At 73.1% G+C, this 57671-nt stretch carries 50 protein-coding genes (1 of these 50 running past the window's edge); 13 read left to right on the top strand and 37 right to left on the bottom strand.

The window, feature by feature from the left end:
- Positions 1-319: the 5' portion of a hypothetical protein gene (locus LP52_RS07300; protein ID WP_040271854.1), read on the bottom strand. The gene continues 14 nt to the left of window position 1, outside the view; only the first 319 of its 333 coding nucleotides appear in the window; its start codon is at positions 317-319; the stop codon falls past the left edge of the window.
- Positions 320-399: 80 nt separating this feature from the next.
- Positions 400-1323, bottom strand: a complete 924-nt coding sequence (locus tag LP52_RS07295) for a CRISPR system precrRNA processing endoribonuclease RAMP protein Cas6 (protein WP_052809555.1) — start codon at positions 1321-1323, stop codon at positions 400-402.
- Between the two features lie 213 nt (positions 1324-1536).
- Between LP52_RS07295 and LP52_RS07290 the strand changes: the two genes are divergently transcribed.
- The 3 genes from LP52_RS07290 (at position 1537) to LP52_RS07280 (ending at position 3740) form a co-directional block, all read left to right on the top strand.
- Positions 1537-1800 carry a hypothetical protein gene (locus tag LP52_RS07290; RefSeq protein ID WP_040271853.1) on the top strand — a complete coding sequence of 88 codons (264 nt, stop codon included), beginning with the start codon at positions 1537-1539 and terminating at the stop codon, positions 1798-1800.
- Positions 1801-2024: 224 nt separating this feature from the next.
- On the top strand, positions 2025-3230 hold the full coding sequence (locus tag LP52_RS07285) for a hypothetical protein (protein WP_040271852.1): 1206 nt from the start codon (positions 2025-2027) through the stop codon (positions 3228-3230).
- A gap of 201 nt (positions 3231-3431) precedes the next feature.
- The gene (locus LP52_RS07280) at positions 3432-3740 is read left to right on the top strand and encodes a hypothetical protein (RefSeq protein WP_040271851.1); all 309 of its coding nucleotides are present in this window, start codon (positions 3432-3434) and stop codon (positions 3738-3740) included.
- 257 nt (positions 3741-3997) lie between these two features.
- Here the strand turns inward: LP52_RS07280 and LP52_RS07275 are convergent, their stop codons facing one another.
- The 7 genes from LP52_RS07275 to LP52_RS07245 form a co-directional block, all read right to left on the bottom strand.
- Positions 3998-5092: a GNAT family N-acetyltransferase gene (locus LP52_RS07275; protein WP_040271849.1), complete on the bottom strand. Its 1095-nt coding sequence runs from the start codon at positions 5090-5092 to the stop codon at positions 3998-4000.
- Positions 5093-5275: 183 nt separating this feature from the next.
- The gene (gene hutI / locus LP52_RS07270; protein WP_052809554.1) at positions 5276-6508 is read right to left on the bottom strand and encodes an imidazolonepropionase; all 1233 of its coding nucleotides are present in this window, start codon (positions 6506-6508) and stop codon (positions 5276-5278) included.
- 112 nt (positions 6509-6620) lie between these two features.
- The gene (locus LP52_RS07265; RefSeq protein ID WP_084722987.1) at positions 6621-8123 is read right to left on the bottom strand and encodes a formimidoylglutamate deiminase; all 1503 of its coding nucleotides are present in this window, start codon (positions 8121-8123) and stop codon (positions 6621-6623) included.
- Entirely contained in the window at positions 8120-9355 is a 1236-nt protein-coding gene (locus LP52_RS07260; protein WP_040271846.1) for an allantoate amidohydrolase, read from the bottom strand. The genes LP52_RS07265 and LP52_RS07260 overlap by 4 nt, the downstream gene beginning before the upstream one ends.
- A 54-nt stretch (positions 9356-9409) precedes the next feature.
- Positions 9410-11086: a urocanate hydratase gene (hutU, locus tag LP52_RS07255; RefSeq protein WP_040271844.1), complete on the bottom strand. Its 1677-nt coding sequence runs from the start codon at positions 11084-11086 to the stop codon at positions 9410-9412.
- Positions 11087-11105: 19 nt separating this feature from the next.
- Positions 11106-12644, bottom strand: a complete 1539-nt coding sequence (gene hutH, locus LP52_RS07250) for a histidine ammonia-lyase (RefSeq protein WP_394298190.1) — start codon at positions 12642-12644, stop codon at positions 11106-11108.
- 121 nt (positions 12645-12765) lie between these two features.
- Positions 12766-13746, bottom strand: coding sequence for a LysR family transcriptional regulator (locus LP52_RS07245; RefSeq protein ID WP_084722995.1), 981 nt, complete (start codon positions 13744-13746; stop codon positions 12766-12768).
- A 74-nt stretch (positions 13747-13820) separates the two neighbouring features.
- On the opposite strand from LP52_RS07245, the gene LP52_RS27180 reads away from it, so the two are divergent.
- Both LP52_RS27180 and LP52_RS07240 read left to right on the top strand, forming a co-directional pair.
- Positions 13821-13991 (top strand): hypothetical protein, encoded by a 171-nt coding sequence (locus LP52_RS27180; protein ID WP_157036251.1) that lies wholly within the window; start codon positions 13821-13823, stop codon positions 13989-13991.
- 328 nt (positions 13992-14319) lie between these two features.
- The gene (locus LP52_RS07240; protein WP_040271841.1) at positions 14320-15087 is read left to right on the top strand and encodes an IclR family transcriptional regulator; all 768 of its coding nucleotides are present in this window, start codon (positions 14320-14322) and stop codon (positions 15085-15087) included.
- 78 nt (positions 15088-15165) lie between these two features.
- Here the strand turns inward: LP52_RS07240 and LP52_RS07235 are convergent, their stop codons facing one another.
- The 10 genes from LP52_RS07235 to uvrC form a co-directional block, all read right to left on the bottom strand.
- The gene (locus tag LP52_RS07235; RefSeq protein WP_084722986.1) at positions 15166-15555 is read right to left on the bottom strand and encodes an RNA polymerase-binding protein RbpA; all 390 of its coding nucleotides are present in this window, start codon (positions 15553-15555) and stop codon (positions 15166-15168) included.
- A 129-nt stretch (positions 15556-15684) separates the two neighbouring features.
- The gene (secG, locus tag LP52_RS07230) at positions 15685-15921 is read right to left on the bottom strand and encodes a preprotein translocase subunit SecG (RefSeq protein ID WP_040271839.1); all 237 of its coding nucleotides are present in this window, start codon (positions 15919-15921) and stop codon (positions 15685-15687) included.
- A gap of 325 nt (positions 15922-16246) precedes the next feature.
- On the bottom strand, positions 16247-17023 hold the full coding sequence (gene tpiA, locus LP52_RS07225) for a triose-phosphate isomerase (RefSeq protein ID WP_040271838.1): 777 nt from the start codon (positions 17021-17023) through the stop codon (positions 16247-16249).
- A gap of 59 nt (positions 17024-17082) precedes the next feature.
- Positions 17083-18270: a phosphoglycerate kinase gene (locus LP52_RS07220; protein ID WP_040271837.1), complete on the bottom strand. Its 1188-nt coding sequence runs from the start codon at positions 18268-18270 to the stop codon at positions 17083-17085.
- A gap of 105 nt (positions 18271-18375) precedes the next feature.
- Positions 18376-19380 (bottom strand): type I glyceraldehyde-3-phosphate dehydrogenase, encoded by a 1005-nt coding sequence (gene gap / locus LP52_RS07215; protein ID WP_040271836.1) that lies wholly within the window; start codon positions 19378-19380, stop codon positions 18376-18378.
- A 343-nt stretch (positions 19381-19723) separates the two neighbouring features.
- The gene (gene whiA, locus LP52_RS07210) at positions 19724-20704 is read right to left on the bottom strand and encodes a DNA-binding protein WhiA (protein WP_040271835.1); all 981 of its coding nucleotides are present in this window, start codon (positions 20702-20704) and stop codon (positions 19724-19726) included.
- A gap of 268 nt (positions 20705-20972) precedes the next feature.
- Positions 20973-21362, bottom strand: a complete 390-nt coding sequence (locus tag LP52_RS07205) for a DUF488 domain-containing protein (RefSeq protein ID WP_052809553.1) — start codon at positions 21360-21362, stop codon at positions 20973-20975.
- Positions 21363-21430: 68 nt separating this feature from the next.
- On the bottom strand, positions 21431-22462 hold the full coding sequence (locus LP52_RS07200) for a gluconeogenesis factor YvcK family protein (RefSeq protein WP_052809552.1): 1032 nt from the start codon (positions 22460-22462) through the stop codon (positions 21431-21433).
- Positions 22463-22652: 190 nt separating this feature from the next.
- The gene (gene rapZ, locus LP52_RS07195) at positions 22653-23552 is read right to left on the bottom strand and encodes an RNase adapter RapZ (protein ID WP_040271834.1); all 900 of its coding nucleotides are present in this window, start codon (positions 23550-23552) and stop codon (positions 22653-22655) included.
- On the bottom strand, positions 23542-25686 hold the full coding sequence (gene uvrC, locus LP52_RS07190) for an excinuclease ABC subunit UvrC (RefSeq protein ID WP_052809551.1): 2145 nt from the start codon (positions 25684-25686) through the stop codon (positions 23542-23544). The genes rapZ and uvrC overlap by 11 nt, the downstream gene beginning before the upstream one ends.
- Positions 25687-25935: 249 nt before the next feature.
- On the opposite strand from uvrC, the gene LP52_RS07185 reads away from it, so the two are divergent.
- Positions 25936-27135, top strand: coding sequence for a mechanosensitive ion channel family protein (locus LP52_RS07185; protein ID WP_040271833.1), 1200 nt, complete (start codon positions 25936-25938; stop codon positions 27133-27135).
- A gap of 13 nt (positions 27136-27148) precedes the next feature.
- Here the strand turns inward: LP52_RS07185 and LP52_RS07180 are convergent, their stop codons facing one another.
- The 12 genes from LP52_RS07180 to LP52_RS07125 all read right to left on the bottom strand — a co-directional run bounded on the left by LP52_RS07180 (position 27149) and on the right by LP52_RS07125 (position 43738).
- Positions 27149-27574, bottom strand: coding sequence for a Rieske (2Fe-2S) protein (locus LP52_RS07180; RefSeq protein WP_040271904.1), 426 nt, complete (start codon positions 27572-27574; stop codon positions 27149-27151).
- Between the two features lie 135 nt (positions 27575-27709).
- On the bottom strand, positions 27710-28387 hold the full coding sequence (locus LP52_RS07175) for an RDD family protein (RefSeq protein ID WP_052809550.1): 678 nt from the start codon (positions 28385-28387) through the stop codon (positions 27710-27712).
- A gap of 54 nt (positions 28388-28441) precedes the next feature.
- Positions 28442-28981: an RDD family protein gene (locus LP52_RS07170; RefSeq protein WP_052809549.1), complete on the bottom strand. Its 540-nt coding sequence runs from the start codon at positions 28979-28981 to the stop codon at positions 28442-28444.
- 45 nt (positions 28982-29026) lie between these two features.
- Positions 29027-31861 carry an excinuclease ABC subunit UvrA gene (gene uvrA, locus LP52_RS07165; RefSeq protein WP_040271832.1) on the bottom strand — a complete coding sequence of 945 codons (2835 nt, stop codon included), beginning with the start codon at positions 31859-31861 and terminating at the stop codon, positions 29027-29029.
- A 232-nt stretch (positions 31862-32093) separates the two neighbouring features.
- Positions 32094-33110, bottom strand: coding sequence for a TerC family protein (locus tag LP52_RS07160; protein WP_040271829.1), 1017 nt, complete (start codon positions 33108-33110; stop codon positions 32094-32096).
- Between the two features lie 338 nt (positions 33111-33448).
- Positions 33449-34534, bottom strand: coding sequence for a hypothetical protein (locus tag LP52_RS07155; RefSeq protein WP_157036250.1), 1086 nt, complete (start codon positions 34532-34534; stop codon positions 33449-33451).
- 176 nt (positions 34535-34710) lie between these two features.
- Complete coding sequence (locus LP52_RS07150) at positions 34711-35742, bottom strand: copper transporter (protein ID WP_040271828.1); 1032 nt, start codon at positions 35740-35742, stop codon at positions 34711-34713.
- Entirely contained in the window at positions 35739-36953 is a 1215-nt protein-coding gene (gene steA / locus LP52_RS07145; protein WP_052809572.1) for a putative cytokinetic ring protein SteA, read from the bottom strand. The genes LP52_RS07150 and steA overlap by 4 nt, the downstream gene beginning before the upstream one ends.
- A 245-nt stretch (positions 36954-37198) precedes the next feature.
- Positions 37199-38899, bottom strand: a complete 1701-nt coding sequence (recN, locus tag LP52_RS07140) for a DNA repair protein RecN (RefSeq protein ID WP_040271827.1) — start codon at positions 38897-38899, stop codon at positions 37199-37201.
- Between the two features lie 75 nt (positions 38900-38974).
- Entirely contained in the window at positions 38975-39913 is a 939-nt protein-coding gene (locus tag LP52_RS07135) for an NAD kinase (protein ID WP_040271826.1), read from the bottom strand.
- A 506-nt stretch (positions 39914-40419) separates the two neighbouring features.
- Complete coding sequence (locus tag LP52_RS07130; RefSeq protein ID WP_040271825.1) at positions 40420-41220, bottom strand: TlyA family RNA methyltransferase; 801 nt, start codon at positions 41218-41220, stop codon at positions 40420-40422.
- Positions 41221-41461: 241 nt separating this feature from the next.
- Positions 41462-43738 (bottom strand): ATP-binding cassette domain-containing protein, encoded by a 2277-nt coding sequence (locus LP52_RS07125; protein ID WP_040271824.1) that lies wholly within the window; start codon positions 43736-43738, stop codon positions 41462-41464.
- Positions 43739-43799: 61 nt separating this feature from the next.
- Between LP52_RS07125 and LP52_RS07120 the strand changes: the two genes are divergently transcribed.
- Complete coding sequence (locus LP52_RS07120) at positions 43800-44759, top strand: helix-turn-helix transcriptional regulator (RefSeq protein WP_238580774.1); 960 nt, start codon at positions 43800-43802, stop codon at positions 44757-44759.
- A gap of 171 nt (positions 44760-44930) precedes the next feature.
- Here the strand turns inward: LP52_RS07120 and LP52_RS07115 are convergent, their stop codons facing one another.
- Together LP52_RS07115 and LP52_RS07110 are read right to left on the bottom strand one after the other, a co-directional pair.
- Complete coding sequence (locus tag LP52_RS07115; protein WP_040271823.1) at positions 44931-45167, bottom strand: hypothetical protein; 237 nt, start codon at positions 45165-45167, stop codon at positions 44931-44933.
- A 107-nt stretch (positions 45168-45274) separates the two neighbouring features.
- On the bottom strand, positions 45275-46183 hold the full coding sequence (locus LP52_RS07110) for an accessory factor UbiK family protein (protein WP_052809548.1): 909 nt from the start codon (positions 46181-46183) through the stop codon (positions 45275-45277).
- A gap of 193 nt (positions 46184-46376) precedes the next feature.
- Between LP52_RS07110 and LP52_RS07105 the strand changes: the two genes are divergently transcribed.
- The 3 genes from LP52_RS07105 to LP52_RS07095 all read left to right on the top strand — a co-directional run bounded on the left by LP52_RS07105 (position 46377) and on the right by LP52_RS07095 (position 49513).
- Positions 46377-46727 carry an SCP2 sterol-binding domain-containing protein gene (locus LP52_RS07105; protein ID WP_040271822.1) on the top strand — a complete coding sequence of 117 codons (351 nt, stop codon included), beginning with the start codon at positions 46377-46379 and terminating at the stop codon, positions 46725-46727.
- Positions 46728-46784: 57 nt separating this feature from the next.
- Positions 46785-48149, top strand: coding sequence for a DUF1015 domain-containing protein (locus LP52_RS07100; RefSeq protein WP_040271821.1), 1365 nt, complete (start codon positions 46785-46787; stop codon positions 48147-48149).
- A 341-nt stretch (positions 48150-48490) separates the two neighbouring features.
- Entirely contained in the window at positions 48491-49513 is a 1023-nt protein-coding gene (locus tag LP52_RS07095) for an HAD-IIA family hydrolase (RefSeq protein WP_040271893.1), read from the top strand.
- A 122-nt stretch (positions 49514-49635) separates the two neighbouring features.
- On the opposite strand, the gene LP52_RS27175 is transcribed toward LP52_RS07095, so the two are convergent.
- Entirely contained in the window at positions 49636-50127 is a 492-nt protein-coding gene (locus LP52_RS27175; protein ID WP_157036249.1) for a single-stranded DNA-binding protein, read from the bottom strand.
- A gap of 348 nt (positions 50128-50475) precedes the next feature.
- Between LP52_RS27175 and LP52_RS07085 the strand changes: the two genes are divergently transcribed.
- Positions 50476-51480: an MBL fold metallo-hydrolase gene (locus LP52_RS07085; RefSeq protein WP_040271820.1), complete on the top strand. Its 1005-nt coding sequence runs from the start codon at positions 50476-50478 to the stop codon at positions 51478-51480.
- 59 nt (positions 51481-51539) lie between these two features.
- Here the strand turns inward: LP52_RS07085 and LP52_RS07080 are convergent, their stop codons facing one another.
- Positions 51540-51968 (bottom strand): NUDIX domain-containing protein, encoded by a 429-nt coding sequence (locus tag LP52_RS07080; protein WP_040271891.1) that lies wholly within the window; start codon positions 51966-51968, stop codon positions 51540-51542.
- A gap of 314 nt (positions 51969-52282) precedes the next feature.
- On the opposite strand from LP52_RS07080, the gene nhaA reads away from it, so the two are divergent.
- Together nhaA and LP52_RS07070 are read left to right on the top strand one after the other, a co-directional pair.
- Complete coding sequence (gene nhaA / locus LP52_RS07075; protein ID WP_040271818.1) at positions 52283-53530, top strand: Na+/H+ antiporter NhaA; 1248 nt, start codon at positions 52283-52285, stop codon at positions 53528-53530.
- A gap of 143 nt (positions 53531-53673) precedes the next feature.
- On the top strand, positions 53674-54876 hold the full coding sequence (locus LP52_RS07070) for an NHL domain-containing protein (RefSeq protein ID WP_040271816.1): 1203 nt from the start codon (positions 53674-53676) through the stop codon (positions 54874-54876).
- Between the two features lie 46 nt (positions 54877-54922).
- Here LP52_RS07070 and LP52_RS07065 read toward each other — a convergent pair whose 3' ends face one another.
- Complete coding sequence (locus tag LP52_RS07065) at positions 54923-55699, bottom strand: aminoglycoside adenylyltransferase family protein (protein ID WP_202966072.1); 777 nt, start codon at positions 55697-55699, stop codon at positions 54923-54925.
- Between the two features lie 67 nt (positions 55700-55766).
- Positions 55767-56513, bottom strand: coding sequence for a tetratricopeptide repeat protein (locus LP52_RS27645; RefSeq protein WP_238580773.1), 747 nt, complete (start codon positions 56511-56513; stop codon positions 55767-55769).
- Between the last annotated feature and the right edge of the window lie 1158 nt (positions 56514-57671).

Here is a 57671-nt window from a genome sequence, read left to right as displayed (position 1 = left end):
GCCCGAGCGCCTTGCAGCCGACGATCGTGCCGTCGGACGAGCGCACCAGGTCGGTCGGCACCAGCAGGTCGGTGCGCTCGGGATGGGCGAGTGCGACCGTGGAGGAGACGATGTACCAGACCCCCAGGGCCGGGGCGGGCAGCATGGCGCGGCCGTAATCCTCGGAGAACACGGGGATCCCCCCGATCCGGCCGATCTCGCAGCGGTCGACGGCCACGCGCACCGGCTTGTCCGCAGCTGGGCAGCGGACGACGACACGGTCGTCGGAATCGAAGATCGTCACCTCATGCGGTGTCAGATTGACCAGCGGAACACGCATACTTCCCTCTCACACCCCGAGCCGGCCGAGCGCACCGAGCAGACCCAGCATGCTGCGCGATCGCCGGAGGCGGCGCCGGGTCAGTCGAACAGCAACCCGTCAAACCCCTGTTCCTGATGCTCCGCGTGCACCGGGCGCGCAGACCGCGGCCTCCGGCGGTCGCGGGCAGAGGGCCGCCGCCGCCCGGCTGCCGTGTCGCCGCCTGCCGTGAGCGTGTCCGCGCGCAGTGCACCGAAGCCCTGCGCTGTGTACTTGCCCACTCCGGTCAGCTCGATCAGTTCCAGCAGTGCGGCGAAGTCGGCCAGGAGGCGGCTGTCGCTGCCGCGGGGCAGCGCCAAGCGCAGCCCGCCCTCCCAACCGAGCACGGTCCGGCCGGCCGGACCGGGGTGCTCGGTGGCCCGGATGGGAGCGGAGTCGTCGGGCATCCGGCGCAGCTGCGCGGTGACCTCGTCGATGCGGCGCAGCCACGGCTCGGCGAGCTCGCGCGGGGCGAAGCGCGCGACAGCCCCCACGGCCCCGCTGCCGCTGAGCCGGCCGTCGGCGGCGCGGTGGACCACGCCGAACAGCAGCCGCGGTCCCGGCCAGGCCTGGAAGCTGTCCTCTCCGTCGTAGTTGCGGGCCAGCGACACGACCGGGCTGAGTGTGTGCAGCGACGCCGCGTGGGCGAAACGGCGGGGCTCGGTGAGGACGGCGGCGTAGTCGCGCGTGTGCACCTCGGTCACCGACAAGGGCTCCAGCAGGTGGTCGCCCACCCGCTGCACACGCCCGACGAGGTCGGCCGGCGCGGTCTCGGGCGGGGTGTCGTCCAGCCAGGTCAGCGACCACACCCACAGCCGGTCGGCCAAAGGCTGGGGCCAGCCGTTCATCGCCCACTTCTTGGCCGCGCCGTGCTCGGCGTCGGACTGGGGCCACCAGGTGTTCAGCAGCCCGTGGCAGTCGACGGCGCGCACGGGCCGGGCCGCGTCGGCGTGATCGCGCAGCACCAGCGTCCAGCGTCGCGGCATCGTCACTCCCCCTTTGTCGCCGAGCTGCCTCGGCCGTCGTGGGCGCCCTTCTCATCAGGCCCGAGCACCCATAGCTCTCGGACAGCACCGGTGCGCAGCGCGGCGCTGTCCTGGCCGGGTGCGGCGTGCTCGGCCGTCCGAGAGGTGTCGGCACACCTGCACCGCCGGCCCCGGCACAACGCGCTCGAGTGATCAGGACGGAGCCGCCCGCGCATGAGTCCCGCAGACGACCACAGCGACCCGCCGAACCGCGGAGTACCGCGTCCCCGCGACTGGATGGACGCCTACATACACTTCCGGCTCGCGGCGCTCGATCCCGACCTGGAGGAGGTGGGCGATCCCGAGGAGGCGCCCGAGGCCGACGGCGGGCCGCAGAGCCGTGATCAGACTCCGCCGGTGCCCGAGGTCACCGCCGAGGAACTGGCCGCCCACCTCGCGCATCTGGCCGAGCGCTACCGGCGCCGCCCGCAGCGCTGATACCGGCCCGCTTGAGCCTGCCCGACCGCGAAGTCTTTGCCGTTCCTTGACTCCAGACGCGCGCGGACCCTACCTTCGTAATGGACCACGCGCGTTGCCAGGGCGGCGTTCGCAGCGTCAGCCGACGTGGGTGTGTCACCGGCGCGATCGACCTTCTTCTATGCACTTTCCCGGAGGAGCTGGGGAAGAGCCTCAGCCCCGTGTCGACGGGGAGAAGAAGGATCTTGAGCACGCGCTGCCTGTTCACGGACCTTTTCGGTTCGACCGCGTTCCTGTACGCCATGACCCGTGCCTTCGGCTGCGGCCGGTGCGAGCCCGCGCGGCAGCGGAACGCGCCCGAGACGCTGCAGAGCTGCGACCGCCACGCTGCGCAGTTCGACTCCGCCCTGACCCTGCTGAGCGAGCACTGCCCCTGCGACAGGCACGGCGGGGGCGGTTCCAAGATCACCGCCCGCATGAACGAGGTGCACGCCGCGCTGGAGGCGGGCGAGACCGCACCGGCCAAGGTGCGCCGCCTGGTCTTCGCGCTGCGCGACGCCGAGACCGACCGCGCGTTCTCCCGGCTGCGGCTGGTGTTCCCGCAGTGGTCCGGCCGCACCTTGCGCTGCGCCTTCTCCGAGCGGCCGCGGCGCTGGGCGCGCCAGCACGCGGTCTCCGACCGGGTGGCGCCCGGCGTCGTCGAGCAGGAGGCGCTGGCCGCTCTGGTCCTGGCCGCCGGCTTCGGCCACCCGGCGGTGGACCTGCCTGACGAGCAGCCCGACGAGCCCGTCGAAGCAGCCCTGCCCGGCGACCACGGCTTCACCCGCGAGTCGGGGGCGGTGCCGGTGGCCGACCGCGCGGGCCGGGCCGTGGCGGCGTGCCGGGAGCGTCCCCTGGTTTCGGTGCCCACAGCCGAGTACCTGCTGCGCAAGCTGCACGAGCTGGCCGACGGCGTCGATGCCGAGCGCGCCCGTACCGCGGACGAGCTGCGCCGCGTGGGATTGCGCGAGTCGCTGCGCGGGATGGGGCCCGAAGACCTGGCGCGGGTCCTCACCGAGGTGCTGCGCCGACTCGCCGAGCGCCTGCCGGAGCACTTCGAGCTGCTGGAGCGGGCGCGCGGCCGGGCGCGCAGCGCCCCCTACCACCCGGTCTCCGACCCGGCGCCCGGCCCCGCCGTGCCCCAGCCGCCCGAGCGCCCGCGGGCGGAGGACCTGCCCGAAGGGGAGCAGGACTGGCTGCGCCGCACCGCCTGGACGCTGGTCACCCAGGCCCGTGAGAACCCGGTCTACTACGCCACCAGCCCGGTCACGGCGCTGGACCGGTTCCTCGACACCCACCTGCGCGCCCGCCCCGAGGCGATCCCCTCCGCCTGGGCGCAGGCCGCCCACGACGACGACACCCGCGCCGACCTCCTCGACACCCTGGTCGACCTGGTGGCGGCGGTGGAGTGAGCCGACCGCCCGGCCGCCCGGAGGAAGGGGCCGGGCGGCCGGGCCGGGCCGCGGCGTCCGGTCCACTCCGCACACCGGGGGATAGCGTAGATTCGGGCGGTGGGCGGCACCCCTGACCACGGCACGGCGATCCGTTTCGTACAGGTGTATGATTCCCCCACGAGTACGAACCGGCACCCACTACCGAAGGGACGCACCGCCGTGGTCACCGAGGTCCTCACGCTGAAGTATTGCGACATGCACGCCGTCCGCGAAGAGAAGGTCGAGGCGACCGACGTCGTCCAGTTCGCCTGGGAGGGGACCGTTCGCGAGGTCGACGCCTGCGACGACTGTAAAAAGGAGCACGAGACCCGCTACGAGCCGCTGGTCGACTACTCCCGGCCGGTGAAGAAGCGCCGCGCCAAGAAGACCGAGGCCAAGACCGGCGCCTCCGGCGGCTCCTCCGCCGATCCCTCCTCGGACGACTCCTCCTCGGAGGACTCCGAGTCCTCCGAGTCCTCCGAGTCCTGAGACTTCCGCTCCCGCACGGACGGGAGCGCTGACGTCGGCCGGTCGCCGGAGCGGTGGCGCACGCTCCGGCGACCGGCCTCTCCCGGCCCGCCGGGCTGATGAGGGCGCGGCCGCTCGGGCGGCTTCGAGCGGCCCGGACGAAGCGGCGCAGGACAGCACCGCGCCGTCGCCCGCACCCGCGGCGGGGCGGATGGGCGGGGGAGGTCGGCGCCCCATATCGCCGGCCTCCCCCGCCTTTTCTCAGGAGGGCTCGTCGATCAGGCCGCCCCGGGGGCTCCCGGCCGGCTCATCAGCTCGGCCAGTCGGCCGCCGCGCGGGGCCGGGACGGCGCCGGCCACCGGGAGGCGGGCCTGCACCACACCGTGGCGCGGCGGGCGGATCTCCGCGCCCATACGCCGCATGATGCGCTGCATCGCCCGGTTGCCGGTCACCGTCTCGGCGCGGACTTCGGCCAGGCCCCAGTCGGCGGCGACGGCGGTCAGCGTACGGGCGAGCGCGGTGCCCACTCCCCGCTGCTGCCAGGTGTCCTCGACCAGGAAGGCCACCTCGCCCACGCCCGGGTCGAGCGTGTACATCAGGTGCGCCAGCGCGATCGGCTCGCCGCCCTCTTCCGGCCGCGCGAGCAGCGTCAGCCCGTGCTCGGGGTCGCAGAACGCCCCCAGCATGCCCGGGGGCAGCCGCCGCAGGCTGGAGAAGTACCGGCCGCGCGTCGTCTCGGGCGAGCAGCGGGCGTGCAGGCGCTGGATGGCCTCGGCGTCCTCCGGGCAGGCCTGGCGCACGTCGAGGCGGGCTCCGCCGCCGGTGGAGACCGTGCCGTCGGTCGGAACCGGCCCGGTGGGCGGCAGTATCGAGCGCACCAGGGCGTCGGCGCGTGCGGACTCGGTCCACGTGAAGGGCCGGTCCGGGCGGCGCAGCCGGACGCCGCGCAGCGGACCGGCGGGCACCACCAGGGTCGTCTCCGGCTCCTCGGGGAACTCCGGCACCGGGCGGGTGAGATTGGTCCAGCGAGCGTCATCGGCCATCAGCAGCTCACCCAGCGCCTCGGGCAGCCGGTTGGGCGCGCTGCGCAGCCGGGCGGTGAGCAGAAGCGCCTTGGTGACGTCGTCGCCGACCTCGCGCGGCTGTGCGGGGACGGCGTCGACCGACTCGGTGACGCTGCGCTGGGCGACCTCGCGCAGCAGAGTGCGGTGCTCCCCCGGAACGTCGACGAGGAACTCGTCCACCACGCCGGCGGCGTCGGCGTGGATCGACAGCCCGACGACGTCGCCGCCGTGGGCCGCCATGGCGCCGACCACGGCGGCGAGTCGGCCGGGACGGTCTTCGACGACGGTGCGGATGCGCCACAGGCTCATGCTGTCCCCCTTCGCGGGTGGGCGCGGCCGCCGGTGGCGGCGCTGCCGCCCGGCGGTGCGCGCCGGTTCCCTTCCAGGGTGGGACCGCCGCGTTTCGTGCGCGCTAAGCCGAGGTAAGTTCCGGCGACACATCACCCGGCGGATCCGTCCGGCACCGCGGCCCCCGCCCCCGCAGGGGCGCGGTCAGGGCCGCCCGGCGACGAGTTCACCGTCCTTCCACACCGCCGCGACCTGCGGCACGCCGGGGCGGTAGGCCAGATAGACGGGATTGGGCGCCTCCAGCAGCACCATGTCGGCGCGAGCGCCCACCGCGAGGTGGCCTACGTCGTCGCGGCGCAGCGCGGCGGCACCGCCCGCTGTGGCCGCCCGAAGCGCCTCCTCCGGGCTCATCCGCATCTCGCGTACCGCCAGTGCGATGCACAGCGCCATGCTGGAGGTGAAGCACGATCCGGGGTTGCAGTCGGTGGCCAGGGCGACGGGGGCGCCGGCGTCGAGCAGGGCGCGGGCGTCGGGGTAGGGCTGGCGGGTGGAGAAGTCGACGCCCGGCAGCAGCGTGGCCACCGTCGCCGGTCCCCCGCCGGACGCGGAGCCGGCCAGCGCCGCGACGTCGTCGTCGCTCAGGTGGGTGCAGTGGTCCACCGACGCCGCGCCTTCCGCCACCGCCAGGCGCACACCGGGGCCGGGACCGAGCTGGTTTCCGTGCACGCGCGGCATCAGTCCGCGGTCGCGCCCCGCTCGCAGGACGCGGCGCGCCTGGTGCTCGTCGAAGGCGCCGCGTTCGCAGAACACGTCGATCCAGCGGGCGTGGGGCGCACAGGCCTCCAGCATCCCGCCGGTGACCAGATCCACGTAGCCGTCGGTGTCGCCGTCGTACTCGGGCGGGACCACGTGAGCGCCCAGGAACGTCGTCTCGTCGGTCAGCCGTGCGGCCGCGCGCAGGCAGCGCTGTTCATCGGCGGTACTCAGCCCGTAGCCGGACTTGATCTCCAGGGTGGTGGTCCCTTGGGCGCGGGCCTCGCGCAGCAGGCGGGTGGCGGTGCCCAGCAGGTCGGTGTCGGAGGCCGCACGGGTCGCGGCGACGGTGGTGCGGATGCCGCCGGCCTCATAGGGCCGACCGCTCATCCGGTCGCCGAACTCCCGGCTGCGGTCGCCCGCGAAGACGACGTGGGAGTGGCTGTCGACGAAGCCCGGGATGAGGCAGCGACCGGCGGCGTCCACGCGCACGTCGGCGGCCGGTGCCCGGGTTCGCGGCCCGCACCAGGCCACACGGCCCGCCTCGACGACCACGGCGGCGTCGGGCACCTCGCCCAGCGGGCCGGGCCCGAGGGCGGGGTCGTTGGTGACGAGGTGGGCGACGCCGTCCACCAGCACCGACGAGACGGCGGGCACGGCGGGGGCTGGATCGGGGGTGTTCATCGGCGTCGCGGCGCGTCGAGAGGCGCCGCGTTCCTCCCTTCGGCTGAGGCTGCGCGTGCGGATCGATCCTGCGGCGGGTCTGCGGCGCCGGAGCGCGCCGCGCCCGGAGGACTCACCGGGTGAGCTCCGTGATCGCGGCGTGGAGCCGGGCGGCGGCGTCGGGGATCGCGGTGTGCACGCCGTCGCGCACGATCCAGCGCCCGTCGGCCATGACGTGGCGGACGTCGGCGGCGGTCGCGGCCCACACGAGCGCGTCGGCGGCGCGGTCGCCCTCGAAGCCGGCCATGCGGACGCCGTCGAGGGCGACGGTGACCAGGTCGGCCCGGGCTCCCGCGGCGATGCGCCCCGCGCCTCCCTCGCCGCCGGGCTCGGCGTCGGGCTCCCAGCCGAGCGCCGCGTGGCCGCCGGCGAGCGCGGCCTCCAGCAGACCGTGGGCGGGCAGTGTGCCGCGGCGGCCGGTGCGCAGGCGCTCGTGGATCTCGGCGCCGCGGGCCTCGGCGAACATGTCGATGCCGGTGTGGCCGTCGGTGCCCAGCGACAGCGGTGCGCCGGCCAGGCGTCCCAGGTCGGGCAGGCCGTCGGCGAGATCGCCCTCGGTGGTGGGGCACAGGCACACGCCGGCGCCGGTGCCGCGCACGAGGGAGGCGTCGGCGCGGGTGAGATGGGTGGCGTGGACGAGGGTGGGCCGCAGCGCCGTCAGAAAGCCGGTGTCGTCCAGGAGGCGGACGGGGGTGCGCCCGTGGGCGGCGATGCAGGCGGTGTTCTCGGCCGGCTGTTCGGAGGCGTGGATGTGCGCGGCGGCCCATCCGGCCTCGGGCGCGGCTCGGGCGATGCGGGCGAGGTCGGCGGGCGGGACCGCACGTACCGAATGCGCGGCGACCCCGATGCGGGCGTGGTCGGCGGCGGGCCGCAGGGCGGCGACGCGCTCGGCCCAGGCGTCGGCGCTTGCGTCGCCGAAGCGCAGCTGGGGCCCCTCCAGCGGCGTGTACCCGCTGCGGGCGTCCAGGCCGCCGGCGAGGTAGCAGGTGTCGAGCAGGGTGATGCGCACGCCGGCGTCGGCCGCGGCCGCGATCAGAGCGCGCCCCATGGCGTTGGGATCGTTGTAACGGGTGCCGCCGGGCGCGTGGTGCAGGTAGTGGAACTCCCCCACGCAGGTGATCCCGGCCAGCGCCATCTCGGCGTAGACGGCGCGGGCGAGGCGGTGGTAGGAGTCGGGGTCCAGGCGTCCGGCGGCCTCGTACATCCGGCTGCGCCAGGTCCAGAAGCTGCCGCCGTCCTCGCCGGTGCGCCCCCGCAGCGCGCGGTGGAAGGCGTGGGAGTGCGCGTCGGCGAACCCCGCGACGGTCAGCCCGCCCAGCCGCTCGGCGCCGTCTGGGGGACGCGTGTCGCGGGTGACGGAGGTGATCGCGCCGCCGTCGACCTCGACGAGGACCCCCGGCGCCGCCGCTGCTCCGGCCCCGGCGTCCAGCAGCGCCCACTCGCACCAGTACCGCTCGCTGCGTCCCGGCCGCACCGCGCCCGCCTCCTCGCCTACCGCCTCGGCTGCGCGCGCGCTCGCGACCGCCTCCCCTCGGGCACCCCCGTCCGGGGACGGGCCCGGCGGCGTCGCGCTCATGCCTGCTCCGGCGGCGCGGCGTCGGCCAGGTCGGCCAGCACGTCGGCCAAGGCGGTGATTCCGGCCCGGCAGTCGGCGGCGGTGGCCGACTCCCCGGGGGCGTGCGAGACGCCGGTGGGGTTGCGCACGAACAGCATGGCGGTGGGCACGGTGTTGGCCAGCACGCCGGCGTCGTGGCCGGCGCCGGTGGTCAGCAGCGGAACGGCGCCCGACCCTCCTCCCGCGCGCTCGGCGATGCGGTCGCGCAGGCGGTGGTCGAACTCCACGAGCGGCGACGTGGATTCCAGGTAGGCGGTCACGGCGACTCCGTGGTCGGCGGCGCTGCCCCGCGCGGCGGTGTCGACCCGGTCGACGACCGCGCGCAGGGCCGCCTCGTCGGCCGCGCGCGCATCCAGCCAGGCGCGCACCCGGGAGGGCACCGCGTTGGTGCCGTTGGGCGAGACCCGCACCTTGCCCACGGTGGCCAGGGCATCGTGCTCCTCGGCCGCCCGCCGCGCCTCCTGCACGGCCGCGGCGAAGGGCAGCATGGGGTCCCTGCGGTCGACCAGCCGGGTGGTCCCGGCGTGGTCGGCCTGACCGGCGAAGTCCAACCGCCACCGCCCGTGCGGCCACACCGCCGAAGCCGCGCCGACGGGGTCGCCGGTGCACGCCAGCGACCGCCCCTGCTCGATGTGCAGTTCGACGAACGCGCCGATGCGGCCGATGAGCTCGTGGTCGGCGCCCATGCGCTCGGGGTCGAGCCCGGCCCCCTCCATCGCCCGCGACCAGGTCACACCGTCGGCGTCGGTGAGGGCACACGCACGCTCCGGAGCGATCGCCCCGGTCAGCAGCCGACTGCCCAGGCAGGGGACGCCGAAGCGGGCGCCCTCCTCCTCGACGAACACCGCCACCGCGACGGGGCGCCGGGGGCGCAGCCCGCGCCGGCGGAGCTCGTCGATCGCGGCCAGGCCGCCGACGACGCCCAGCGGCCCGTCGTAGGCACCGCCGTCGGGCACCGAGTCCAGGTGGGAGCCGGTGACCACGGCGTCGGGACCGGGCTCTCCCCACCATGCCCACAGGTTGCCGTTGCGGTCGGTCTCGACCCCGAGCCCCCGGGCGCGGGCCGCCGAGGTGAACCAGGCACGCGCCTCGGTGTCGGCCGGGCCCCAGGAGTACCTGCGATAGCCGCCGGTGGCACGGTTGCGCCCCAGCGGAGCCAGGCCGTCCCACAGCTCCTCGAAGTCGTCGTTCATTCGGACTCCGTCCCTGATCTGCGCCTCGTCTCCACGGCCGCCCGCCACCACCGCCTAATCCCGCCCCTCGCGCATGGGCAGGCGGATGCCGTGCTGTTCGGCGGTCTCTTCGGCCTGGCCATACCCGGCGTCGGCGTGGCGGATCACTCCCGTGGCGGGGTCGTTGGCGAGTACCCGGTGCAGCTTGCGCGCGGCCAGGTCGCTGCCGTCGGCGACGCTGACCTGGCCGGCGTGCAGGGAGCGGCCGATTCCGACACCGCCGCCGTGGTGGATCGACACCCAGGATGCGCCCGAGGCGGTGTTGACCAGAGCGTTGAGCAGCGGCCAGTCGGCGATGGCGTCGGAACCGTCGGCCATGGACTCGGTCTCGCGGTAGGGCGAGGCCACGGAGCCGGTGTCGAGGTGGTCGCGGCCGATGGCCAGTGGCGCGCTGATCTCGCCGGAGGCCACGAGCTCGTTGAACCGCTGGCCGGCGGCGGCGCGCTCGCCCTGGCCCAGCCAGCAGATCCGCGCCGGGAGGCCCTGGTAGGAGATCCGCTCGCCGGCCATGCGGATCCAGCGGGCCAGGTGGTCGTCGTCTCCGAACAACTCCAGCACGGCCCGGTCGGTACGGGCGATGTCGGCGGGGTCGCCGGAGAGCGCGGCCCAGCGGAAGGGTCCTTTGCCCTGGCAGAACAGGGGGCGGATGTAAGCGGGCACGAATCCGGGGAAGTCGAAGGCGCGCGCGTAGCCGGCGGTGCGCGCCTCTCCGCGGATCGCGTTTCCGTAGTCGAAGACCTCGGCGCCGGCGTCGGCGAATCCGACCATCGCCTCGACGTGGGCGGCCATGGACTCGCGGGCACGGCGGGTGAAGTCCTCTGGCGCGCGCGTCGCGTAGTCGCCCCAGTCGGCGAAGTCCACCCCGCTGGGCAGGTAGGCGAGCGGGTCGTGGGCGGAGGTCTGGTCGGTGACGACGTCGACCGGCGCACCGCGGCGCAGCAGTTCGGGTACGGCGTCGGCGGCGTTGGCCTGGACGCCGATGGAGACCGCGCGCCGCTCGCGGCGCGCCTGCTCCGCCCGGCGCAGGGCGTCGTCGAGGCTGTCGGCGCGGACGTCGAGGTAGCCCTGGGCGATGCGGCGTTCGATACGGGTGGCGTCGCACTCGAGGACCAGCGCCGTCCCGCCGTTCATGGTCACCGCCAGCGGCTGGGCGCCGCCCATGCCGCCCAGCCCGGCGGTGAGGGTGAGCGTGCCGGCCAGGCTGCCGCCGAAGCGCTTGGCGGCCACCGCGCCGAAGGTCTCGTAGGTGCCCTGAAGAATGCCCTGAGTGCCGATGTAGATCCACGACCCGGCGGTCATCTGCCCGTACATGGTCAGACCCAGCGCCTCCAGGCGGCGGAACTCCTCCCAGTTCGACCAGTCGCCGACGAGGTTGGCGTTGGCGATGAGCACACGCGGCGCCCACTCGTGGGTCGGCAGCACCCCCACAGGGCGGCCGGACTGCACGAGCAGCGTCTCGTCGTCGCCCAGCTCCCGCAGCACGGCGGTGATGCGGTCGAAACTCGCCCAGTCGCGGGCGGCCCTGCCGCTTCCGCCGTAGACGACGAGCCGGTCGGGGTGCTCGGCGACCTCGGGGTCGAGGTTGTTGTGCAGCATGCGCAGGGCGGCCTCCTGCGGCCACCCCTTGGCGGAGCGGACGGTGCCGCGCGGGGCGCGCACCTTCCGCGGCGCGGAGCCGGTTCCCGTGGTCATGGCGGTCCTCCCGACCGGTTCAGGCGAGCGGGGTGACGGAGTCTGCGGCGGCGCGGACGGAACCGTCGGAGATGAGTCGGGCCGCGGCGGCGATCTCGGGCGCCAGGTGGCGGTCGGGGCCGGGGCCGGGTACGCGGGTGCGCAGCATGTCGCGTACGGCCGCGGTGGCCGGCGCGGGTTCCAGGGGCGCGCGCAGGTCCAGCGCACGGGCCGCCGTGATCAGCTCGACCGCCAGCACGCTGGTGAGCGCATCGACGCAGCGGCGCAGCTTGCGCGCGGCGGACCAGCCCATCGAGACGTGGTCCTCCTGCATGGCCGAGCTGGGGATGGAGTCGACGCTGGCGGGGGCGGCCATCCGCTTGAGCTCGGAGACCAGCGCCGCCTGGGTGTACTGGGCGATCATGTGGCCGGAGTCCACGCCGGGGTCGTCGGCGAGGAAGGCGGGCAGCCCGTGGGAGCGGGCGACGTCGAGCATGCGGTCGGTGCGGCGCTCGGCGATGGAGGCCAGATCGGCGACCGCGATGGCCAGGAAGTCGAGCACATAGCCCACGGGCGCACCGTGGAAGTTGCCGTTGGACTCGACTCGGCCGTCTTCCAGGACCACCGGGTTGTCGATGACGGCGGCCAGTTCGCGGTGGGCGACGGCCTCGGCGTGGGCGAGGGTGTCGCGTACGGCGCCGGCGACCTGGGGCGCGCAGCGCAGCGAGTAGGCGTCCTGCACGCGGGTGCAGTCGGGACCGCGGTGGGAGGCCACCACCGGCGAGTCGGCCAGCAGGGCGCGCATGTTGGCCGCCGCTGCCGCCTGCCCGGGGTGGGGGCGCAGTTCTTGCAGATCGGCGGCGAAGACCCGGTCGGTGCCCAGCAGGGCCTCGACACTCATGGCCGCGGTGATGTCGGCGACACGCAGCAGCTCTGCCACGTCGGCGCAGGCCAGCAGCAGCATGCCGAGCATGCCGTCGGTGCCGTTGATCAGCGCGAGGCCCTCCTTGGCGGCCAGTTCCACCGGCTCCAGGCTCGCTTCGTGCAGCGCCTCGGCCGCCTCGCGCAGCTCCCCGTCCGCGTCGCGAACCGTGCCCTCGCCCATCAGCGCCAGAGCGACGTGGGACAGCGGGGCGAGATCGCCCGAGCAGCCCAGGCTTCCGTACTCGTGGACGACGGGTGTGATGCCGGCGTTGAGCAGTCCGGCCAGCGCCTCGGCGGTCTCGACGCGCACGCCGGTACCGCCCCCGGCCAGGGTGCGCAGCCGCAGCAGCATCAGCGCGCGCACCACCTCGCGCTCGACCTCGTCTCCGGTACCGGCGGCGTGGGATCGGACGAGGGAGGCCTGCAGCCGGGTGCGCAGGTCGGGGGCGATGTGCCGCGTCGCGAGCGCGCCGAACCCGGTACTGACGCCGTATGCGGGGGCGGGGTCGGCGGCCAGGGCGTCGACGCGCTTGCGTCCCGCGGCCACGGCGGCGCGCGCCTCGGGCGTCAGGCGGACCGCGGCGCCGCGGCGGGCCACGGCGACGACGTCCTCGGGAGAGGGCCCCGCGGGGCCGATGTGGATCGAGGTGGGCATGGCCCCCATTGGACGCGGCCGGCGCCCTGGTGTGCGAGCCCCCGCGCCCACATCGTGTCCGAGATTTCAGACGGAACGGCGACCGGCGGTCTCGGGCGGGGAGGGACCGTCCCGGGCCGCCTCAGCGAGCGGCGGCGCCGACCCCTTCGGCGGGGCCGCGCACGCGGGCGTGGACCTCCTGCGGGCCGGGATCCGCGGCCGCCCGGGCGGCGGTCTCGGCGAGCGCCGCGAGCCCGTGCGCGACGGCCGGGTGGTCGCCGCTTCCGCTGCGCACGGCGGTGAGGATCGACCGCGAGGGCTGAGGTCTGCCGTGCAGCCGCACCCGGGCCACGGGGTACTCGGCGGCGACGGGCAGCAGCCGGGGCACGAGGGCCGCCCCCAGCCCGTGGGCGACCAGCGCGGTGGCGCCGACCCAGTCGGTGGCGCGGTGGGCGATGCGCGGGGTGAATCCGGCGGCGGAGCAGGCCACGTGCAGCATCCAGGAGTGGTTGCAGGCGGTGTCGGCCGCGATCCAGTCCTCCAGTGCCGCGTCGGCGAGCGTGACGCCGGTGCGCGTCGCCAGCGGGTGGTCGGTCGGCACCAGCAGGTCCTGGGGGTCCTCCACCAGGACCTGCTGGTCGAAGCGGCGATCGTCGGCCGGCGGGTAGGAGGGGTCGGGCACGAAGACGGCGATGTCGGCGCTGCCGCCCAGCAGCATGTCGAAGCACTCGCCGGTCTCGGCCTCCAGCACCGAGGTCTGCAGCTCGGGGTGGGTGCGGCGCAGCCGCGAGGTGGCGGGCGCCAGCAGGGTGGCGATGCCCGTGGGGTATCCGGCCATGCGCAGCGGACCCGCGGCGCCTTCGGAGTGGCGGGCGAGGTCGGCCACGGCCCGCTCCCAGCGGGTGCTCAGCGCATCGGCGTGGTCCAGCAGCACGTGGGCCGCCGAGGTCAGCCGCACCCGGCGGCCTTCCGGTTCCAGCAGAGTGACGCCGAGATCGCGCGCGAGCTGGCGGATCTGCTGGGAGACCGCCGAAGGGGTCAGGTGCAGCGCCTCGGCCGCGCCGGTGACGGTTCCGTGGTGGTGGACCGCCCGCAGCACGCGCAGCCGCCGGAGATCGAACATGTAGTCCACGCTACACGGTTTCATGCAAAAAGTTCAGATGGACATGAAGAAAGAGCCTCGCCCAGACTGGGGCCATGGAATCCTGCGCGAACCGCACACAGGTCTGCCCCGACTGCGGCTGGCCGGAGTCGGAGATCTACCAGGTCGTCTCGCGGCACCTGACCTCGACCGGGATGGTGCTCTACACCCGGTGCGCCTGCGGAAGGCTGCAGGTCCGCGCGCTGAACGTGCCGGGCGGCACCTGAGCCGTGTGTTGCGGAGCTCGATCCGCCCGCGCTCGGGCGAGGCGCCCGCCGGCCCCACCCGCGCGACCGGCGTTCCCGGAGCGTTCCTGATCCGTGTGCAAGCGCTCCACCGGATTCCGTCCAGGAAGCGTGGACGGGTTTCGCGGCGGATGCGTGGAACACCGGGCCGGCGGCCTCGGCGCGTGCCGCGAACCCGAGCGCGGCAGCCGGGTGGTCGCCGCTGCCGCCGCCGGATGCCCGCCCCGACGCTCCACAGCACCGACCGACGCCGCCCCGGCCCCGCGCCGCCTTCCCCGCCCGTCGCCGACCGCCGTGCCACAATCTGGCCATGAGCCATGTCCCGGCGGCCACGCGGGCGCTGCGGCTGCTGCGCTTCCTGGCCACGCGGTCGGGGCCGGTATCGGCGGCGGCGGTGGCCGCCGAACTCGAACTGCCGCGGTCGAGCGTCTACCAGCTACTGGAAGCCATGGCCGAGGAAGGCTTCGTCACCCACCTGCCCGAGGAGCGCCGATGGGGGCTGGGAGTGGCGGCCTTCGAGATCGGATCGGCCTATCTGCGCCACGGCCCCCTGGAGCGGTTGGCCCGGCCCCTGCTGCGGCGGCTCGTCGAGGAGACGGGGGCGACAGCGCACCTGGGGATCCTGCACGGCCCGGACACGCTGTACCTGCTCAAGGAGCAGCCGCCGCATGCACCCACCCTCATCACCGGGGTGGGTGTGCGGCTGCCGGCCCACCTGACGGCTTCGGGGCGCGCTCTGCTGGCGCATCTGCCCCGCGCCCAGGTACGTGCGCTGTATCCCGCAGCGGCGGCGTTCGTGGACCGCACCGGGCACGGCCCCTCGGGACCCGCCGAACTGCGCGGGGTGTTGGCCGACGAGCGCCGCGCGGGCTACGCGGTCGAGGAGGGGCAGGTCACCGAGGGGTTCTCCTCGATCGCGGCGGCGGCCTTCGACCACAACGCCGCGCCGGCCGCGGCCATCAGCCTGACCGTGCCCAGTGCGCGTCCGGTGACGGCGGCGGCGCTGGCCGCGGGCGCGCGCGACGCGGCCGCCGAACTGACCCGGCGCCTCGGCGGGCGCGCCCCTGAGCTGTGGTGACGACGCGCAGGGCCGGGCGCGGTGCGCGTACCGCGCCCGGCCCGCGGGCGGCTCGGCCGCCGATGCGACCGGCGATCGCTAGTTGGCGTTGGCGTTGGCCTTCATGTGGGCCTCGATTTCGGCCCGCTCGGCGCGCAGCTTGGCGAGGGCCTCGTCCAGGATGAGCTTGCCCTCCTCCTCGCTGCGCCGCTCCTTCACGTAGGCCAAGTGCGTCTTGTACGGCTCCGTGCGCGGGGGCGCCGGGGGGTTCTGCGGGTCTTTGCCCGCAGGGAAGCCGCAGCGGGGGCAGTCCCACTCGTGGGGGACCGCCGCCTCGTTCGCGAAGCTCGGCACGACCTCGTGCTTGTTGGCGCAGTAGAACGGAACCCGGATACGCGGCGCGGCCTCACCGCGCTCGGCCTCGCCCATCGGGCCGGCACCGACGCGGCTGCCACGGATTGCGCTGCCACTACCCACGGAATACTCCATTCGTCGGACAACACACCCCGGCTAGGGGAAATCAGGAATGCGCGCCGCACGGCGGCACGGTGCGGCGGTACCCGCGCTCGGGCGCGGGCCGAAAGCTGGGGCTGGAAAGCGGGCCGAGGAAAGGCCGGGCTAAGCGCCCTGGTTGAGCATGAGCCCGAGAACCACGACGGCGACGATCCACACCAGTCCGGTGGCGACAGTCAGCCGGTCGAGGTTGCGCTCGACCACGGAGGACCCGCCCAGAGAGGACGTGACGCCGCCCCCGAACAGGTCGGACAGGCCACCGCCCTTGCCCTTGTGCAAGAGCACCAGAAGGACCAGCAGGACGCTGCACAGCATCACGAGGATGGACAGACCGAGGATCACACGCTCACCCGTAACTCGACCCCGAGTGGGGGAATTGACGACTTGGGGCCCACGGGACCGCTCGCTCGCCGAGGCGGCGGGTCGGCGGCCGAGGCGAACGTGGGCCGAGGACTCTTCTGGATTCTACCGTGTGCCCCTTTGGACACGCGCCCGTCTCGTTGACGGGCTCCGCGAATTCTAACCCGCGTGCGACCCCGACGCGCCCGCTTCCGGCACCGGATGCGCCTTCACGGCGCAGAATCGGCGGCGGCCCGCGGTTTCGAGTACACGCGAACGGCGCAGCTCGGGGTCCGGCCGGCGCGCACCGGCCGGACCCGGCGGCGGACTACTCCCGGCCCAGCCGGGCCAGCTTCACGAACTCCTCGGGCTTGAGGCTCGCGCCGCCCACCAGGGCGCCGTCGACGTCCTCCTGGGTCACGATGTCGGCGATGTTGTCGGCCTTGACCGAACCGCCGTAGATGATGCGCACCGCGTCGGCCACCTCCTGGGAGTACAGCTCCCCCAGCCGCCCGCGCAGCGCGCTGCAGACCTCCTGGGCGTCCTCGGGGGTGGCGACCTCTCCGGTGCCGATGGCCCACACCGGCTCATAGGCCACGACCAGCCGACCGGCCTGCTCGGCGGTGACGTCCTTGAGCGCCCCCTCCAGCTGGCCCAGCGTGTGCGAGACCTGGTTGCCGGCCTTGCGCACGTCCAGGCCCTCGCCCAGGCACAGGATCGGCGTGAGGTCGGAGGCGAAGGCCGCCTTCACCTTCGCGTTGACGGCGGCGTCGTCCTCCTTGTGGTACTCGCGGCGCTCGGAGTGCCCCGCCAGCGCATAGGTGCAGCCCAGCTTGACGAGCATGGGCCCGGAGACCTCGCCGGTGTAGGCGCCCTTCTCGTGGGCGGAGATGTCCTGGGCGCCGTAGCCGATCCGCAGCTTGTCGCCCTCGACGAGGGTCTGCACGCTGCGCAGGTTCGTGAAGGGCGGCAGCACGACGATCTCGGCGGCGTCGAAGTCGGGGTCTTTCAGCGCGAACGCGAGCTTCTGGACCAGCGCGATGGCTTCGAGGTGGTTGTTGTTGAGCTTCCAGTTGCCCGCGATCAGCGGCTTGCGCTCTGCCATGGTGTCTTCCTCAGCTGCAGGGAGGCGCCGGCGGCCCGGGCGGGGCCGCCGGCGCGGGGTCAGTCGTCCAGGGCCTCGATACCGGGCAGGTTCTTGCCCTCCAAGTACTCCAGGCTGGCACCACCGCCGGTGGAGATGTGCCCGAACGCCGACTCGTCGAAGCCCAGCGCGCGCACCGCGGCGGCGGAGTCGCCGCCGCCCACCACGGTGAAGGCGCCGGAGTCCAGCAGGGCCTTGGCGAGCGCACTGGTGCCGTGGGAGTAGGGCTCCATCTCGAAGACGCCCATCGGGCCGTTCCAGAACACCGTGCGGGCATCGGCCAGCTTCGAGGCGAACACCTCGCGGCTCTTGGGGCCGATGTCCAGTCCCATGCGATCGGCGGGGATCGCGTCGGCGTCGGCCGGGCCGTGCGGGGCGTCGGCCGAGAAGGACTCGGCGGCCACCACGTCGACCGGCAGCACGATCTCCACGCCCTGCTCCTCCGCGCGGTCCAGGTACCGGCGCACGGTGTCGACCTGGTCCTCCTCCAGCAGGCTGGAGCCGACCTCGTAGCCCTTGGCCTTGAGGAACGTGTAGACCATGCCGCCGCCGATGATCAGGCGGTCGGCGGTGCCCAGCAGGTTGTCGATCACGCCGAGCTTGTCGGAGACCTTGGAGCCGCCCAGCGCGACCACGTAGGGACGGGCGGGGTCGCCGGTGAGGGTTCGCAGCACCTCGACCTCGGCCAGCACCAGGCCGCCCACGGCGTGCGGCAGGCGGTTGGGCAGGTCGAAGACGCTGGCGTGCTTGCGGTGCACGGCACCGAAGCCGTCGCCGACGTAGAGGTCGGCCAGCCGGGCCAGGCGGTCGGCGAACTCGCCGCGCTCGGCGTCGTCCTTGCTGGTCTCGCCCGGCTCGAAGCGCAGGTTCTCGATGAGGGCGACCTCGCCGTCGGCCAGCGCGTCGGTGGTGGCGCGGGCGGACTCGCCGGCCGTGTCGTCGGCGCAGGCGACCTCGGTGCCCAGCAGTTCGCCCAGGCGCGCGGCGACCGGGCGCAGGGAGTAGGCGGGGTCGGGGGCGCCCTTGGGGCGGCCCAGGTGCGCGGCCACCACGACGCGGGCGCCGCGCTCGCGCAGGGTGCTGATGGTGGGAACGCTGGCGCGGATCCGGCCGTCGTCGGTGATGCGGTCGCCGTCGAGGGGCACGTTGAGATCCGCCCGGACGAACACGCGCTTACCGGAGACGTCGAGGTCGTCGATCGTGCGCATGATGCTCTCCTTCCGCGGGATGCGGCCGTGCCGCGGCGGCGCACGGCGCCCCGGCCCGGTGGGCGGGGCGCCGTGCATGCGCCGGCACGTCCGGGGACGTGCGGTCTACAGGCGCGAGCCGACCAGCTTGGCGGCGTCCACGATGCGGTTGGAGTAGCCCCACTCGTTGTCGTACCAGCCGATGATCTTGACCGTCTTGCCGAAGGCCATGGTCAGGCTGGAGTCGAAGGTGCAGGAGGCGGGGCTGCCGACGATGTCGGAGGAGACGATCGGGTCCTCGGTGTAGGTCAGGACCTGCTTGAGCTCGCCCTCGGAGGCGGCCTTGAACGCGGCGTTGACCTCCTCGGTGCTGACCTCGCGCTCCAGCTCGACCACGAGGTCGGTGACCGAGCCGTCGGGCACGGGCACCCGCATCGCGATGCCGTCGAGCTTGCCCTCCAGCTCCGGCAGCACCAGGGAGGTGGCCTTGGCCGCCCCCGTGGTGGTGGGGATGATGTTCTGCGCCGCAGCGCGGGCGCGGCGCAGGTCCTTGTGCGGCAGGTCCAGGATGACCTGGTCGTTGGTGTACGCGTGGGTCGTGGTCATCAGGCCCTTGGAGATGCCGAAGCTGTCCAGGAGCACCTTGGCCATCGGCGCCACGCAGTTGGTGGTGCAGGAGGCGTTGGAGATGACGTTGTGCCGGGCGGGGTCGTACTTGTCGTCGTTGACGCCCATCACCAGCGTGAGGTCCTCGCCCTTGGCCGGGGCCGAGACGATGACCTTCTTGGCGCCGGCCTCGATGTGCTTCTTGGCGTCCTCGGCCTTGGTGAAGATGCCGGTGGACTCGATGACGACGTCCACACCGAGATCGCCCCAAGGCAGCTTGGCCGGGTCGCGCTCAGCGAGGGTCTTGATGGTGGTGTTGCCGACCCGGATGTTGTCGCTGCCGACCTCGACGTCGTCGTCCAGCTTGCCCATCACGGTGTCGTACTTGAGCAGGTGGGCGAGCGTCGCGTTGTCGGTGAGGTCGTTGACCGCGACGATCTCGACCTCGCTGCCGGCGGCGCGGGCCGCGCGCCAGAAGTTGCGGCCGATCCGGCCGAAACCGTTCACGCCTACACGGATGGTCACGGTAACCAAGCTCCTCACGTATTGGAAGGTACTGCCATCACGGCCGGCTGGCAGGGCCGGACCGCGGAAGTCGAGCGCCGGGGTGTCACTCCCGAGCCTATCGCTCCACCGCACCGGTGGCCCGTCGCGGGCCCGTTGCGGGAGGACCGCCGGAGGCTCGTGGCGCCCGGACCATGCTCGCACCGCCGCCGATTAAGGTCTAGACCATTTTCCGAAGTTTCCCGGTCCGGCTCAGCGCTCACAAAACCGCACACCGGAGGCGGTTTCGCAGATCCGCCGCCGGCCGCGGAGGCCGGCCTTTCGGCCCGGACGTCCGGTGCCCGCAGGGGGCGCGGGCGGTGCGTCAGGGCACCAGCATGTCGGCGGTCAGGTTCGCGTCGGTGCCCGAGATGCCCAGGTCCACGGCCCGCTTGTCGGCCATCGCCAGCAGCCGGCGGATCCGCCCGGCGATCGCGTCCTTGGTCAGCGGCGGCGACGACAGCTGGCCCAGCTCCTCCAGAGACGCCTGCTTGTGCGCCAGGCGCAGCTGCCCGGCGGCCACCAGGTGGTCGGGCGCCTCGTCGCCGAGGATCTCCAGTGCCCGCTCGACCCGGGCTCCGGCGGCCACCGCCGCGCGGGCGCTGCGGCGCAGGTTGGCGTCGTCGAAGTTGGCGAGCCTGTTGGCCGTCGCGCGCACCTCGCGGCGCATCCGGCGCTCCTCCCAGGCCAGGACGCTCTCGTGTGCGCCGAGCATGGTCAGCAGTGCGCCGATCGAATCGCCGTCGCGGACCACCACCCTGTCGACGCCGCGGACCTCGCGCGCCTTGCCCTGCACCTTGAGCCGCCGTGCGGCGCCCACGAGAGCGAGCGCGGCCTCGGGGCCGGGGCAGGTGACCTCCAGCGACATCGATCGTCCCGGCTCGGTCAGCGACCCGTGGGCGATGAAGGCACCGCGCCAGGCCGACTCGGCGTCGCAGGAGCCCCCGGCGACCACGTGGCGGGGCAGTCCGCGCACGGGGCGGCCGTTGTTGTCGATCAGGCCGGTCTGGCGGGCCAGGCTCTCGCCGTCCTTGATGACGCGCACGACGTAGCGGTTGCCCTTGCGCAGTCCGCTGGGCGACAGCACGACGACCTCGGACTCGTGGCCGAAGACCTCGGAGATGTCCTTGCGCAGCCGACGCGCCGCGGCGCCGGTGTCGAGTTCGGCCTCTATCACGATGCGCCCGCCGACCAGGTGCAGCCCTCCGGTGAAGCGCAGGATCGTGGAGACTTCGGCTTTGCGGCAACACGGCTTGAGAACGGTCAGCCGGCTCAACTCGTCCTTCACCACGCCGGTCATCGCCATGGACGCCGTCCCCTCGATACTCGAATTCCACATGCCTAGCGCGGCCCGCCGACGGTGCGCTCCGATCACGAGCCTACTTAACGTGCGAGCGATGGCCACGCCCTCGCCCGCGTGTCCAAACTCCCTGCTCGAAACGGCGAGTCGTGATTTCCGATCCGTGTGGATCTCTACCGAATGCGCTTGGGCCGGGACCCGGAAACGCCGGAGAGGCACACCGGCCGGGCGCGCCGGTGGGGCGAGCGGTGCCCCTGACTCCCCCGCCCTCGGGCTAGTCGGACTCCAGCATGAAGTCGCGCAGCACGACCGCGTGGTTGTGTTCGGTGTCACGCGCCCCGTAGAGCAGGGTGACCGGCCCCTCGGCGAGGGCCTCGCGGATGGGGCGCAGCGCATCGGGGTTGTCGGCGAGCTCCGCCCGGTAGCGCTCGACGAACTCCTCCCACCGGTCGGGGTCGGCGTGCAGCCAGCGGCGGAGCTCGGTGCTGGGCGCCGCGTCCTGCAGCCAGGCGTCGTAGTGCACCGAGGTCTTGCGCACGCCGCGCGGCCACAGCCGGTCGACCAGGAACACCCGGCCCGGCGGCGGCTCCTGCCCGATGGTGTCGCGCACGCGCGCCAGGCGGAGGTCGCCCGTGCTCTTCGTGCTTCGATGCTGCTTGCCCACGTCGACTGGATGCCCGTTGGCCGACCACGTCAACCACGCGCCGGCGGTGCTCCGTGCGCCGGCGGGCCTCAACGCGGTTGGGAGAGCACCTCGTCGTATGCGGCGGCGAGCAGGTCGGGGTCGTGGCGCGGCGATCCGTCACCGGCGGCCACGTCGCGCACGACCAGGGTGCCGCCCATCTGCTTGGCGACTTCGCCCACCCGGGTGGTGTCGCCCACGACACCGCTGTCGGCCAGAACGGCGTCGATGCCCAGGCGGGGCGCGTGCGCGGCCAGCACCTCCAGATAGGTCTCGGGGCGGAAGCCGTCGGTCTCGCCCTTCTGCGGCGAGAGGTTGAGTGCGACCATGCGGCGCGCGGAGGTGTCGACGAGGGCCTCGGCGAGCTCGGGCACCAGGAGGTGGGGCAGCACACTGGTGAACCAGGAGCCCGGACCGAACACCACCCAGTCCGCCTCGCGCACCGCCTTGACCGCCTGCTGAGAGGCGGGCGGCGCCTCGGGCACCAGCGAGATCGAGCGCACCCGGCCGCGGGTGCTGGCGCAGGCCACCTGCCCGCGCACCGTGCTGATCTCGTAGGGGTGCACGGGGTCGGCGCCCTCGACCTCGGCCACGAGGTCGAGGGGCACCGAGGACATCGGCAGCACCCGGCCGTGCGCGCCCAGAAGCTGGCCCACCCAGTCGAGTCCGGCCACGGAGTCGCCGAGCAGCTCCCACAGCGCCACGATGAGGAGGTTGCCCACCGCGTGCCCGTGCAGCTCGCCCTCGGAGCGGAAGCGGTGCTGGATGACCTCGCTCCAAGTGTGGCCCCACTCGTCGTCGCCGCACAGCGCCGCCAGCGCCATGCGCAGGTCCCCCGGCGGCAGCACGCCCAACTCTCTGCGCAGCCGCCCGCTGGAGCCCCCGTCGTCGGCCACAGTCACGACGGCGGTCACGTCGGTGGTGACCCGGCGCAGCGCCGACAGCGACGAGTGCAGGCCGTGGCCTCCGCCCAGTGCCACGACCCGCGGAGGGCTCCCGCGCTCGGCCTCCTCGGCCGCGGTCTCCGAGGCCGCGCCGCCTGCCGGCCTCCCGCCGTCCTCGGCGGGGAAGATGTCTGCCATGTGCCTCTGCGTACCTCGTGTCCCGGTCTTATGCGGGCCGCCGCCGGCGCTTGCCGCCCCGTTTCCCAGGGCGGCGCCGACGCGGATCGGGCCAATGCTGGGGAGTGGCCCGGGAACGGTCGTCCCGCGCGGTCATCGACGGTACCGCCGTCCTCGCCGGCACCTGTGCGCGCTCAAGGGGCGTGCCCCCTTACTCCTGGCCGAGGTCGCGGTGCACGACGTGGACCTCCAACCCTTGCTCGCGCAGGCGTTCGCCGAACCGCTCGGCCATGGCCACGCTGCGGTGCTTGCCCCCGGTGCAGCCCACGGCCAGAGTCATGTAGTGCTTGCCCTCGCGCTGGTAGCCGTCGATCACCAGGCGCAGCACCTCGGCGTAGGAGTCGACCATCTCCTTGGCGCCGGTCTGGGCCAGCACGTACTCGCGGACCGGTGCGTCGCGGCCGTTCATCGCCCGCAGCTCGGGGATCCAGTGCGGGTTGGGCAGGAAGCGGCAGTCCAGCACCAGATCGGCGTCGACGGGCAGGCCGTGCTTGTATCCGAACGACACCACGTTGGCGCGCGGACGCGCCTCCTCGGCCTCGCCGAAGAAGCCGATGACCTTGGCCTTGAGCTGGTGGACGTTGAGCTGCGAGGTGTCGATGACCAGGTCGGCCGCGCCCCTGATGGCGCGCAGGGTCTCGCGCTCGCGGGCGATGCCGTCGGTGAGCCGGCCGTCGCCCTGCAGCGGGTGCGGCCGGCGGACGCTCTCGAAGCGGCGCACCAGAGTGTCGTCGCCGGCCTCGAGGAAGACCACGCGGACGGTGATCCCGCGCAGGCGCAGCTCCTCGACCGTGGAAAGCAGGTCCTCGGTGAAGGCCATACTGCGCACGTCGACCACCGCCGCCACCCGCGGCACCGCGCCCTGCGTGCGCCCGGCGAGGTCGATCATGGTCGGCAGCAGCCCCGGAGGCAGGTTGTCGACGACGAACCAGTCCAGGTCCTCCAGTGCGCGCGCGGCGGTGCTGCGTCCGGCGCCGGACATGCCGGTAACCACGACGATCTCGGGCGGGAGTTCCCCGCTGAGGCTGCCGTTCGGCTGGTCATCCCCCATTGTTCTGATCACTTCCGTCTGCCGTGCCGCGTTCTCCGGCACGGACTCCGCCCCTGTCATGGTTTCCCTCCCGGTCCTGGCCGGAGAGCCGTGCGTGGATCACGCCGGCGGTGGTCTTGCCGATACCGGGCACTTGGGCGATCTCCTCCTCCGTGGCCGCGGCCAGTCTCTTGACCGAGCCGAAGTGCGTGAGCAGCGCACTGCGCCGCGTGGGCCCCAGGCCGGGCACGTCGTCCAAGGCGCTGCCGGTGAGCGCTTTGGCGCGCTTCTGGCGGTGGTAGGTGATGGCGAAGCGATGCGCCTCGTCGCGGATGCGCTGGAGCAGGTAGAGGCCTTCGCCCGTCCGGGGAAGCACGATCGGGTCCTCGTCGTCGGGCAGCCACACCTCTTCCAGCCGCTTCGCCAGTCCGCACACCGCGATGTCGTCGATACCGAGGTCGTCCAGGGCGCGCCGTGCGGCCTGGACCTGGGGGCGGCCTCCGTCGACCACCACCAGGTTAGGAGGGTAGGCGAATTTGGCGGGCCCCTGGCTCTCGGAGGCGGATCGGCCGGAGTCCGCTTCCGCGGCGGCGCCCTCGACGCCCGCGGATCCGCTCCCGCCCACGGCCGAAGGCGCGGTACCGCCGTCCTGGCCGTCCTCTCCCGCCTCGGCGCCCAGCCGGTCGAGCTCGCCGGTGCGGCGGCTCTCCTCGATGTAGCGGGCGAACCGGCGCTTGACGACCTCGTACATCGAGGCGACGTCGTTCTGCTCGGCGCCCTGGGCGCGCCCCGAGCCGCGGATGCTGAAGCGGCGGTACTCGGGTTTGCGGGCCAGGCCGTCCTCGAACACGACCATCGACGCCACCACATGTTCGCCCATCAGGTTGGACACGTCGAAGCACTCGATGCGCAGCGGCGCCTCGTCCAGCTCCAGAGCCTCCTGGATCTCGCTCAGCGCCCGGCTGCGCGTGGTGAGGTCGCCGGCGCGCTGGGTCTTGTGCCGGGCCAGCGCCTGGTCGGCGTTCTTGGCGACGGTCTCCATCAGCGCCTTCTTGTCGCCGCGCTGGGGCACCCGCAGATCGACGGAGGAACCGCGGCGCTCGCTGAGCCAGGCGACCACGGCGTCGCGGTCGGCCGGCTCGGCCGAGACCAGGACCTCGCGGGGGATGGCAGCCCCGGTGGCACCGCCGTCGTCGGGATCGGCACCGGGGCCGCCGCCGTTGCCGCCGTAGGTCTGGGCCAGGAACCGCTCGACGAGCTCGCCGGTGCCGACGTCCTCGACCTTGTCGACGACCCAGCCCCGCTGGCCGCGGATGCGCCCGCCGCGCACGTAGAAGACCTGGGCGGCGGCCTCCAACTGGTCCTCGGACAGGGCGATGACGTCGCAGTCGGTGGCCTCGCCCAGCACGACCGCCTGCTTCTCCAGCGCGGTGCGCAGCGCCTGGATGTCGTCGCGGACGCGCGCGGCGCGCTCGTACTCCTGCTCGGCGGCCGCATCGCGCATGCGCTGCTCCAGCGTGCGGATGAATCGGCTGGTGTCGCCGGCCATGAAGGAGCAGAAGTCCTCGGCCAAGCGGCGGTGCTCGTCGGCGTCGATGCGGCCCACGCACGGCGCGGAGCATTTGTCGATGTAGCCCAGCAGACAGGGCCGACCGGCGTTGCGTGCGCTGCGGAAGACCCCGGCCGAGCAGGTGCGCACCGGGAAGACGCGCAGCAGGAGGTCGACGGTCTCGCGGATGGCCCAGGCGTGTCCGTAGGGGCCGAAGTAGCGCACGCCCTTGCGCTTGGCGCCGCGCAGCACCTGGACGCGGGGCACGTCCTCGTTCATGGTGACGGCGAGGTAGGGGTAGCTCTTGTCGTCGCGGTACTTGACGTTGAACCGGGGGTCGTACTCCTTGATCCAGGAGTACTCCAGCTGGAGGGCTTCGACCTCGGTGCCCACCACCGTCCAGTCGACGTCGGCGGCGGTGGAGACCATGGTCTGGGTGCGCGGGTGCAGTGCGGCGAAGTCCTGGAAGTAAGAGGAGAGCCGCGCGCGAAGGTTCTTCGCCTTGCCCACGTAGACGACCCGCCCATGGGAGTCGCGGAACCGGTAGACCCCGGGGGAGGTGGGGATCGATCCGGGACGGGGCCTCAGATGGGGTTGGGCTGGCATACCTCCATTGTGGTCGGCCGCGCGGGTGCTCGGCCACTCGACGGGCGGCCTGTGGACACGACACAGGGACCAAAGACCCGTATACGCCGCGACCCGTGCCGCGTCCGGGATGCGGCGCCTAAGCTGTGGACGGTTCCCCGCACATTCGCCCATGGGTTGAATCACCCGTCAAACGTCACGATTTGGTATCCGCATGACCTAGGTTGGGCGGATACCGACCGTGCTTTCTGAAACAAGGGGGCTGCTCCCGTGAGCTTCATGCAGTGGGTCGGGATCGGCGCGACCGTCCTGATCGCGGTGCTCGTCATCATGGTGGCGCACTGGCTGCTCACCCACCAGCTCTCGAAGGTCTCGCCACTCGCCGGGCCGCTGGTCCGGCACTGCCGGTTCTCGGCCTACGCGGCCGCCTCGGTCATCGGCGTCAACATAGCGCTGCCCGACCGGCAGGAGATGCCCGACCGCGCGCTGTTCCCGATCATCGACCACTTCATGACGATCCTGATGATCGGGGCGATGACGTGGTTCGCGCTGGGCCTGGCCTACGCGGCGACGGACCTGGTGCTGGACCGGCTCGCCTCCAACAACGGGGACGACGACCACCACTCGCGGCGCCTGCAGACCCAGGTGCGGCTGCTGCGGCGCATCGCGGCCAGCATCATCGGCGTCATCGCCATCGCGGCGATCCTGTTCACCTTCCCCGCGGTCCAAGGGCTGGGCGCCGGACTGCTGGCGTCGGCCGGCCTGTTGTCGGTCGTCGCGGGCCTAGCCGCGCAGTCCACTCTCGGCAACATCTTCGCCGGCCTGCAGTTGGCGTTCAGCAACGCCCTGCGCCTCAACGACGTCATCGTCTTCCAGGGCGAGTGGGGGCGCGTCGAAGAACTCAGCCTCACCATGGTCACCATCCGCATGTGGGACGAGCGCCGCTTGATCGTGCCGGTCTCCTACTTCGCCACCACCCCCTTCGAGAACTGGACCAAGCAGGGCGCCTCCATCACGGGCTGGGTGCTGTTCCAAGTCGACTGGGAGGCACCCATCGGCAGGATCCGCGAGGAGGTCGGCGCCTACGTCGCGCACCACCCCCTGTGGGACGGCCGCCGCTGGTCGCTGCAGGCCACCGACATCCTCGACGACGGCATCGTGCAACTGCGGGCGGTGGTCACCACCGCCGACTCCGACGCCCGCTGGGACCTGTGCTGCGACCTGCGCGAGCACCTGATCACCCACATCAACGAGCACATGCCCCAGGCGCTGCCGCGGCGCCGCACCGAGTTCCTCACGGCCGGCGATCAGGAGCCGCCCTACGCCGCGGTGTTCCCCGAGTCGGCGGTGCGGCGGGACTCGCGCCGGGGGGCCGGCTCGCCCGGGCCCGACGGCTCGCTGGCGGTCAACGGCCAAGGCGGCTCGGAGACCCGCGACGGCACCGACGGATCCGGTGACGCCGACGGCTGAGGCCGCCCGGGAACTACGAGCCCTGCTCCCCTTGCGGCGGTTCTTCGTCGAGGACGATGTCGGTGCCGTCGACGGTGATGGACAGTTCCTCCAGCGGGCGGTCGGCCGGCCCGCTGCGGACGTCTCCTGTGGCGATGTCGAACTCGCTGCCGTGGCACAGGCAGTTGACCGTGGCCTCGACCTCCTGGACGGTGCAGCCGGCGTGGGTGCACACGGCGCTGAAGGCCTTGAAGTCGCCCTTCTCGGGCTGGGTGACGACGAGCTTGCCGTCGATCACCACGCTTCCTCCACCCACCGGGATGTCGGAGGTCTGGGCCACCACGGTGCCCCGCAGGGCATCGTGGGGCGCGGGGCCCTCGTCCGGTGATCCGCAGGCGGCCGCCCCCAGCGCAGCGGCCCCGGCGGCCCCCGCGGCACCGATCAGCCTGCGCCGGCTGATCCCGCAGGCGCACCCCAGCCCCCCGCTCATGACACCGCTCCTCTCCGCCGCTTCCTTCATTACTACAGACTGTAGTACCAAATGGGGTATGCCCTGTCTCCGCCCCCGGCACTCCCCCGTCCCGCACCCGAGGGCTCAGTCGGTGCGCACCACCACGGTGCCGCCGAGCTTGTCGTGCAGCCCCTGGCGATCGGGCCGGTCCCACAACGGCCACAGTGCGCACGGCACGACAAGCAGCACGTAGAGCAGGACCCACCAGGTGGGGCTCGCGGCGGCCAGAGTGGGCAGGTTGAACAGTGCGGCCCGCGCCGCCATCGACGCCACCGGGATGGGGCCCTGGCGTCCCGCCCCGCTTACGGGCGCGACCTCAAGCTTCAGCAGGTGCTTGCCCAGGGTGCGGCGCCACCGCTTCACGCACACGGTCTCGTAGGCCACGAACAGGGTGAACGCGACGATTCCGAAGACGATGGCGGTGTTGCGCTCGATCTCGCCGTTGTCGCCCAGCCACTGCGCCCCCGCCCACATCAGTGCGATGAGGAAGGCGACGACGGTCACCGGTATGCCCACGGCCAGTGCGTCGATGACGCGGGCGGCGGCGCGCTGCCACCATCGGGCCAACCGGTAGGGCCCGGGCGAGAAGCTCGCGGCGTCGACCGCGGGCGATGCCGGGCCGGACTGCGGGTGGGACGGCGGTGCACCGCCCGGCCCGGTGTAGGGCGGGGGCGGCGGGCCGTCGGGCCGGTACGGCGGCGGCTGCCGCGCGGTATGCCCGGGCCCGGCGGCGCCGTCGTTCCAGGGCGGGGGGAAACTCATCGGGACCGGTACCTCCTCGCGCGCCGACCCTCGCCGGCGGGACGCGATTCGACCCTATCGGCCGGAGGACCCGCTGCGGCGAGCACCCGGGCCGGGCCCCGATCCGCCCACGACCGCGGTCCCGCCCGCCCTGTCGTGCAGTCCGCGGTGGCGCGGGCGGTCGAAGAACGCGGAGATCACCGCGTAGACGGACACGATCAGGGCCAGGAAGCTCACCACCGGCACGAAGTTGAGCAGCACGGAGGCGTAGAGCACCACCGAACGCTTGAGCACCGCGACGGCGCCGGCACGCGGTGCGCTCACCGAAGGATCGGCGGCCGCCACCCTCAACCCCAGGTAGAGCTTGCCGGGGGTGGCGCCGTAGACGGCCGTGAACGCGGCCTCGTAGGCGAGGTAGATCGCGAACAAGCCGACCGAGAGCACCACCGCAGGCAGCATCGCCATGCGCAGCGGGTCCTCGGCGCCGGGCAGGGTGTTGACCACAAGCGCCGAGAACAGCATCGCGATACCGGCGAGCACGACCAGGTCGATCAGCCGCGCGGCGACACGCCGCCCGAGCCCGGCCGGGCGCTCGGCAGGGGGGTCAGCGCCCATGGGCACTCCTTCGCGAACGCGCGCCGACGTTCGACGCTGAGAGGACTATACGAGCTTCGCGAGGAACCGGCCGGTGTAGGACTCCTCGACCTTGGCGATCTCCTCCGGTGTGCCGGCGGTGACGACGTCGCCGCCGCGTGCACCGCCCTCGGGGCCCATGTCGATGACGTAGTCGGCGGTCTTGATGACGTCGAGGTTGTGCTCGATGACGATCACCGTGTTGCCGCCCTCGGCCAGCCGGTCGAGCACGCCCAGCAGCTTGCGGATGTCCTCGAAGTGCAGGCCGGTGGTGGGCTCGTCGAGGACGTAGACCGTGCGGCCGGTGGAGCGCCGCTGCAGCTCGCTGGCGAGTTTAACGCGCTGGGCCTCGCCTCCGGAGAGGGTGGTGGCGGGCTGGCCCAGGCGCACATAGCCCAGGCCGACGTCGTTGAGGGTCTGCATGTGGCGCCGGATCGCCGAGATGGGCTCGAAGAAGTCCAGGGCCTCCTCGATGGGCATGTCCAGTACCTCGGCGATGGACTTGCCCTTGTAGTGGACGTCCAGCGTCTCGCGGTTGTAGCGGGCGCCGTGGCAGACCTCGCAGGGCACGTGCACGTCGGGCAGGAACTGCATCTCGATGCGGATCGTGCCCTCACCCGCGCAGGCCTCGCAGCGGCCGCCCTTGACGTTGAAGGAGAACCGGCCCGGCTGGTATCCGCGCATCTTGGCCTCGGCGGTCTGCGCGAACAGCTTGCGGATGTGGTCGAAGACGCCGGTGTAGGTGGCGGGGTTGGACCGCGGCGTGCGCCCGATGGGGCTCTGGTCGACGTGCACGATCTTGTCGACCTGGTTGAGGCCGTTGACGCGGGTGTGGCGGCCGGGAACAGCCCGCGCGCCGTGCAGCTCCTTGGCCAGCGCCTTGTACAGGATCTCGTTGACCAGGGTGGACTTGCCCGAGCCCGAAACGCCGGTGACCGCGGTGAACACGCCCAGCGGGAAGGCGACGTCGATGTCGTGCAGGTTGTTCTCGCGGGCGCCCTTGACCACCAGCTCGCGCCCCTTGACCCGGGGGCGCCGCATCGCGGGCAGCTCGATGCGGCGCCGGCCGGTGAGGTAGTCGCCGGTGATGGAGGACGAACTGCCCAGCAGGTCGTCGACGGTGCCCGAGACCACGACCTCGCCGCCGTGCTCACCGGCGCCGGGACCGATGTCGACGACCCAGTCGGCCGAGCGGATGGTGTCCTCGTCGTGCTCGACCACGATGAGGGTGTTGCCGATGTCGCGCAGCCGCTGCAAGGTCTCCAGCAGCCGGAAGTTGTCGCGCTGGTGCAGGCCGATGGAGGGTTCGTCGAGCACGTAGAGCACGCCGACGAGCCCGGAGCCGATCTGGGTGGCCAACCTGATGCGCTGGGCCTCGCCGCCCGACAGCGAACCGGCGGGCCGTTCCAGGCTGAGGTAGTGCAGGCCCACGTCCAGCAGGAAGCCCATCCGCGCGTTGATCTCCTTGAGCACCTGGGAGGCGATGACCTGCTCGCGGTCGGTGAGCTGGAGATCACGCAGGAAATCGGCGCATTCGCTCAGCGGAAGCGCGCTGACGTCGGCGATGGAGGCGCCGCCCACGGTCACGGCGAGCACGACGGGCTTGAGGCGGCGGCCCTCGCAGGAGGGGCAGGGCACGGTGCGCATGTAGCCCTCGAAGCGCTCGCGCCCGGTGTCGCTCTCGCTCTCGGCGTGGCGGCGCTTCACCCACGGGATGACGCCTTCGAAACTCGTGTAGTAGGAGCGGGTGCGGCCGTAGCGGTTGCGGTAGCGCACGTGCACCTGGGTCTCGTGGCCTTCGAGCAGGGCCTTGCGCGCGGACTTGGGCAGCCGCTCCCAAGGGGTGTCCATGTCGAAGCCGATCGCGTCGCCCACCGCCTTGACGAGCCGCCCGAAGTACTCCATGGCGTGCCCGTTGGCCCAGACGGCGATGGCGCCTTCGTTGAGGGTCTTCTCCGGGTCGGGCACCAGCAGCTCGGAGTCGACCTCCATGCGGGTGCCCAGGCCTGCGCAGTCGGGGCAGGCGCCGTAGGGCGAGTTGAACGAGAACGAGCGCGGCTCCAGCTCCTCGAAGGAGAGGTCGTCGTAGGGGCAGTACAGGTGCTCGGAGAACACCTTCTCGCGCTCGGCGCCGCCCTCGGCCTCGTCGACGAAGTCGAGCACGATGGTGCCGCCGGCCAGCGGCAGCGCGGTCTCCACCGAGTCGGTCAGCCGCTTCTTGGCCGACTCCTTCACCGTCAGCCGGTCGACGACCACCGAGATGTCGTGCTTCTCGTACTTCTTCAGCGTGGGCGCCTCGTCCAGACGCACCATCGCGCCGTCGACCATGGCGCGGGTGAAGCCCTTGGTCTGCAGGTCCTTGAACAGTTCGACGTACTCGCCCTTGCGTCCGCGCACCACCGGCGCCAGCACCTGGAACCGGGTGCCCTCGGGCAGTTCCAGCACCCGGTCGACGATCTGCTGGGGGGTCTGGCGGGCGATCTCGCGGTGGCAGCTGGGGCAGTGCGGGGTGCCGATGCGCGCCCACAGCAACCGCAGGTAGTCGTAGACCTCGGTGATGGTTCCGACGGTGGATCGGGGGTTGCGGCTGGTGGACTTCTGGTCGATGGAGACCGCGGGCGAGAGCCCTTCGAGGAAGTCGACGTCGGGCTTGTCCATCTGGCCCAGGAACTGGCGGGCGTAGGCCGACAGCGACTCCACGTAGCGGCGCTGGCCCTCGGCGAAGATGGTGTCGAAGGCCAGTGAGGACTTGCCCGAGCCGGACAGGCCGGTGAACACGATCATGGAGTCGCGCGGGAGGTCGACCTTGACGTCTTTGAGGTTGTGCTCCCGGGCGCCCCGGATCACCAGCTCATCGGCCATGTGTTTCTCACCCTTCGGCATCGAGGTCGCGCGTGCGGCGGCGCGCGGAGTACCCGTCCGGCACCGGGTGCGCTGCTGCTGGCCGGGGAATGCGGCCGCGCCGGGCGCCCGTGGATCCGGGTCCTTAACCGTAACGATTCGGCGCCGGAGAAACTTCCGCATCCACCACCGCCGCCCCCGGCGGCGAACCGCCGGGGGCACCACTATAGACGAACAGCCGTTCGAGCGGTGGTCACTCCGCTGAGGACTCCGACGGGACTTCGTCGGGCCGCTCGCCCTTTCGGCCGCTGCCGCGGGATCTCAGCAGGCTCGCGACGATGGTGAGCGTCATCACGCCGGTGATCACACCGAGCGAGAGGCCGATGCCGATCTCGGGAACCGGGACGTGGTTCTCGTGCAGGGCGTGCAGGATCATCTTCACACCGATGAACACCATGACGGCGGCCAGGCCCCAGCTGATGTAGGCGAGCCGGTCCATCAGCCCCGCCAGCAGGAAGTAGAGCTGGCGCAGGCCCAGGAGCGCGAAGGCGTTGGCGGTGAAGACCAGGTAGGGGTCCTGGGTGAGTCCGAAGATGGCCGGGATGCTGTCGACGGCGAACATCAGGTCGGTCACGCCGATGGCCACGATCACCATGAGCATGGGGGTGACGTGGCGGCGCCCCTGCTGGACCACCGTCAGCCGCGCGCCGTGGTAGTCCTCGGTGACCGGCCAGAACTTGCGCACCGTCCGCACGGCGAAGCTGTCGCTGAAGTCCTTCTCGTCGTCGTCGCTCTTGACGTGGTCGTGGACGATCTTGACGGCGGTGTAGATCAGCAGCACGCCGAAGGCGTAGAACACCTCGCTGAACGCGTTGATCATCTGAGCGCCGACGGCGATGAAGATGCCGCGCATGACCAGCGCGATGACGATGCCCACCAGCAGCACCTCGTGCTGGTACCGCTTCGGCACCGCGAACGCGGTCATGATCATGTAGAAGACGAAGAGGTTGTCGACGCTGAGGCTCTTCTCGGTGAGGAACCCGGCGAAGTACTCGCCTGCGGCTGTGGTTCCGCCGAAGTACCACACGCCGAAGCCGAAGACGATGGCGATGCCGATGTAGAAGACGGCCCACCAGGCGGCCTGCTTGATGCCGAATTCGCGGGGGCCGGTCTTCTTGCTCCACGGATGGTCGACGATGGCGAGGTCGACGGCCAGGATGGCGATCATCGCGCCGATCGTGGCAAGCCAAACCCACAGTGGAATATCCACGGACTATCCCTCCGGTTGCCGTGCCCGCGCCGCTGAGCTGCGGGCACACGCGTCTCCGGAGGTCTTTCCCGCCCGTGGCGGACGCCGTGGTGGCGGTCCCGCCGGGCCGACGGCGCCGGGTGCGCCCTTGTGCGCACCGTGATGACGACACCGCCGCGTAAGGGATACTCCCCTCACCCATTACCGATGGACCCAACGCGCGGGGCAGCGCGGAGGTTCCCGGTTACTCCACCTATGATGCCACCGTCGAGATCTCTCCGTAACCTCCCACACCTGCGGCGAAGATCTCACCCGCCGCATCCGCACCGTTTCCCAGCTCACCGGCCCTGTTCCCCGGCTCACCTGCTTCGCTCCCCGCGGCCACCTGGAATTCCTGCCGGGCACGGCCGCCTATCGGCCCGGCGCGTGCCCGCCCTGCCGGTCGGGTCCCCGCCGGCGGCGCGGCCGGGGGACCGCGAACGCGCGCGCAGCGGTCGCCGAGGCAGGATCCTCGTGGTGCAGCGGCACGTGGAGGGGCGCGGGCCGGGCGCCTGAGCGGGACGCCGACCGAGCCCGTCCAGTCGGCGCAGGGGCCCCACAGCCGCCATCGCGTCGCCGAGATCGACGAACTCGGCGGCGGCCGTCAGCGCGGCGACGGCGCACAACGCAGCGGTCCGTCCGCGGGGCGGCAATCCCGCCGCAGCGGCCGTGCCCAGCGCGGCCCCCAGTGCGTTGGCGCCCAGGTCGCCCAGCATGGCGCGTTCGTCGAGCTCCTCGGGCAGCAGGGCCGCCGCGGCGCCCAGCGCGGTTCCGGCCGTGCCCGCGGCCGGTCCTGCCAGCAGCGGGGCGCCCAGGAGCAGGGCCGCCTTGGCCGCGCGGCCGGGACGCACGTCGAGCAGGTTGGCCAGATTCGCCGAACCCGCGATCAAGGCGCCGTCGGCGAGCACCCGCGCCGGCTCTCCCCGAGCGAGGAGGCCTCCGGCGGCGAGTCCGGATGCGCCGACCCCGGCGAGCCGCACGGCCCCGGTGGTGATCCGCCCGCGTGCCAGAGCACCGGCGTGCCCGGCGATGCGGCGGCCGCCGGAGTTGCCGGGAAGGTCGTCATAGGCGCCGAAGGCGGCCGCACCGGCGGTGGCCAGCACCGCGGCGCCGCGCAGCCGGCGCGGGCAGCCGGGTGCCACGGCCGCCGCGGCGCAGACGCCGAGCGCGAGAGCGGGCCCTGCGAGCCGTGTCACCTCCTCCCCGCGGAAGTTGGTGTGCCGCCACACGTCGCGCGTGTGCTCAGCGGTGCGGAAGACGTCGTGGACGCAGCCTCGCTGCGGCGGGGGGATCAGCAGCCGGTAGGCGGTGCGCGCGCCGAGAGCGCCCAGCGCCGCGCCGACAGGGCCCGACCAGGCCGCGCGCAGGCGGCCGCGGACGGCTGCCGGTTCTCGGGGCGGGGCCATGGGTGTCCTCTCGACGGTGCGGCGGGATCGGGCGGGCGCAGAGGGCCTGCGGGCGTCCGCGCCGACGCCCGGCGGGAAGGAAGCGGTGGCGCCCGGCCCTCGCCCCGGCCGCTCCGCCCCGATGCGGTCGACCGGTCGGGGCGGGGCGGCGGCGGTGCCGGGTCCCCGCGCCCCCGCTACTTCGCCTCGTCGTCGTCCGCGGTGTCGTCCGCGCCGTCCGCGCCGTCCTCGGCGCCGGGCAGGGGAGCGGGCATGAACGCGTCGGTGCCTTCGGCGACGCCGTAGGCGCCTTCGCCGCCCTCGGCCGCGGCGGCCACCACCAGGGCGGCGGCGACGTCGCCCGCATCGCTCCCGGCGGCGTCGACCGTGCTGTAGGCGGCCCCCTCGGCGCGGGCCTGGTGGACGAGTCCGCCGGGACGGGCGGCGGAAGGGCCGCCGACGAGCACCGCCGCCTCGGAGACCCCCTCCAGCGCGTTCGCTGTGTCGAGCATGATCCTGCTGCCGGTGGGCTCTTCGCCGCCGGACCGCTGCACGGCCGCATAGGCCTCGGCGTCGGCGGCGAGGGGCTCGGCCGGTGCGAGCACCACCACGGCGTCAGCGGCACCGGCGGCGTCGCCGGGCTCACCGTCGAGGCCGAGCATCCCGGCCTCGGCGAAGCCCGCCAGGGCGGCCGCCGAGTCGAATCCGGAGTCGCCGTCGTCCGAGTCCTTCCCGTCGGACCGCAGCAGGGCGCGGCCCAGCAGCGTTCCGGCGCGATCGTGGGCGCTGCCCCGCGGGAGTCCGATGCCGGTGGCGAGCTGGTCGGTCAGCTCGCGCACGAACGCGGCCTCACCGGGATCGAGATAGGTGTCGGTGAGCGCCGGCCTCGCGGTGACGGTGCCGCCGGCCTGCCGGATGCGCTCGGCGATCCCCTCGCGCAGCCGCGGGTCGGCGCCGGGCGCTTCCACCACGGCGACGCCGACCCCGTCGAGGCGGTCGCGCAGGATCCGATCGGCGTAGGCGTCGACGAGCCTGTCGCCGCCGGAGCTCAACCGCTCGGCCACGTCCTTCTCGGCGCGCAGGCGCTCGGTCTCGGCGCCCCGCTCGCCAGAGTCGTTCTGCGTGGTCGGCAGGGCGCCGTGCAGCAGGGCGCCGCCCAGGGCGATGCCGACTGCCAGTGCGAGGAAGACGGCGATGATGGACACCAGGTGATAGCGGAAGTCGATCACGTGAACAGTCCTGTGAGCCGGTAGGCGTATTCGGCGAGCAGGTCCCATCGCGTCGTCAGAAAGGCGACGTAGCCGGACCGGGCCGGTGAGCTGAGGGCCGCCAGTACGACGACCAGCAGGGCGGCCCCTGCCAGCGCGATCAGCGACCAGGGTGAGATCCGCCTGCGGTAAAGGCGGGCGGCGCCCTTGGCGTCGACGAGCCTGCCGCCCACGCGCAGCCGGGTCAGGAAGCTGCCGGCCATGCCGACACGTCCCCTGTCCAGGAACTCCTCCAGGGCGGACTGGGCGCCGGCGAGCACGATGACCGAGGCCCCGGCGTGGTCGGCGAGCAGGATCGCGGCGTCCTCGCCGCTTCCGGCGCCTCGGAACGCGGCCGCCTCCCGGCCGAGTTCGCGGACCCGCTTCAGCCCGGGGGCGCGCCCGTCGCGGTCGGCGTGGACGACCAGCTCGGCGCCGCTGTTCAGCGCTTGGTCGGAGACGCAGTCGAAGTCGCCGACGACGAGGGCGGGCCGGAATCCGGCTTCGACGAGCGCGTCGGCGCCGCCGTCGACGCCGATCAGTACCGGCCGGAAGTCGCGGATGTAGGGGTGCAGCGCGGCGAGGTCCTCGCGGTGGTGGTAGCCGCGTACGGCGACGAGGACGTGGCGGCCCTCCATGGGCGTGGAGACGTCGGGGATTCCGACGCCGTCGAAGAGGAGGTCGTGTTCGTGCCGCAGGTACTCCGCGGTGTTGGCGGCGAACGCCTCCAGCTGGACCGAGATCCCGGCACGGGCGGCGTCCATCGCGGCCGCGACGCTTTCGGACGTCTGCGGGGTGCCGGTGGCCAGCACGCTCTCGCCCTTCAGCAGGGCGCCACCGTCCAGGGTGAGCCGCTCCCCCTCGTGCACCCGGGCGAAGACCTCCGGGTCCACGTCGTCGACGAGCGGGACGCCGGCTTCGACGATGAGCCGCGGCCCGAGGTTGGGAAAGCGTCCGCTGATGCTGACAGCGGTGTTGAGAACTGCGGCGACCTCCCGCTCCAGCAGCGCCTCGGCGCTGGCGCGGTCGAGGTCGACGTGGTCGATGACAGCTATGTCGCCCGGGCGCAGCCTCTTGGCGAGATTCTTGGTACGGCGATCGCACCGGACGGGCGCCGTCACGCCGGTGGAGCCGCCGCCTCTCCCACGGCCGAACCGGGACAGGCGGGCGCCGAGCGCTTCCGTGACCTTCATCGACAGCATTCTGCCGAGATGCGCCCGGAAATCACGGGACGTCGATCACCCGGCGTGTCGAACCGGTCGCTCTATGAATACGGGAAAGGCGGGCATCGGCCGCAGCGCCCGCGATCACCGCCGCTGTGAAGGGCGAGTGCACCTGCAGGGACGCGCCGCCTCGCTGCGACCGCAACCGTCCGCGGAACCGGCCGAGGCCGTCCCCGGCCACGGCCGAACCACCGTGCACCGCGGCACGGCCTCCGCTATGCGTCCCGGTCCGCGGAGGCGATGGTGAGCAGTTCCTCAGCGTGGGCTCGGCCGAGTTCGGAGTCCTCCAGGCCGGCCAGCATCCGCGACAGCTCGCGGGTGCGGCCGTCGCGGTCGAGGCGGGTCACCCCGCTCTCGGTGACGGTCCCCTCGCTGGACTTCTCCACCACCAGGTGCGCGTCGGCGAAGGCGGCCACCTGCGGCAGGTGGGTGACCACGACGACCTGGGAACTACGGGCCAGCCGGGCCAGGCGGCGGCCGATCTCGACGGCGGCCTTGCCGCCGACGCCCGCGTCGACCTCGTCGAAGATGAAGGTGGGCACGGGATCGGCGCCGGCGAAGACCACCTCGATGGCGAGCATGACGCGGGAGAGCTCACCGCCGGAGGCGCCCTTGTTCAGCGGCAGCGGCGGAGCGCTGGGGTGCGGGGCCAGCAGCACCTCCACATCGTCGCGACCGTGCGGACCGAACTCCTCGCCGGTGGTGATCTTGACGTCGACCCGGGCGTGGGGCATCGCCAGCGCGGTGAGCTCGTCGGTGACCGCCGCGCCGAAGTCCTCGGCTGCACGGCTGCGCAGGTCGGTCAGCTCGTCGGAGAATCCGGTCAGCTGCTCGCGGAGCTCGGCCTCCTCGGCGCGCAGCTCCTCGATGCGCTCATCGTCGCCTTCCAGCTCGGACAGGCGCTTGGCGGCGTTCTCCGACCACGTGAGCACGTCGTCGGTGGTCTCGCCGTACTTGCGGGAGAGCTGGTTGAGCAGGGCGCGGCGCTCCTGAACGGCGGCCAGGCGGGCGGGATCGGCCTCGACCGATTCGGCGTAGGAGGCCAACTCGGTGGCGGCGTCGCTGATCACATAGCTGGCTTCGTCCAAGCGGTCGGAGACCGTGGCGAGCGCGCTGTCGTGCTCGCGCACCGCGGTGAGGGCCTGGCGGGCGGCGGCCAGCAGACCCACCGCGTCGGCCTGGATCTCGGCGGCGGGATCGCCGGTGAGTGCCTCGTGGGCGGTCGTGGCCGCCATGCGCAGGGAGTCGGCGTGGGCCAGGCGCGTCTCCTCGGCCAGCAGCTCGGCGTCCTCCCCCGGCACGGGTTCGGCGGCGGCGATCTCCTCGACGCCGAAGCGCAGCATGTCGGCTTCCTGGGCGCGCTCACGCGCCTGGGTGACCAGCTCCTCCAGCGACGCGGAGACCTCGCGGTGCCGACGGTATGCGGTGGTGTAGGAACGCAGCGCACGGGCGAGCGGTTCGCCGGCGTAGCGGTCGAGGGCGGCGCGCTGGCGTTCGGGGCGCAACAGCCGGTGCTGGTCCGACTGGCCGTGCACCGCGATGAGGTCGTCGGCGAGGTAGGACAGCACACTCACGGGTGTCGACTTGCCGCCCAGCGTGGCCCGGGAGCGCCCCTCAGCGGAGACGCTGCGGGTCAGGATGAGGACGTCGTCGTCGAGTTCGCCGCCGGCCTCGGCGACGCGGTCGGCCACGCGGCCCTCGGTGGGCACGGTCAGGCGGCCCTCGACCGTCGCGCGGTCGGAGCCGGGGCGGACCCGCTGCGGATCGGCACGGCCGCCGAAGAGCAGTCCCAGCCCGGTCACCACCATGGTCTTTCCAGCGCCGGTCTCACCGGTGACGACGGTGAGACCGGGCGACAGCTCCAGGACGGCGTCGTCGATGACGCCGAGACCTCGGATGCCGACTTCTTCGAGCACCGAATCCTCTCCTGCTCACCATTGACGTGCTTGCGGTGCGGACGCTCGGGCGAGGCGCCCCGTCCACGCGGCCGGTCAGGCCTCGTATTCGGAGCGGCCGCGCCAGCCCGCGACCGGCAGGGCGAACTTGGCCACCAACCGGTCGGTGAACGGCGCCCGCTGCAGGCGCGCGAGTCGGACCGGCATGTCGGAGCGGGTCACCTCGATTCGTGCCCCTGCGGGCAATTCGACCATACGGCGTCCATCACACCAGAGCACGCCTGCCGTGGTCGCCGGGACGATTTCGCAGGCCACGGTGGCGTCGGGGGAGACCACTATCGGGCGGGCGAAAAGCGCGTGGGCGCTGATCGGGACCACCACGAGCGCCTCGACCTCCGGCCAGACGATGGGGCCGCCGGCCGAGAAGGCGTGTGCCGTCGAGCCGGTGGGCGTGGCGCAGACCACACCGTCGCAGCCCCATCGGGACAGCGGGCGGCCGTCGATCTCCAGCACCATGTCCAGCATGCGCCGGGCGTTGGCCTTCTCCAGCGTCGCCTCGTTGAGCGCCCAGGTGCGGACGGGCGGCGCTGTGGCGTTGCGGCCGCCGTTGTAGACGGCGATGTCGAGGGTCATCCGCTCCTCGACCTCGTAATCGCGATCGACGACGCTGCGCACCGTCGCGCCGAGGTCCTCGCGCTCGGCTTCGGCGAGGAAGCCCACGTGGCCGAGATTGACGCCCAGCAGCGGCGCGCCGGCGGGGCGGGCGATCTCGGCGGCGCGCAGCAGGGTGCCGTCGCCGCCCAGCACCATCACCAGCTCGACCCCTTCGGCCGCGTCGAGACCGCCTACGGCCTCGACCGGATCGAGATCGCAGCCGGCGAGTTTCAGCTCGTCGACCTCCGAGGCCAGCATCCGCACGGTCAGACCTGCCTCGGTAAGGCTGCGGTGCACCAGCTGAGCGCTGCGCGTGGCCGCAGCACGACCGGTATGCGCCAGCAGCAGCACACTGCGTCCGTCCGATCCGGGGCTGGTCATCGGGTCTCCTCAACTTCGCCTGGCAACACCGCCCTGACCGCCGGCGGCGCGGGCGTGCCACGGCGCGACCGGCGGTGCGGTACCCGCGGCACCGGCTCGCACACCGGCCGAGTCACGCTACCCGTCCAGAGAGAGCGTGTCCCACAACGACGTTATCCACATCCGGGCATCGCCAGTGGCGGTCGCCGGGAGCGGCGGCGTTTACTCGGGGCATGGACACTGCATACGGCTCCACACATCCGTTCGGCGCCCAGGCCGCGTTCGCGCCCGGCGCCGGGACGCGGCGGGGGCGCTCGCCGTGTACGCGGCCCGCGGCGAAGTGCCCGCACCGGAGCGTATCCCCCGTCGCACGCCGCCGGCCGCCGACCGCGACGGGGCGGGCCGCACCGCGAGGGCGCGATCCGCACAGCGGCGGGCGCAGCGCACGGCCACGCCCCGGCCCGGGGCCCGGTCGGCGGCGCGGGCCCCTCCGCTCCGGGCCGCTGCGGCCCTTCCCGATCCCCGGCCTACTGCGGGCCCTCCGCCACAGCGCTCTGCAGCCGCCCCTCGTCCAGCGGGGGCGCGCCCGCGCGCAGCCAGAGGAAGTACTCGACGTTGCCCGAGGGGCCGGGCAGCGGGCTCGCCGCCACCTCGGCCGTTCCCAGGCCCAGCTCGCGGGCGCGGTCGGCGACGGTGCGCACCGCTTCGGCGCGCAACTGCGGGTCGCGGACCACACCCCCGGTCCCCACACGGTCCTTGCCCACCTCGAACTGCGGCTTGACCATCAGCGTGAAGTCGGCGCCGGGGTCGGCACAGCGCACCAGCGGGCCCAGCACCAGGCCCAGCGAGATGAACGACAGGTCCGCCACCACCAGGTCCGGCATCGGCTCGCCCACCTGCTCGGGCTCCAGGTCGCGCACGTTGCGCCGCTCCAGGACCGTGACCCGGTCGTCGCTGCGCAGCGGCCACGCCAGTTGCCCGTAGCCCACGTCGACCGCCACCACCGAGGCCGCGCCGCGCCGCAGCAGCACGTCGGTGAACCCGCCGGTGGACGCTCCGGCGTCCAGGCAGTGCCGCCCCGAGGCCTCGATCCCGAACGCCTCCAGCGCACCCACCAGCTTGTGCGCGCCGCGCGAGACGTAGGTCGGCTCGTCCGGGGGTGCCTTGACCACGATCGCCTGGTCCAGGCCCACCTGCGTAGCAGCCTTCCCGGCCGGGACACCGCCGACCAGCACGTGTCCGCCGTCGATCAGTTCGCCGGCGTGGCTTCGCGAACGCGCGTGCCCGCGGCGGACCAGTTCGGCATCCAGTCGGCTGCGCCTGACCATGGGGATCGAGTGCACCCACCTCTCGGGTATCCGGGGAGCCGCCCCCGCACCGGCGGGGCGGGGCGGCGCCTTGGCGGCCGCGGGCGGGCGTGCACGCGCGTCTCCCGCGTGATCGAGGCGATGAGCCGCGCGCCGATCCTCCGCCGAGCGGATGCCGCCCGCGACGCCGCAGGCTGCGGCGGCGGCAAGGCAAAGCATACGAGATCCCGCGGGGCGGGCGGCCGCGCCGCCGGCGCCCCTGTTACACCGGCTGCGCGGTGCGCACCGCCCGGCGCATGTGGCGGGCGGTCTCGGACGCGGGCTCCGCGAGCAGGTCGGCGGGCGTCCCCTGGAACACCACCCCTCCCCCGTGGCGGCCCGGCCCGGGCCCGAGGTCGACGATCCAGTCGGCACGGCTGACCACGTCGAGGTCGTGCTCGACGACCACCACCGTCGAGCCGCCGTCGACCAGCCGGTCGAGCAGCGCGAGGAGGTCGGCGACATCGGACATGTGCAGCCCCGTCGTGGGCTCGTCGAACACGTACACGCCGCCGTCGCCGCCGAGTTCGTCGGCGAGCTTGAGGCGCTGCCGCTCGCCGCCGGAGAGGGTGTTCAGGGTCTGCCCGAGCGCGAGATAGCCCAGCCCCACCTCGTCCAGGCGCACAAGCACCGAGTTGACGGCACCGGACCGCGGGAAGGCGTCGAGTGCTCGGCGCACGCTGAGGTCCAGCACATCGGCGACGGTGCGCCCGTCGAGTCGGTACCGCAGCACGTCGTCGGTGAACCTCGTGCCGCCGCACACCTCGCAGGTGCTGACGATGGGGTCCATGAAAGCCAGGTCGGTGTAGACCACACCGAGCCCTTCGCACGCCGGGCAGGCGCCCTCCCCGTTGGGAGTGAACAGCGACGTGCTCACCCCGTTCTCCCGGGCGAACAATCGGCGGATCACGTCGAGGATCCCGGTGTAGGTGGCCAGGCTGGAGCGGCGCGACACCCGGATGCCGCGCTGGTCGATCACGGTGGTCCCGGGGCACACGAGCGGCAGGTAGCCGTGCACGAGAGTGCTCTTTCCCGAGCCGGCCACCCCGGTGACGGCGGTCAGCACGCCGGTGGGGATGTCCACGTCCACTGCGCGCAGGTTGTGGCGGTCGGCGCCGCGGATCCGCGCCCATCCGGCCGGGGTCCGCGGAGCGGCCTTGGGCACGGGCCGATCGCGCAGGGCGCGGCCGGTGGCCGTCGGGGCGGCGGCCAGCCCGGCCGCGTCGCCCTCGTAGACCACCCGCCCTCCCGCCTCGCCGGCTCCGGGGCCCATGTCGACGACGTGGTCGGCCACCGCGATCACGTCGGGGTCGTGCTCGACGACCAGGACCGTGTTGCCCTTGTCGCGCAGGCGGCACAGCAGTCGAGTGAGGCGGGAGACGTCGTGGGGGTGCAGGCCGACACTGGGCTCGTCGAGGATGTAGAGCATGCCGGTGAGGCTGCTGCCGAGGTGGCGGACCGTTTTCACGCGCTGCGACTCCCCGCCCGACAGCGTCGACGTGGGCCGGTCCAGGGTCAGATATCCCAGCCCGATCCCGACCATGTGCTCCAGCTGGGTGGCGAGCGCCTCGGCCACCGGCGCGGCGTCGCCGACGTCCATGCCCCGTACCGCCGCCGCCAGCTCTCCGGCCTCCATGGCGGCGCCCTCGGCGATGGTGCGCCCGTCGATCCGGCTGGACAGCGCGGCCGCCGACAGCCGGGTTCCCTCGCAGTCGGGACACGCGGTCTCGGTGACGACTCTGTCGAAGGCTTCGCGGGCCTTGGGCTTGAGCGTCTCGGGGTCCTTGGGCAGCCAGATGCGCTCGAACCTGGGCAGCAGCCCTTCGTAGGCGGTGGGCACCGGTCCGCCCCGGCTGGGCAGGTGCACTGTGGCCGCTGCGCCGTGCAGGAACGCCTCCCATTCGGCAGGCGTGTAGTCGGCCAGGGGCTTGTCGTTGTCGAACAGCCCGGAGTCGGCGTAGGTGCGCCACATCCAGCCGCCGACGTGGAAGGTGGGGAAGCGGATCGCGCCCTCGTTCAGCGATCGGCTGCGATCCACGAGTCCGTCGACGTCGACGGTGCGGACAGCGCCGAGACCGGCGCACCGCGGACACATGCCCTGGGGGTCGTTGAAGGAGAAGAGGTTGGACGAACCGATCCGGGGCCGCCCGGCGCGCGACCACAGCAGCCGCATGAGGGAGTAGATGTCGGTGATGGTGCCCACCGTCGAGCGGGCGTCGCCGCGCAGCCGCCTCTGGTCGACGATGATCGCCGGGGCCAGGTTCTCGATCGTGTCGACGTCGGGCTGTCCGTATCTGGGCAGCCGGTTGCGGGCGAAGGTGGTGAACGTCTCGTTGAGCTGGCGCTGGGATTCGGCGGCGACGGTGTCGAAGACCAGCGACGACTTACCGGAGCCGGACACCCCGGTGACCACGGTCAGGCGGTCTTTCGGGATCTCCACGGCGATGTCGGCGAGGTTGTGTTCGCGGGCGCCGGAGATGCGGATGCGGTCGTGTGCCATGGGGCGACGGTAGAAACGGTTGAGGCCGGATTCCGGCCGCAACCGGGTGCAGGATCGGAGTGTGGTGGACGGACCGAGCGGGCGGATGCTGGAACTGCTGTCGCTGCTGCAGAGCGGCAGGACCTGGACGGGGCGCGAGCTCGCCGAGCGCGTCGGCGCGTCTGCGCGCACCCTGCGGCGCGACGTCGACCGGCTGCGCGGCCTGGGCTATCCCGTCCGATCCACGCGCGGTCCCGGCGGCAGCTACCGGCTCGTGGCCGGGCGCGCCATGCCGCCGCTGCTGCTCACCGACGAGGAGGCGGTGGCCGCCGTGGTGGGGCTGCGCCTGGCGTCGTCGGCCGCCGTGTCCGATGCCGCCGACGCTGCGGGCAACGCGCTGATCAAGCTGGAACAGGTGCTGCCGTCGCGGCTGCGCTACCGGGCCGAAGCCGTCTCCTCCTCCACCGACGCCGTCGCGCGCACCCACGCCGCCCCCGATCTGCGCACTCTGCAGCGCCTGGCCACCGCCGCGCACGCGCGAAACCACGTGCGCTTCAGCTACACCGACCGCGCCGAACGCAGCGGCGACCGCCGCGTCGAGCCCTACCGGCAGGTGCTGGTGGGGCGACGCTGGTACCTGCTGGGCTGGGATCGCGACCGGCGTGACTGGCGCACGTTCCGGTTGGACCGGATGGCCGGGCTGACGGTCCAGCCCACCACGTTCACCGCGCGCGAGTTGCCGAGCGCCGACACCGTGAGCTTCGTGCACGACAGCGCACGCTTCCCCATCAGCCGGCACCGCGGCGTGGTGCTGTTCTCCGCGCCGGTGGAACGGGTATCGGAGCGGCTGATGGCCGAGGCGGGCTCGTTGGAGGCCGTGGACTCCGGCTCCTGCCGCCTGGTGACCGCCGCCGACTCGTGGGAATGGATCGCGATCACCGTCGCCATGGTCGGCGTCGCCTATACGGTCGAAGGCCCCCCGGAGCTGGTCGCCTTCACCCGCGACGCCGCGCAGCGCATGGCACAGGCGGCGGGCGACTGATCCCCGCCGGAGCGGCCGCCCCGTGCGGCTGCGCCCGCAGCGCAGCCGCACGGTGGTGCGGGCGCGCACCGCCTGCGGCCGTGGCTCGCCTGTGCCGCGATGCTCCCGCCGCTCTGTGCTCGCCGGCGCCGGCAACCGCGGCAGCGGCGCGCGGGACGGCGGTGCCGCGGGTCAGCCGCCGCGAGGGCTGTCGTCCTTCTCCAGACCGTTGAGGACTGTGGAGAGTTCCTGATGCAGTTCGTCGAAGACGGCAACGTGGTCGGCAGTGGGCATGTCGTCGAGGGCCGCCAGGCGTTCGCGGGCCATCTGCAGGGTGCGCTCGGCGATTCCCGCCGCCTGCTGTTGCTCGGTGGCCGCGTGGGCGTTTTCGGCCGATTCCGTGTGGCCAAGGGGGGTTGCGTCCGTCACTTTTCCGCGCCGCCCTTCATCTGTGCGCGCATTGCCGTGCCTACCGCCGCGGAGCCGACCCGCTCCCGCGGCGCCGGTCCTATTGTGCAATTCCGCTCGTGCTGTGGCTATTGGTCGTTCTTCGTGCTGTTCTTACCACGGCTGGCGGGGCGCTTCGCGCCACCGCTCTTGGCGGCGGCGCCGGAACGGCCGGAACCGGACTTGGCCTTCGTCGAGCGCTGCTGCTGGCTCTTGGCCGACGCCGCCGTTCTCTTGGCGGTGGCCTGCCCGTTCCCCGCGCCTCCGCCCGAGGACGCCGCCTCCGAGCGCTCCGAGTCGCCCTGGTCCGCCTCCGTAAGCGGCTCGCCGCCCGGCGCCTCACCGTTCGTTTCGGTTTCGGTTTCGGTCGAGTCGACCGCGGCGCTCGCACCGGCGCCGTGCGCAGCGTCTCGCGTGTGCGCGCTCGTCTCGGGCTTCCCAGCGGCGTCCGCGTCCGCTGCGGTCCCGGCCGGCGCGTCCTCGACCGCCTTCCCGTACCCGTCGGCCGCGTCGGCGGGGGCTCCGCCCGCCGACGGCAGGGGCCCCGCCTCGGCTGCCTCCGCGGAGGCAGCGGCGACGGGCGGCACCGCGGCGTGTATGGGCGCCGTGCTGATGAGCGGCCGCTGGGCGGCCAGGCGGCGCTCCAGCTCGGCCACGCGGCGTGCCAGGCGGTCGTACTCAGCCCGGCTGACCAGCTCCATCCGCTCCAGGGCCCGCTCGACCTCGCTGCCGACCAGTGCGTTCAGCGCCTCGCGGTTGGCCTGCGAGGTCTCGATCAGCTCGCCGGCCAACGTCTGGATCCCCGAACCCGCGCGCTGCCCGCCGTCGCCGGTCTCTCCCGCCGGCCCAGCGGACCGCGCCCCGCTCGGCGCGGGGGCGGCGAAACGCTCCTCACCCGCCTTGAGGATCACTTTGGCCGCTGCGACAGCGCGTTTGCGGGTCAGTTCGGTGAGGCCGTTGACTGCTTCGAAATAGGCACGCACCGCATCGACGACCATGGTGACTTGCTCCTTGCCGGTACCAGAGAAAGCGGAAGAGTTGCCGGTGCCACAGCGGGGTGGGACGCAGCCGTAAACGCTACCGGGCGTGCGGCCTCCACGGGCGCGACTTCGCAGGGTCGAGCGGCATTTCGCCCGCCGCACCGCGGCGGCGGGCGGGAGAGCCGGACGCCGGTGGGGCATCATGGGACCCATGGCCACTCTGGAGGAGTGCCGGGCGGCGATCGGCAAGGTCTCCGAGCGCATCACCGAAATCGACCCGGCCGACCGGCGCAAGCACATCGTCGAGCGCACCGTAAGCCTCACCGTGAGCGACGTGGACACCGTGTTCGACATGCGCCTGACCGAAGACGGGATGCAGGACATCACCGAGCGCCGGCCCGACGAATCCGCCCGGCGCGCTGAGGTGGGCGTCACCGTCTCCAGCGACGACCTCGTCGCGCTGGCCGAGGACCGCCTCGACGCCGCCAAAGCCCTTCTCGGCGGCCGGGTGAAGCTCGATGCGAACTTCGGCGATCTGATGCGGCTGCGCAAGCTGCTGTGAGCGCCCGCACCCGCCCTCAACGGCGAGAACGCCGCCTGCGGCGGGTATCGTGCCAGCGTGCGGAAACACGCGGGCGCGGACGCCCTTGAGTTGGCGCCACTGCGGGGGCTGCGCTACGCCGACCGCGACGCCGGCCCGATGCTGGACTCGCCCGAGTTCGAGATCGCCCGGGCCCTGGCACCGCCCTACGACGTGCTCGACGCGGCCTCCTTCACGGAACTCACCCGCGCCGAACCGCACAACGCCGTCCGTCTGACCGTTCCGCCGATCACGGTCGGACAGCGTGCGGGAGCGGGGCCGCCCATAACCGCGGCGGACCGCTATGCGGCCGCCGCGCGCACGCTGCGGAACTGGCTCACCGAGGGGATCCTGGTCCGCGACAGGGAACCGGCGATCTACGTCTACGAGCAGACCCTGCCCGAAGGACTGCGCCAGCGCGGGCTCGTCGGCGCGCTGCGTCTCCCCGCTCCCGGCAGCCCAGTGGTGCGCCCGCACGAGGACGTCGCCCCGGAGCCGGTACTCGACCGCGCCCGGCTGATGGCCGCCACCCAGGCCAACCTGGAACCGATCTTCCTGCTCTACCGAGGAGGCGACGGCGCCGCCGCACGCATCACCGAAACGGTCGCCGAAACCTGGCCGCAGCCGCTGGTGGATACCGCGACCGCCGACGGCGTCGCCCACCGGCTGTGGTCGGTCACCGACACAGCGCTGCACGGGGAGATCGCCGCGGATCTGGCCGCCCGCACCGCGCTCATCGCCGACGGGCACCACCGCTACGCCGCCTACCAGCGCCTCCGGGCCCGCCGCCACGGGCCGGGCCCCTGGGACGACGGGCTCGCGCTGCTGGTGGACTCCGACTCCTGCCCGCCCCGAGTGGGCGCGATCCACCGGGTGCTGCGCGGCCTGGACACCGACGCCGCGGTTGCGGCGGCGGCCGAGGTGGCGGCAGCGGTGCCGATGCCCGCCGAAGCGGAAGGGCCGGCGGTTCCGCCCGGAGCCACCGGCGGCACCTCCGAGCCGTCGGGGGGCGAAGGTCCGGGGCTGGTGCTCGCCGCGCCCGATCGCGGAAGCAGGAGGTTCCGGCTGCGCGTGGATGCGGATCGGCTGGCGGCCGCGTTCCCCGACCGCTCCCCCGCCTGGCGCGCTCTGCCCACCGCCGCTCTGGAGTACCTGCTGGGCGTGTGGGGGCTCGGCGACGCCGACGTCGACCTGGTGCACGACGACCCCGCCGCGGCGGTGGCCGCGGCCCGCCCCGGCCGCGACACGGCTGTGCTGCTGGACCCCGTCCCGGTCGAGGACGTCTACACGATCGCCGCCGAAGGCGAACTGACACCGCGCAAGACGACGTCCTTCGGTCCCAAGCCGCGGACCGGCCTCGTGCTGCGTGGCGCCGAAGCGCTCGGCCCCCGACTCACGGGATGAGCCCGCGGGCGCGCCTTCGGTGTCGCCGGGGACCGCGCCGCGATACCGCACCGCCGGCGCAGGGGATACCGCGGCCGTCCCCTCTGCCTCCGCTGGCTAGGCTGGGTGGTGGAACCGGCGAACGCCCGGGCGCCGGTGTCCGGCAAAGGCATGCGCGGCGGCTCCGGTGGGCGCGAAGGGCCGTTCAGATGTGATCGCTCCCGCCGGAGCGGGATCACGGCGGCCCCGCAGCGCGGTCGCCGGCCGCCCGCGCGGCCGGCGCGCGGCGGGGACCGGACCCGGAGCACCCCCGGGCGCACCGGGCGACTCGCACCAGGACCAGGAGACCGATGACTGACGGCATGACCCTGCAGAGCGCAGAGAGCCCGCTGAACGAGCGCTACGACGCGGCTCTGCTCGATCTCGACGGCGTCGTCTACGTCGGCTCCGCTCCGGTGCCCGCCGCGCCCGAGGCCGTCGACAAGGCACGGGCGGCAGGCATGCGCGTGGCCTTCGTGACCAACAACGCGGCCCGCACTCCCGCCCGGGTCGCCGAACGGCTCACCTCGATGGGGGTCGGGGCGGCTCCGGAGGATGTGGTGACCTCGGCGGAGGCCGCCGCGCGGCTTGTGTCGGAGCGCTTCCCGGCCGGATCGGCCGTGCTGGTGGTGGGTGACACGGGCCTGCGGTTGGCGCTGCGCCAGCGCGGACTGCGACCGGTGTCGACGGCCGCGGAGCGGCCGGTGGCCGTGATCCAGGGCTACTCCCCCCGGCTGAGCTACGACCTGATGGTCCAGGGGGCGCTCGCGGTGGCCGACGGCGCGCTGTTCGTGTCGGCCAATAACGACGCGACGGCACCCCTGGACCTCGGCGTGCAACCGGGCAACGGCGCGGCCGCCCGGGTGATCGCCCACGCCACCGGCAAGGAGCCGGTGGTGGCAGGCAAGCCCATGCGGCCCCTGCACGAGGAGGGCGTGCTGCGGACCGGTGCCGAGGCGCCGCTGGTGGTGGGCGACCGACTCGACACCGACATCGAAAGCGCCACAGTGCGCGGCGCCGCCGGCCTGCTGGTGTTCTCCGGTGTGACGAGCCCCGCCCAAGCGGTGATCGCTCCGCCCGAGCACCGTCCCTCCTTCCTCGCCTGGGATCTGTCCGGGATCAACCAGCCCCACCCGCACGTCCGTATGGAGTCCGGGGATGCCCACTGCGGCGGGTGGACCGCCGCTCTCCGGGCGGGCCGGCTGCGCCTCTCGGGCCGGGGCGAACGCCTGGACGGCCTGCGCGCCCTGTGCGCCTGCGCCTGGGCCGCCCACCCCGACGGCCCCGTTCCGGACGGCAGCTGCGACGAGGCCCTCGCCGAGCTGGGCCTGCCGGAGGACGACTAGCACCGCAGGCGGTCCGGACCCGCCGCCGAGGCCGCGACGAACGCAGAGGGCCTGCCGTGCCCGGCGGCATGCACGGGTTCACCGGCAGATCCGGGCACGGCGCAGCGGCGGGGATCAGGACGTCAGCTCCCGGAAGCGTCCGCGGAGGATCCGGGGCGGCGACTGATGCGCTGAACGGTGCGCGCCTCGATCTCCACGACGCTTGCCGCGCCCTTGGGCGACCTCCAGAAGCGCCTGCGCAGCACGCCGCTGATCTGGACGACGTCGCCGAGGCGCCACTCGCGGGTGCGCTCCTCGATGGCCTTCTGGAAGCTGACGCAGGTGATGGGGTCGGCGGACTGGTTGGGGCGCTGCTGGGCGGGGGCGCGGGCGATCGAGACCCGCCAGGTGGTGAGGCGGTCGCCGCTGGCCAGTTCGCGGACGTAGGGCTCGGCGGTGATGCGTCCGGCGACGACGACCTCGTTGCGGTGGCCGGGCTCGCGATCGTTCCCGCCGGCCGAGCCGCGCGCGGACGCCGCCGCCCGCTTGCCGCGAGTGGTTCCGGTGGCGTTCGCGGTGCCGGGAATCGTCGCCGGCGCCGGAGCGGTGGTCGGGGGCGTGGTCGTGTCGGGCATGGTTCCTCCCTGCGGACGAGACTCGATGGTCCCGAGTGGCGGCTGCCGGACCGCCGAAGCGGACCGGCCGGGCGATTCCAGAATCCGAGTCGCACACCCTCGGCCGAAAGCCCGATTCCCGACCTGTGGACAAGTCTCGACGCACCCGGCTCCGTCGGGGCGGCGGTGGGCGGCGGCCGCGCCTGCCCCGCCCGGCCACGTCGGATCCGCGGTGAACTAGATTCGGCACAGGCCGCCCGGTCGCGGCGGAGGCGGCGCTCCCGCACCGCGGCAACCGCCGCCGGCCCCGGGACCCTCTGCGGCGGCCCGCACCTCGGGCCGCCGTTCGCAAGCGGAAGGAGACGCCAGGTGCACGACGACGTGGACCCCAACGCGCTGCCCAGCGGCATCACCGCCCTGGGCGACGACATCTTCGCCATCGACACGCGGATGGCGGGCTATCCCGGGATCACCTCCAGCTACCTGATCCGCACCGAGCGGCCCTGCGTCGTCGAGGTGGGCACCGCCGGATCCGCACCGGTGCTGCGGGACGCGCTGCAGGCGCTCGGAATCGGCCCCCGGGACCTGGCCACCGTCGTCGTCACCCACATCCACCTCGACCACGCCGGCGGCGTCGGCGACATCGCGACGATGTTCCCCAACGCCGAGATCGTGGTCCACGAGCGGGGCGCCCGCCACCTCGCCGATCCGTCGCGCCTGATGCGTAGCGCCCGCATGGTCTGGGGCGACCAGCTCGACGTCCTCTTCGGCGACCTGCGCCCCACCGACGCCGCCCGCATCCGCTCGGTCGCCGAAAGCGGCGAGGTCGACCTGGGCGCCGGGCGCCGGCTGGTCAGCCACTACACACCCGGCCACGCCAAGCACCACGTCGGCCTGGTGGACTCCGCCACCGGAGATCTCTACGTCGGCGACGCCCTGGGCGTCTACAACCCCGCGACCGGCGACGTGCGGCCCGCCACCCCGCCGCCCGACTTCGACTTGGACGCCGCGGTCGCGTCCCTGCGGCTGTTCGGCGACATCGGGGCGCGACGGCTGATGTTCTCGCACTTCGGGGCCGTCGATACGGTCGGCGAGACGCTGCAGAGCGCCGAGGAGGAACTGCGGATGTGGGTGGAGACGGTTCGCGACGCACGGGCCGACTCCCCCGACCTCGACCATGCCGTGGCCATGGTGCGCGAGCGGGTCGTGAGCCGCTACCGCCCCAACCCGGAATCGGTCTCCGCCGAATCGGCCGAGGTCATGGACGTCCTCAGCGGAGTGCACAGCAACGTCACCGGCATCACGCACTGGCTCGACCGCGTCGCCGAGGACCAGCGTGCGGCCGCCGACTCCGGGGGGCAGCGGGAGGGCTGACCGGGGTCGGCCCCGCCGGGGCTCCACGGCGCCCGGGCCCCGGAAGCCGCCCCGGCGGCTCACGGTGCGCCGGGCAGGCCCAGCACGCGCAGCAGGTGGGCGTAGATGCCGTCGTCCCACGACAGGTCAGCGGGCAGCACGTCGAACTCGCCGACCTCGTCGGTCTCGAAAGTGCCGTCGAGCGGCCGGCGCGCCGCAACCTGCGCATGGGTGACGACGGTCGTATGGCCGCCGGCGAGGACGTAGTAGCCGTCGACGTGCACCTCGCCGAGGTCGGCGCCGGCCTCCTCGCGGGCTTCGCGGCGCGCCGTCGCCTCGATGCCCTCGCCGGGTTCGGCGTGGCCGCCGGGGAACTCCCAGGCACGGCTGCGGTGGCGCACCAGCACCGGCCGTTCACCGCGGAACAGCAGGCACACCACGGAATCGTGGCGTTCGGGCAAGCGTCCCAGGTGTACGGCGGCGCCGTTCAGCGACGGTTGCGGGCTCATGGGGTCGAACACCTCGGCGATCGGGGGTTCGGAAGGGCGGGCGGCCGGCGGGGCCGCCCGGAACGTCCTCCGGAGCGGGCGGTCGGCGGCCCTGCGAACCGCCCCCCGGGGGGGCCGGTGTAATCGTACTCTCCTAGAATTCAGGAACCCCCTGCTCGGTGAGTTTCGCGAACTCGTGTGAGCTGGGATGACTTGGACAGATCCCGAGCCATAGGGCAGGGTTGTCCGGGCGGTCGGTGTGACACGCATGGTGTGCCGGGAAGTCTGGTCGGCGATGTTCTGCAACGCGTAGGGACGACTCGGGAGTTTCGACCATGGCGACCAAGACGAGTTCGAACGGACTCGCCGACGCACTTCGCAAGGACTCCGTCGGCGGTTTCCTCCTGATCGCCGCGGCCGCCGTGGCACTCATCTGGGCCAACTCGCCGTGGTCGGGACTGTACGAGGCGGTCCGCGGCTTCACCTTCGGCCCGTCCGAGCCGCTGCACCTGGACCTCGACGTCGAGCACTGGGCCGCCGACGGCATCCTGGCGCTGTTCTTCTTCATCATCGGCGCCGAGCTCAAGCAGGAGTTCGTCCACGGTGAGCTGCGCAACCCGAGACGGGCGATGCTGCCCATCGTGGCCGCCGCCGGCGGCATGGTGGTACCGGCGCTGGTCTTCGTCCTCTTCAACCTGACCCGGCCCGAGGGGCTCTCCGGCTGGGGCGTTCCGATGGCCACCGACATCGCCTTCGCGCTGGCCGTGCTGGCGATCATCGGCCGCCATCTGCCTCCGGCGCTGCGCACGTTCCTGCTTACGCTGGCCATCGTCGACGACCTGGGCGCGATCCTCGTCATCGCCGTCTTCTACACCGACGACCTGAAATTCGGCGCCCTGATCGCCGCCCTGGCACTCCTGGCGGCGTTCGGCTTCCTGCAGCAGGGCCGGGGCCCGGCCGCCGCCCTCGACCGCTCTCCCATCCCCAACTGGGTGGTCTACGTTCCGCTCGCCTTCGCGATCTGGGCGCTGATGCACGAGAGCGGAGTGCACGCGACCATCGCAGGCGTGGCCATGGGCATGCTGATGCGCAGTACCGAGGCCGAGGGCGAGCACGAGTCGCCGCTGCACCGCGTCGAGCACATGCTGCGCCCTTGGGCGATGGGGGTGGCCCTGCCGATCTTCGCCCTCATGTCGGCGGGAGTGGCGTTCGGCGGCATCGCCCAGATGGTCACCGACACCATCGCGCTGGGCGTCTTCTTCGGCCTGGTCGTGGGCAAGCTCGTCGGCATCCTCGGCGGCGCCTGGATCACCACCAAGGTGACCCGTGCAGAACTCAACCCCACACTGAGCTGGTGGGACATCGCCGGAATGTCGATCCTGGCGGGAATCGGCTTCACGGTCTCACTGCTGATCACCGAGCTGGCCTACCCGGGGGCCGAGTCGATGCTGGACAGCGCCAAGGGAGGCGTGCTGCTGGCGTCGCTGGCCGCCACATTGCTCTCCGCCGGCATTCTGGGGTGGCGGAGCACCCATTACAACCGGCACGGGATCCCCGGAGAGGCCGGGGCGCGCAGCGGCTGAGACGGCGGAGCGCCGCGGACCGGGACGGCTGAACGGCCCAGCCTGCGCGTTCGCGGGCGACGAAGACATCCACAGGCATGACCGGCACCGATCCGGGTATCGTCACCTTCGTCCACCCGTCGAGCCCTCCCCCAAGGACACCGATGCCCCTCGGCCCGCTGGCCCTCCTCTTCGGCGGCGGGACCGGCGTGGCGCCCGCGCGCCCGCTGCGGCGGGCGGGTGCGCTGATGCTCGCAGCGCTCGCGTTCGCTCCCGCCGCCTGCAGCACACCGGCGCGGACCGACAAGCCGGGCACCATCGAGACCGTCGTCGGCACGGGCGAACCCGGGTGGCTCGAGGGCGGCTATGCCGGAGACGCGGGCGACGCCGTAGGAGCGCGGCTGAACGCGCCCGGCGCCCTGGCGTTCGCCGCCGACGGCACCCTTTATGTCGCCGACACCGACAACAACCGGATCCGCCGCGTCAGCCCCGACAGCGGCACCATCAACACGGTCGCCGGCGGGGGCGGGAAGGACTGGGCTCGGGCCGAGAGCGCCACGGCCGCGGCACTGCCCGAGGTCGCCGACCTGGCCGTGAGCTCCTACGGCGACACCCTCTACGCCGCCTCTACGCTGCAGAACCAGGTGGCCGCGATCGCCCCGAAGGAGGGAACGATCGAGATCCTCGCGGGCCGCGGAGACGGCTCCGCCACGCAGCTGTCCCCTCCGCATATGGAGCGGCTGGGTGCTCTGTGGTGGCCCAGCGGCGTCGACGTCGGCCCCGGCGGGAGGCTCTACATCGCCGACAGCGGCAACGGCCGCATCGTGGCGGTCGGCCCGCACGAGGCCCGCGACGCCGGGCGGCCGGAGCCCGATCACGTGCGGGTGGTCGCCGGAAACGGTGCGCAGGGGCGGCCGGGCAGCGGGTACCCCGCGGACGGGGAGTTCGCCGAGCTCGGCCGGTTGGCCGTGGACGGCGACGGCTCACTCCTGTTCGTCGACGGCATCGCCGGGCTGCGCAAGCTGGACTCCTACGAGCACACCGTAAGCGCCGCATGGAACCCGCGGCTGCCGGAGCATCCGCAAGCCATCGCCGTGGACAGCCGCACGGGCATACTGTTCGCGGCCGACGCCGTCGAGAACCGTGTTCTGGCCTTCACACCGGGCCGACGCGAACCGATCGTCGTCGCGGGAACCGGGCACCACGGCTTCACCGGAGACGGCGGACCGGCCGAGCAGGCCGCCCTCGACTCCCCCGGCGGCCTCGCCGTCAGCCCCAGCGGTGACCTCTACATCGCCGACACGCACAACCACCGCATCCGGATTGTGCACGACATCACCGCGGCCCTGGCCGACCGGGCGGACTGAACCACCGCCGCGCCGGCGCGTCGCGGCGGCAGCGCCACCGGCGCCCTCAGCGGGAGGTCGACCTGTCGATCCCGGCGAGCACCGCCTCGACGTGGGGCCCTACTCGCGCCCTCAGCTCGTCGCTCCAGACCTCCTCGGAGTACCGCCGGTGCAGATACAGGTCCCTGGCATGGGACAGCACGGGCCGGTGCTCCTGCGGAAGCCGGGCGAGGGCCCATTCCGCGGCGGCATCCTTGGTCATGACCTCGCCGGTGGCGAGCGTGGCCCAGACGCGGGCGAGGGTCAGCACCACGTTGCGGGTGTCGGTGTCCACCTCGGCGAGCAGGTCGGGGATGCCCGCCACGCTTGCGCGCACCACGTCGGCGTGCGGGACCGGGTCGAGTACCTGCGCGGGCGGCCGGCCGGCGAGCGGGCGGTCCCCGGCCAGCGCCATCGTGACGATCAGCGCCAGATCCGGCATCGTGGCGGGCCGGGGCGGACCGCCCGCGGCGAACTCGTCGCGCATCCACTCGCCGTACAGGAAGTCGCCGGTGGGCGGGAACCGCCACGGGCGGACCCGGGATTGGACGACGACGGTGAGCTCGACCGGTCGCGCTCCGCCGGAGAAGCCGGATCGCGCGAGCAGCCCGTCGAGAAGCCGGCGCCGCCGGCCGTCGTCCATGGTCCGCCGGGAGACGACGAGCACGTCGAGGTCGCTGGCCGGTTTCAGCCCGCCGGACACCGCGGACCCGTGCAGGTAGACGCCGAGGGCGTCGGGGCCGAGGACGTCGTCGACCAGCCGTGTGATATCGCCGATCAGGTCCATCGGGCCGGTTTCGGCCATCGGTCCGTGCGGGCGCAGCCGGTTTTCCGGAGGACGGGCCGCTGCGGACGGGCGTCGGCGCAGGCCGTCAGCGGTCGGTTTCGCTCTCCTCGGACTCCCCGGCTTCCGCGTCGGGGTCCTCGGCGTCGGTCCAGACGACGTCGTCGCCGATGTCGACGATCTCGACGCCCTCCAGCTCGGCCATGCGCTCGTCGGCGTCGGTCAGCCCTTCGCGGTCCACCGAGGAGGCGCGCGCGAAGTACTCGCGGGCCTCCTTCTTCCGGCCGGAGGCGACGAGCGCGTCGGCGTAGGCGTAGAAGAGGCGCGCGACCCACGGGCGGGCGCGCCGCTCCTTCAGCTCGGGGATCTGCAGCTCCACGACGGCCGCCTCCGGTTGCCCGAGGTCGCGCCGGGCTCCGGCCGCGACGATGCGCAGTTCGATGCGGTCCTCGATCGACAGGTCCTTGGCCGCAGGGTCGCGCACGATCTCCAGTGCACGCTCCGGGCGCCCGAGGCCGCGCTCGCAGTCGGCGATCATCGGCAGATAGTTGTCCTGCCCGGTCATCCGGCGGGCCGCCCGAAGATCCGACAGGGCTTCCTGCCATTTGCCGACCGAGTAGGCGGCGATTCCCGCGGCCTCGCGAACGATTCCCATTCGGGAGGCTTTCCGGCGGGCGAAGGAGGCGTGCTCGTAGGCGCGCTCGGGTTCGTCGTCGAGCAGGCGGCCGGCCATCACCATGTGTCTGCCGACGACCTCGGCGAGGGACTTGGGCAGGCCGGTCAGCTCCTTGCGGACCTCCGGGTCGAGCTCGTTGAAGGCCACGTCGTCCGGCAACCGGGGAGCGGCCTCACGGTCCTGGGAGCCCGAACCGTCGCGGCCCTGCCCGCCGCTCGGACCGCGCTGGGGACGGCCGCGGTCGTCGCCGCGGTCGGGGCGTCCGCCGACTCGGCGGTCTCCCGACCGGGCGCCGCGCTCATCACGGCGGTCCCGTCCGCCACCGCCCTGGCCGGACTGGCCGCCCCGGCCGGAGCCGCCTCCGGACTGGCCGGAGCCGCGTCCGCCGCCGTCACGACCGCCACGGAAGCCTCCCGAACGACCGCCGCCGCCTCCGGCCCCGGAGCGGGGCCGACCGCCGCTACCGCCGCCTCGGCCGCCACTTGGACCGCCGGAACGGGGGCCGCTTCCAGAGTTGCGTGCTCCTGAGCCGTTCCGGTTCCCGCGGCTTTCGTCAGTCATGCTTCCGTCCGTAAACAGTCAAAAGCGCTGCCACTCAGGAGTAGCAGCGCGTTGTTCATCCCAGGTCTTTCACTCTACCTGCATGCGGCGGGCGCATTCGCCCGCTCGGTACCTCCGGAACGCGGCGGTGGGAGCCTCCCACCGCCGCTCGCATCCAACCGCGGCGCCTCAGGATCGAGGACGACACTCTGAGACGTACGTCTTTCGGTCTGTCCCCGACGGAAGCGAACCCGAGCCGGTACGGCCGTTCGCGGCTACGCCCGGCTCCGCCGGCGCGGACGGTGACAGGCCGGAGGGGCTCATCTCCCCTGCGCAGAAGTGCATGAGGCAGCCGCGCAGGACCGGCTCCCGCCCGCCACCGGCGAGAAGCCGGCGGGGCCCCCGGAGCGGCGGCGCGCGCCGCCGCTCAGTTCCCAGATGACACCGCGCATCGGCGCTTGAATAAGCACCTGATTCCCTTCTTGACCATCCCCGGCGGAAGCGCCGGGACCTCGGTCGCGGATGAGTGTTGGCAATCCGACAGAACACGACCGACAGAACACACCGGAAGGGATGCGCCGACCATGAGCCGAGCCGACGCCTGGTGATCACTGTCGGTCAGATACCGAGTACGATACCGTAATCTGCCGTTGAAAGTGCAGCTGACCGGCCGTTTCGCCGACGAATGGGCGCCCACCGGCCGTTCCCGTCCGCGACCGGAATCGGGTACAAAAAAAGGGGGGCAGGGCCCCCGAAAACGGGAACCCCACCCCCCAA

This window comes from Streptomonospora alba (assembly GCF_000826685.1).
GTDB lineage: Bacteria > Actinomycetota > Actinomycetes > Streptosporangiales > Streptosporangiaceae > Streptomonospora > Streptomonospora alba.
This window is presented reverse-complemented; position numbering and strand designations above follow the sequence as displayed.

Excerpts from the sequence above, each read along its gene's own strand:
- LP52_RS07245 (WP_084722995.1), bottom strand. The coding sequence starts at position 13,746 with ATGTTCGATCTCCGGCGGCTGCGCGTGCTGCGGGCGGTCCACCACCAC.
- LP52_RS07125 (WP_040271824.1), bottom strand. The coding sequence starts at position 43,738 with ATGGCACACGACCGCATCCGCATCTCCGGCGCCCGCGAACACAACCTC.
- LP52_RS27180 (WP_157036251.1), top strand. The coding sequence starts at position 13,821 with ATGGAATCCTGCGCGAACCGCACACAGGTCTGCCCCGACTGCGGCTGG.
- nhaA (WP_040271818.1), top strand. The coding sequence starts at position 52,283 with ATGGCGACCAAGACGAGTTCGAACGGACTCGCCGACGCACTTCGCAAG.
- LP52_RS07135 (WP_040271826.1), bottom strand. The coding sequence starts at position 39,913 with ATGACCAGCCCCGGATCGGACGGACGCAGTGTGCTGCTGCTGGCGCAT.
- LP52_RS27175 (WP_157036249.1), bottom strand. The coding sequence starts at position 50,127 with ATGCCCGACACGACCACGCCCCCGACCACCGCTCCGGCGCCGGCGACG.
- LP52_RS07110 (WP_052809548.1), bottom strand. The coding sequence starts at position 46,183 with ATGGTCGTCGATGCGGTGCGTGCCTATTTCGAAGCAGTCAACGGCCTC.
- LP52_RS07260 (WP_040271846.1), bottom strand. The coding sequence starts at position 9,355 with ATGAACGACGACTTCGAGGAGCTGTGGGACGGCCTGGCTCCGCTGGGG.
- LP52_RS07105 (WP_040271822.1), top strand. The coding sequence starts at position 46,377 with ATGGCCACTCTGGAGGAGTGCCGGGCGGCGATCGGCAAGGTCTCCGAG.
- tpiA (WP_040271838.1), bottom strand. The coding sequence starts at position 17,023 with ATGGCAGAGCGCAAGCCGCTGATCGCGGGCAACTGGAAGCTCAACAAC.
- LP52_RS07265 (WP_084722987.1), bottom strand. The coding sequence starts at position 8,123 with ATGAGCGCGACGCCGCCGGGCCCGTCCCCGGACGGGGGTGCCCGAGGG.
- uvrC (WP_052809551.1), bottom strand. The coding sequence starts at position 25,686 with ATGCCAGCCCAACCCCATCTGAGGCCCCGTCCCGGATCGATCCCCACC.
- LP52_RS07130 (WP_040271825.1), bottom strand. The coding sequence starts at position 41,220 with ATGGTCAGGCGCAGCCGACTGGATGCCGAACTGGTCCGCCGCGGGCAC.
- rapZ (WP_040271834.1), bottom strand. The coding sequence starts at position 23,552 with ATGGGGGATGACCAGCCGAACGGCAGCCTCAGCGGGGAACTCCCGCCC.
- LP52_RS07200 (WP_052809552.1), bottom strand. The coding sequence starts at position 22,462 with ATGGCAGACATCTTCCCCGCCGAGGACGGCGGGAGGCCGGCAGGCGGC.
- LP52_RS07240 (WP_040271841.1), top strand. The coding sequence starts at position 14,320 with ATGAGCCATGTCCCGGCGGCCACGCGGGCGCTGCGGCTGCTGCGCTTC.
- LP52_RS07070 (WP_040271816.1), top strand. The coding sequence starts at position 53,674 with ATGCCCCTCGGCCCGCTGGCCCTCCTCTTCGGCGGCGGGACCGGCGTG.
- LP52_RS07290 (WP_040271853.1), top strand. The coding sequence starts at position 1,537 with ATGAGTCCCGCAGACGACCACAGCGACCCGCCGAACCGCGGAGTACCG.
- LP52_RS07155 (WP_157036250.1), bottom strand. The coding sequence starts at position 34,534 with ATGGCCCCGCCCCGAGAACCGGCAGCCGTCCGCGGCCGCCTGCGCGCG.
- steA (WP_052809572.1), bottom strand. The coding sequence starts at position 36,953 with ATGAAGGTCACGGAAGCGCTCGGCGCCCGCCTGTCCCGGTTCGGCCGT.
- whiA (WP_040271835.1), bottom strand. The coding sequence starts at position 20,704 with ATGGCGATGACCGGCGTGGTGAAGGACGAGTTGAGCCGGCTGACCGTT.
- hutI (WP_052809554.1), bottom strand. The coding sequence starts at position 6,508 with ATGAACACCCCCGATCCAGCCCCCGCCGTGCCCGCCGTCTCGTCGGTG.
- LP52_RS07095 (WP_040271893.1), top strand. The coding sequence starts at position 48,491 with ATGACCCTGCAGAGCGCAGAGAGCCCGCTGAACGAGCGCTACGACGCG.
- LP52_RS07175 (WP_052809550.1), bottom strand. The coding sequence starts at position 28,387 with ATGAGTTTCCCCCCGCCCTGGAACGACGGCGCCGCCGGGCCCGGGCAT.
- uvrA (WP_040271832.1), bottom strand. The coding sequence starts at position 31,861 with ATGGCCGATGAGCTGGTGATCCGGGGCGCCCGGGAGCACAACCTCAAA.
- LP52_RS07275 (WP_040271849.1), bottom strand. The coding sequence starts at position 5,092 with ATGAGCCTGTGGCGCATCCGCACCGTCGTCGAAGACCGTCCCGGCCGA.
- LP52_RS07065 (WP_202966072.1), bottom strand. The coding sequence starts at position 55,699 with ATGGCCGAAACCGGCCCGATGGACCTGATCGGCGATATCACACGGCTG.
- hutH (WP_394298190.1), bottom strand. The coding sequence starts at position 12,644 with ATGCCCACCTCGATCCACATCGGCCCCGCGGGGCCCTCTCCCGAGGAC.
- LP52_RS07170 (WP_052809549.1), bottom strand. The coding sequence starts at position 28,981 with ATGGGCGCTGACCCCCCTGCCGAGCGCCCGGCCGGGCTCGGGCGGCGT.
- LP52_RS07220 (WP_040271837.1), bottom strand. The coding sequence starts at position 18,270 with ATGCGCACGATCGACGACCTCGACGTCTCCGGTAAGCGCGTGTTCGTC.
- LP52_RS07235 (WP_084722986.1), bottom strand. The coding sequence starts at position 15,555 with ATGGAGTATTCCGTGGGTAGTGGCAGCGCAATCCGTGGCAGCCGCGTC.
- LP52_RS07080 (WP_040271891.1), bottom strand. The coding sequence starts at position 51,968 with ATGAGCCCGCAACCGTCGCTGAACGGCGCCGCCGTACACCTGGGACGC.
- LP52_RS07295 (WP_052809555.1), bottom strand. The coding sequence starts at position 1,323 with ATGCCGCGACGCTGGACGCTGGTGCTGCGCGATCACGCCGACGCGGCC.
- hutU (WP_040271844.1), bottom strand. The coding sequence starts at position 11,086 with ATGACCACGGGAACCGGCTCCGCGCCGCGGAAGGTGCGCGCCCCGCGC.